Source organism: Mucilaginibacter myungsuensis (genome assembly GCF_015222005.1).
Classification (GTDB): domain Bacteria; phylum Bacteroidota; class Bacteroidia; order Sphingobacteriales; family Sphingobacteriaceae; genus Mucilaginibacter; species Mucilaginibacter myungsuensis.
This window is the reverse complement of the sequence record NZ_JADFFL010000004.1, coordinates 57,205-114,875: the sequence shown is the minus strand read 5'-3', so window position 1 is coordinate 114,875 and position 57,671 is coordinate 57,205. Positions and strand designations below refer to the sequence as shown.

Genomic DNA, 57,671 nt, shown 5'->3' with positions numbered 1-57,671 from the left:
AAGCACTTTACGTTTTATGATGATCGTGATGCTCGCCGTTGTCAGTGTTGATGAAGTTTTAGGCCAAGATGCGCCTTTTTACGCGCCAACCAAGCCATCGCGCGCTGCTCAACGCCGTGCAAGGCGAGATAGCTTAGGAAACCCGCCCCGTTTTGGGCGGGCAATGATACCTTTTGCTGCCGCACAGTTGGTGCCATTTTTTGTGAACCGCACCATCCGTAAAGTCGAATTCGCTAATATATCCTGGGAATCGACAAAAACTAATATTAAGCCAAGCAGTTGGGCTTGGGATAACGACCCGTTTCATACCAATCAATTTGCCCATCCGTATCACGGTAGTATCTTTTATAATTCTTTCCGGTCAAGCGGTTACAATTTTTGGCAGTCGGCAGGGGGCGCAGCGGCCGGCAGTTATTTGTGGGAGACCTTTGCCGAGAAGCAAGCACCCGCTCCCAACGATTTTATTAATACCACTTTTGGCGGCGTTGTACTGGGCGAGATGACGCACCGCTTATCTAACAAGATCATCAATAACCACACCGGAGGGTTTAAAAGACAAGCAGCAGAGGTAGCCGGCTTCATTATTAACCCCGCAGGTGGGCTTAATCGTATCCTTGATGGTAAGTGGGGAAAAGTAACGTCAAATACTTTACAGGACGACTCATCAAAGATCACTGCCGAATTTGATGTGGGTTACCGTAAATTCAATGCAACCAGTCAAAGTTTGTTTGGCGGCAGTGCTCAGTCCGGCTGGTACGCTCACGCTAAACTATTATATGGTACACCCTCAGAAGGTTTCAGGGTGCCGTTCAGTAATATCGTGATCAACGCCGAGGTTGGTAAGGATGATAGCACTGCTATAAACATGGTGACCGTTTATGGATCACTAACAGGTTGGCAATTGAATAATGCCGAAGAGGTTAAGCAACTGCTGGTGCTGTCGGCCAATTACGATTATATCCACACGGCGGCTTTCTTTTACGGCGGTCAAAGTGTAAAAGCTAATTTGTACTCGGAGTTTAAACCTATAAAAGATATTCAGATCAATACTACCGTTGGTATGGGGCCTATCTTGTTAGCTGCTGTACCGGCTGCCTACCTGGCTGCGGGGCGTAATTATGACTACGGAGTTGGATTCGGTGTGAACGGCGGCGGCAAGATCTGTTATAAAGACAGGCTGGCTTTCACTGCCAATTACAATGGCGGCTGGACCAGGACCGTAAACGGAAACCATTCCAATTACTTCCTCCACACGGTATCAGGCGAGGTGAGTTATCGCATGGTGGGTAATTTACACGCCATGGCGCAATCCGGTTATTACGGGCTGGAGGGTAACTATCAGGACAAACCCGAGCTCGACCGCCGTTATCCTTACTTAAAAATAGCAGCACGGTTAGCGTTGAATATTAAGTAGCGAACTATTCAACCTTGCTCCAACTGCTAATGTTATAAAGTTTCTTAACCTGTTTACCATCGCGGGTGGTGCTGCCTTTACCGTTCTTCCAGTTCAGGTTAAGCCAGGCAAATTTATTGGCTTCATAACCAAAGTTGTTACTGTCATCTTCAAAAAGGTGAACAGGCTTCACTTCGGCATTACCATAAACTTTGCATGTGATATCAAATACGGTTGTTGGTGATACAAATTCTATAGGCTTGGCTAAAGGCAGGATAGTCCCCTCTTTAACGAACATTGGCATTTCAGTAAGGCTCATGGTGATCTTGTGCTTTTGAGCGCCTGCGTATTTCTTGCCGCTGTTAAAATCGTACCAGTTGCCTGCCGGGAAATAAACATCTCGGGTAGATGCCCCATTGATGAACGGGGCGCACATGATACTTTCACCCATCATATACTGATTGTCCAGTTTAAAGGTTTCCTTATCATCCGGGTAATCCATCACCATAGCCCTAAAAGGAGGGATGCCCTTGTAATGGTAATCAGCAAAAGCGGCGTACAGATAAGGGATCAGGCTCATACGTGTCTCGATCAGTTTTTTAACCTTTTGCTCTATCTCCTTAGCGTTTGGTAACAAGATATCTTTATTGTTCTTATCGCGCTCAAATTGATACCACGGCAGGTTTTTAAGGAACCAGCAATTTACATTCATATGGGCGGACATGGCCGAGGTTTGCAAACGACGGATCAGGTCCTCTTCTGACCGGATATCCCTAACTTCGGGCGACCAATTAGTCCCCGAAAAACCCGAATTGATTATCATCTTTACAAAGTCGCCATGGTCGTACATGTCAGTATAAATAGCCGCGTTATACGGCGAGGCGAACAGGTGCGAGGCGCGCACTTCCATCATGCTGCGGATGTTCTCTTTGCGGTATTCGTCGAGCAGTGTCTTTTGATAAAGTAGTCCGAAAGATTGGCGCATTTGCTCGCCGTCCATACCGGACGGAAAACGGGCAATATCAGGGAAACTCCACTCACCGCTGCCATCATCGTAATAAGCGGCATCGCACTCATCCAATTTAAAGGATAAGATCCCTTTTTTGATGAAGGTGTTGTTATGATAATCGCCAAAGATCGCACGGGCTTTAGGCAAGGTGAAATCGGGTACGGCACCGTTCCAAACTTTGTAGTTACCCGAGAACGGCGCTATGGCCGAGAATATTGGGGAGGTTGGGTGGGTGTAAGCATGTTCCCAAAGGTTGAGTTTGTAACCGCGGCCATTCATGATACTGATCAGACTATCAGGCGTTGGGTATTTATCTTTGTTCCAAACGTATGAGCAGGAGTAAGCCGCCGTTTGCCAACCTGGTTCTAACCCGAACATGTCGCATGGGATATGATTATCGCGGAAGTACTTCGAAAAGTCCAATACTTCGGCTTGCGTAAAAGTATTTTTAGCGCGGTACTTAAAGCCTAATCCCCACATTGGCGGCAAAGCACCACCACCCGAATACAGATTATAACGCTCCATCACATTACGCATGGTAGGCCCTTCAAAAACCAATATCTCCATGCCTTTGGCGCCTTTTATCTGTATCTCTACGTTGGATGAGGACCGGTTCTTGTTGCGGTACAACTCCTCGGGTGATGAACCTGGCTCGTTGGCTTTGGCCGTTTCTTTACCTGCCGTAGCTTCGGCCAGTTTATGTTGCGATCCCATGTAAAAGTTGACGTAGCGCGAACTGTTCACCAACACTCCGTATCCTTTAGATGAGATATAGAAAGGCATCGGCGCGTGACTGAAACCCAGATTGCCGATAGTTTGGCTATTGGTCCTGATCTCCCGACGGAGGCCTCGCTGCTCAAATGTGTTTACTTGTAACCCGAACCCGTAAAAACGTTCGTTATCTTCCATACCTAACTCGGCCAAAACACCGCTGCTCATCTGACTGAACTTAATGCCTTTCAATACCAATGGCACATCGTTGCCTGCAGGCAGTTTACCCATGGCATCAGCCATTTCTTTAGCTTTAAAGTCGCTCGGTTTTATAGCTTCTTGTTCTCCGTAAACGATCTTCCATACGCCGGGCGATATTTTGGTAGCTTGCTGGGCTACAGAATTGGACATGACAAGCGACAGTGTAAAGCACAAGAATGCCCTAAGAATGGTCACGGTTTTGAAATTGATCATAGCAGATAGGTTATGTATTTCTCAAAAATAGAAATTCAAACCAGACACGCAAATCTTTTTGCTAAAATGTTTTAGTTGAGTAAGTAGGTGAAAGGTTAAAGGAGCGATGGGGCTATACGATGACAATTCACTATTTACTGATCAACGGGTAACTGGTCGCCGATCACCGACCACCGATCACGTCTTCTGTTTCTTCTTCTTAGCTGCCGGAAACAATACATTATTCAGGATCAGTCTATACCCGAGAGAATTTGGGTGCAATGAAAGATCGGTAGGTGGCTCATTGGGGCTGTGTTGATAATCTTCGGGGTCGTGGCCGCCATAAAATGTCCATTGGCCTTTGCCATATTCGCCATGGATATAGCGTGCTTCACCAACTGATCTCATTTCGCCCATGATGGTAACGCCCGGCTTTAGTTTGGTTTTATCAAAAGCGGTAGCCAGGCCTTTAAAACCTTTAACTACCCGGTCATGGTCTTGCGTTAGCATGCTTGGCACGGCATCCCACTTGGCCGAAAAATCGAATAAGGTAAAGAAGTCGCGCGATTGCTCTATGCGGCGGGTATCCGATACATCGATATCGCTAAAACGACGTGAGCGGCCCGTGACCACGTTGAAGTTTTGGAAGGCCAAGGTCTGCGTAAAATCCAGCTTGGATTGTGCATCAGGATCAGGCGGGTCGCCGTCATATACTTCATCTACAATGTCGGTATTGGCTGCGGATAAAGCAATATCAAAACTATCCGCGCCAGAACACATGGCGAAGAGGAAACCGCCATTGGTACAGAAATCACGTATCTGCCGGGCAACGTCCAGCTTCATTTTTGATACTTTTTTATAGCCTAATTTTTTGGCTAAAGCCTCCTGTGCGGGCTTACTCTCTTCGTTCTCTTCTTGCGATAAGCGATTAGTGTTGCCAACTCCGCCCCGCATGCCGACACCACCAAATTCATTGCGACCGCCAAAGCCGGGTTCAAAGCCGCCCATGCCGCCTCCGCCACGGAAGCCGCCCATTGATGCGCCCATGCCTTTGCTATATTGCCCGGTAAAATCCTCGTGGTGCAAGTGCACCCAATCAAAGTTCTTCAGGTCGCCTTTTAATACGCGCTCATCGTAAACATGTTCGTAAGGTATCTCCGCATATTTCAGCACCAGTGCAACGGCATCTTCTAAGTTGCCTTTGCTTTTTGGTGAGTACAGGGCTACTTTGGGGGCTTTCTCCAACTTGACGATATCCATATTCACCGATGGGTCATTGATCTGTGTGGTTATCTCGGCTACCTGTGCATCGGGCAAAACCTCGTAGCTGATGCCGCGGATCTTGCATTCATCCTCGATAGCCTTGCTGTAGTTGATCATGAAACTGCCGCCACGGTAATTGAGCAACCAATCTACCGTCAGGTTGTTCTTCAACACCCAAAACGCTACGCCGTATGATTTTAAGTGATCTTTTTGCCTGTCATCCATCGGTATTAAGATGGAGGCCGCTCTTACGGTCAGCGATAGTAACAGCACCGCAACGGTGATCAAATATTTCAAAGGCGGTTTCATGTATATCAAATATAACAAACAAAAAGCTAAGCTTTTATAATGCGTGTAACAATATAAAAGCACAAGTAAAATAACCTTAATTTTATACATCCAACAATTTAAAAATGGGGACGTTTAGCAGGTATGGACAAACTCAATAAAAACGGCAACTATTATTGCCCCTGGGGCGGGGCAAAGTATTTCGGTAGGCGGCGGTACTTACCGGGTGATCATTAGCGGGCGCGATACGGGTGGCGAATATGCCTTGATAGAAATGCTGGTGCCTCCCGGTTGCGGCCCTGGTCCGCATGCTCATGCCGATGTGCAGGAATCTTTTTATATTGTAGATGGCGAGGTAGAATTTACAACCGAGCAAGGTACTTATGTTGCAAAAGCAGGTACGTTCGTCAACATCCCCAAAGGTGGTTTGGTGCATTTTTTCAAGAACAGGTCCAACACGCTGGTACATTTACTTTGCACCGTGATGCCGGCGGGGATGGAAGATTTCTTTTTAGAGGTCGGTCAGCCTGTCGAGGCTGGGCATTTCCTGCCACCTCCGGTAATGGATGCCGAAGCAACGAAAATTTGGTGACGGTCGGTGAACGATATGGCCAACAGTTTTTTCCGCCAAACTATTTAGATAAATAAACTATCAGATGGATAAGTAAAATAAAACGCTCCATTATGGATCCCCAAAAAGTAATTGCTTGTTACAACGCCACCGCTAAAGAGTATGCCAAAGGTTTGTATAACGAATTAGCGGGCAAACCCTTTGACCGGATGCTGCTACGCCAATTTGCAAATGAAAATGCTGCAAAAGGACCAATGCTGGATCTGGGTTGCGGACCGGGACAAACCATTCGGTTCTTAGCGGACAATGGTATGGCCGATATTTTAGGCACCGATCTTTCTAACGAGATAATCGCTGTAGCCGGCAACTTGAACCCGGATATCAAATTTGAAACGGCCGATATGTTGGCCCTGCCATTTGCGGACAGCTCGTTCGGTTCGGTGGTGGCATTTTATGCAATCGTTCATTTTGATATGGCCCAATTGTCTATCGCTTTTCAAAAGATCGATCGTGTGCTTAGGCCGGGTGGTCATTTCTTATTATCGTTCCATATCGGCGACGAAATTTTTCATCGCGATGAATTTTTGGTAAGTCGGTAGATATCGATTTCACATTTTTCCCGACAAATAAAGTGGTCGATGCATTAAAAGCGTCCGGCTTTAAAATGGTTGAAACGATAGAACGCTATCCGTATGAAGGGACGGAGCATCCAACAAAAAGAGCTTATCTGTGGGCCGAGAAACGCTAACGATATTTTGACCCGATATTTAATTAGTAGTGAAACAATTTAAGCTTATTATTAATTATAGCTATCGAGAATAATTGATCGACCTGAATAAATTGGAACAAAAACTACGCATTGCTTTATTAGGCGGAGGGCCGAGTGCCCTCTTCATGTTCAAAAAACTGTTGGAAAGTGGTCAGACGGATATAGCCGTCACCATTTTCGAGAAAGGTAAACAGTTAGGCTCGGGTATGCCTTATAGTAAGATCGGTGCTAATCCCGAACATATTACAAATGTATCCGGCAATGAGATACCGGAGCTGATCACCTCTGTGGAACAATGGATAGAGACCGCACCAAAAAATGTGCTTGATCAATTCGATATCACCCTACAAAAATATAACGACTATAAAGTGCTGCCCCGATTACTGTTCGGACATTACCTTACAGAGCAGTTCCGTCTGCTATGTGAGCGAGCCGATAGGGCAGGGTTGGAGTATCTTATCAGTTACGAAAGCGAGGTTACCGATATTGTCGATAAACCGGATAGGTCCACTACGATAGTCGAAATAAATAATGGCGAACAAATCCCTTTTGATAAAGTAGTAGTTTGCATTGGCCACACCTGGGCTAAAAAGCATGAGGGCAAAATATCGGGATACTTTGATTCGCCTTATCCGCCAAGTAAACTGGCAATGAAATTAGATCATCCGGTAGCAATTAGGGGTGCGTCGCTTACTGCAATTGATGCTGTAAGGACATTTGCGCGTTCAAACGGAAAGTTTATTGAAAGCGCTGATGGTAAACTGTCTTACCAGATCGATCCCGATAGCGCTAATTTTAAAATGGTTATGCATGCGCGCAGCGGTCTGCTGCCAGCTGTCAGGTTCCATTTAAAAGATCCTCATCTATCTGCCGATGATACGTTGACCAAAGAGGATATGCAAAACTATAGCTCAGAGCATGGAGGCTTGCTGTCGCTCGATCATCTTTTTGAAGAAAACTTTAAAGCCGGCATCCGTAAAAATGACCCTGAGTTTTACGAACGTATCCGCGGTATGAATATGGAAGAGTTTGTGACCGAAATGATGGAAGTAAGGGAACAAGTAGACCCGTTCAACCTTTTTGAAGCTGAATATATGGAGGCAGAGAAGTCGATCCAGCGTAGAGAATCTGTTTACTGGAAGGAAATGTTGGCCATCTTAAGTTATAGTTTAAATTATCCTGCCAAATATTTGCCTGCGGAGGATATGCAGCGACTTAAAAAAACACTTATGCCGCTCATCTCTATAGTGATCGCTTTTGTTCCTCAAAGTTCGTGCGAGCAGCTGCTGGCGCTGCACAAGGCGGGTTTACTTGAAATGGTTTCCGTTGGGGATGACAGCTTTGTTGAACCTAATGAAGCCGGAGGTGCACTTTATCATTATACCGATGATGATGGTAAACAGCAGATCAAGCACTATCAAACGTATGTTGATTGTGTCGGCCAGCCACACATGTCATATACAGATGTTCCCTTTAAAGGTCTTTTGGATGGTAGGTCGATAAGTCCGGCTCGGGTACGATTCAAAAGCAACTCCATCGGCAAGGAACAACAAGACGGTGGCAATGAAGATGTACAGCAAGGCAGCGATGGTAATTATTATTTGAACGTACCCGGTATTGCCATCAATGATAACTTTCAGGTGCTGGATAGTTATGGTGCCTATAACCCACGTATTTATATGATGGCTGTACCCTACATCGGTGGTTTCAATCCGGATTACTCCGGGCTTGATTTTTGCGACACAGCATCGGATGCGATAATCAAAACGATATTAAATGATGACTGATCAGCAAAATATACTTCATCTTAAACTCTATATGCTGCTTTTAGGCTCCAAAGCACCGGGCAGGCATGTTGAACAACACGATTACTTTTTCGGCATCGCCGCAGATCTGAAAGATATGGTACCGGCCCTGAAAAGATTTTGGCGTGGTACCAGCGCAAACCTGCATATAGACGGGTGGCGCGAAGTGACAAGCGTTGATGGCTATTCGGTAAGGGTGATCTTGAAAGAGGATGTGCCAGTATTGCCGCCGGAGAAGCTGTTCTTCGTCAATTTGGGCGGTTACCAGGAAGGTAAATTAGAGGAGCAGCATTACGTGGTGCTGACGGTGCAAGCTGATAGGGGACAAGCGATCCAAGAGGCTAAGCGTTCGGTCTTTTTTAAGACCAACACCATCAAAGGGATGAAAGGCGCTAATGCTCACATCGATGATAAATATGGTATAGACGTGGATGATATTTACAACATCGAAGACATGCTTACCGCCGAGCAAAAAGAGAAATACCACATTTTGATCACACCGCAGGCTGACCTGCCTGAGGATGAGGTGCATTTAGGATACTTTAGGTTGGATAAGTTGTAAGGATGTAGGTGTATACGGTCGAGTGTATACACCCATATACACCATATACACTTGAGTGTGCTCTGTAAATCAATGTGTTATGGAGTCTGCATTTCGCCTGAACAGGACTTTATGAAATGAGCACGACCAAATTCGTTTATTCTACAAATTACGGTTCAGATAAAAAATGAAGGGATGCTGAAAAACATCCCTTCATTTTAAATTATGGTTGTCGTGGTGAGCCCGTCGAACCACAGTTGCAGGTCCTCACGCACAAGTCTTCGACAAGCTCAGACTGACATGGTTTTTATCTTTACAACGCCTTTTTATCTACCTTTATGACCTGCGTAACAACAGGTTTCTTATTCATTTCCTGTTGCAAACGTGCACTGTTATTTACTAAAGAGTGATTCAAATGCGGCGCGATAACTAACGAAACGATAGACATCAACTTGATCAAAATATTCATAGACGGACCTGAGGTATCTTTGAAAGGATCACCTACGGTATCACCGGTAACAGATGCTTTATGCGGTTCAGATTTTTTGTAGTAGATCTCGCCGTTGATCTCGCAACCTTTCTCGAAAGATTTTTTAGCGTTATCCCAGGCACCACCGGCGTTGCTTTGGAATATACCCATCAACACGCCCGATACGGTAACACCGGCCAACAGACCGCCCAATACCTCGGGACCGAATGCGAAACCGATAATGATCGGGGTGATCAGCGCGATCAGACCCGGGGCCACCATCTCGCGGATAGAAGCTTGGGTAGATATAGCCACGCATTTTTCGTACTCAGGCTTAGCTTTGTACTCCATAATGCCCGGTATCTCGCGGAACTGACGACGAACTTCTTCTACCATCGCCATCGCGGCGCGACCAACGGCCGAGATACAAAGCGCCGAGAAGATAAAAGGTATCATACCACCAATGAACAGACCGGCTAACACGTCGGCTTTATAAATATCGATATGCTCGATACCGGCTACGCCCACAAAGGCAGCAAATAAAGCTAAAGAGGTCAACGCTGCAGAAGCGATCGCGAAGCCTTTACCTGTAGCGGCTGTAGTGTTACCCACAGCATCCAGGTTGTCGGTACGGTGACGCACTTCCTCAGGCAATTGGCTCATCTCGGCAATACCACCGGCGTTATCAGCGATCGGGCCAAAAGCATCAATAGCTAATTGCATAGCGGTGGTCGCCATCATACCTGCGGCAGCGATAGATACACCATAAAGGCCTGCAAAGTGATAAGAACCGTAGATACCCGCTGCCAACACGATGATCGGCAATACGGTCGATTCCATACCCACGGCTAAACCGCCGATGATGTTAGTGGCGTGACCTGTTGATGATTGGCGTATAATGCTCAACACCGGGCGTTTACCCATGGCGGTGTAGTATTCAGTGATGATAGACATCAATGTACCTACAACAAGGCCCACGATGATCGCGGCGTAAACACCTGACTTGGTGTATTCGGCAACGCCGTCTTTTAAGGTAGCAGTTCCCGGGATCAGATCACGGGTCAGGTGTAATGGTCCGTCGGGCAGCATCCAGTTCACTACAAAATAAGTGGCGATAGCGGTGAATACAATGGATGACCAATTACCGATATTTAGCGCTTTTTGTACGCTGTCATCCTCGTTCTTGATCTTCACCAAGGCTGCACCAACGATAGAAAATATCAAACCCAATCCGGCGATCACCATCGGCAACAACACCGGGGCAATGCCGCCAAATTTATCATTAGAAACGATCTCGCGACCTAATACCATCGTAGCTAACATGGTAGCCACATAAGAACCGAAAAGGTCGGCACCCATACCGGCTACGTCGCCTACGTTATCGCCTACGTTATCGGCAATGGTGGCAGGGTTACGCACGTCATCTTCGGGGATACCTGCTTCAACCTTACCAACAAGGTCAGCACCTACGTCGGCCGCTTTGGTGTAGATACCGCCGCCTACGCGGGCAAATAGCGCGATAGACTCAGCACCTAAAGAGAAACCCGCTAAAACGTCTAAAGCTTTAGCCATTTGGTCGCCATTAACATCGCCGCCTACGCTCTTTACATACATCGTATAAAAAACAATGAACAGAGAACCCAGGCCAATGATCGCTAAGCCGGCAACGCCAAGGCCCATCACGGTACCACCCGTAAACGAAACTTTTAGTGCCTGCGCTAAACTGGTACGCGCTGCTTGCGTAGTGCGTATGTTTGATTTTGTAGCGATGCGCATACCCAAATAACCCGCAAAGGCCGAAAGGAAAGCACCGATCAGGAAAGAAACGCCAATAAGCGGGCTCGAATTGGTCACCGTAGTGCCCGAGTAAGCCAATAACAAGCCTGCAACTACCACAAAGTAGCTCAGGATCTTCCACTCCGCACGCAAGAAAGCCATTGCCCCATCTGCAATGTATCCCGCTAACTGGTTCATGTTAGCATCGCCGGTAGGCTGTTTGGTAACCCAGGCCGATTTTACCGCCATCACAAGGATACCTATCAGCCCAAAAACAGGAATAAGATAAATAAGGTACTCGTTCAAAAGATCCATAGTTAATAATTAGTGTTTATAAAATTGGTTGGTTCGCCAAAGGACAGGCGATAAATGTAAATTTAGGTGTTACAAGCAAATAACCAAATTTAATTTTACAGCCACAGGCTCTGCATTTATAGAAATTTTAGATAGCTTAGAGCATTAAACCAAACTTAGTAAATGCAACAAAAAGAAGAAGCGCCAAAGCTTAAGGCATCGCTTGGCTTGTTAGATGGTACCATGCTCGTGGCCGGATCCATGATCGGTTCGGGTATATTCATCGTCAGTGCCGATATCATCCGCAACGTAGGCTCATCGGGCTGGTTAATAGCCGTGTGGGTGATCACCGGATTTATGACCCTGACCGCCGCCGTAAGCTACGGTGAACTAAGCGCGATGTTCCCCAAAGCAGGCGGGCAGTATGTTTACCTAAAAGAATCGTACAACAAACTGATCGCTTTTTTATATGGTTGGAGTTTCTTCGCGGTGATACAGACGGGCACTATTGCAGCCGTGGGGGTGGCATTCTCTAAGTTTTTGGCTTATTTATATCACCCTGTAAGCGAAGACAACATTTTATTCAGCACCATGATCGGTGGCTATAATTTTAAGCTTAATGCCGCGCAGCTGGTTTCTATCGCATTGATCATTGTACTTACCTACATCAATACAAAAGGTGTAAAAGGCGGCAAGATCATTCAAACCACTTTCACGCTGACCAAACTGGTAAGTTTATTTGGCTTGATTGCTTTCGGTTTTATTATGATGAAGCCCGACGTTTGGCAAGCCAACTGGACCAACGCCTGGGACATACACAGTTTAGCTAAAGACGGTACCGTTACCCAACTGACCATGGCGGCGGCTTTAGGTGCGATAGCGGCATCTATGGTAGGCTCTATATTCAGCAGTGATGCCTGGAATAACGTGACCTTTATAGCTGGTGAGATGCGCAACCCGCAACGCAACATTGGCTTAAGTTTGTTTTTAGGTACGATGATCGTGACCATCATCTACGTATCGGCCAACTTTATGTACACTGCCGTACTGCCATTACACGATATTGCCACAGCAGAGAAGGACCGCGTTGCGGTAGCAGCCTCGACGGTAATATTTGGCAACGTGGGTACGGTGATCATCGCCTTGATGATCATGGTGTCGACCTTTGGTTGTAATAATGGTTTGATCCTTTCGGGCGCACGTGTTTATTATACCATGGCTAAGGATGGTCTGTTCTTTAAAAAGACCGCCGACCTGAACAAGAATGCCGTGCCTGAATTTGGCCTGTGGATACAATGCGTCGTTGCGTCTATCCTATGCCTGAGCGGCAAATACGGCGACCTGCTGGACATGATATCTTTTGTGGTGGTGATATTCTACGTGTTGACCATCGTCGGCATTTACATCTTACGCGTTAAACGCCCTGATGCGGAGCGACCTTACAAAGCCTTCGGTTACCCGGTATTGCCGGCCATCTACATTATTATGGGCCTTACCTTTTGCGGTCTGTTATTAAAATACAAACCCGAATATACCTGGCCGGGCTTCATTATCGTTTTGATAGGTGTACCTATCTATTATTTTGCTAAACGTAACATTGCCGATGAAGCTGAATAAGCTATTATTACTTGGTTCTCTTTTTATAACAATAAGCGCATCTGCCCAAGATCTGCAACAAAAGCTGAAGACCGCTTTTGACAGATTGCAGCAAGATAGCCAATGCCGCTATGCTTCGGTATCGCTAACGGTTATGGACGCAAAGACCGGAGAATTAGTATTTGCCGCTAACCCCGATATGGGCTTAGCCACAGCGTCGACATTAAAAACATTGACCTCGGCCACGGCTTTCTATTTGCTGGGTAAGGATTTTCAATATCAAACCCAGATAGGTTATTCGGGAACGATCAGTGCAGATGGCATCCTCAACGGCGATATCATTATCAAAGGTGGTGGCGACCCGACCTTAGGCAGTTGGCGTTGGGAAACGACCAAAGAACGCAATGTTTTGGCTACAATGGCATCAGCCATACAAAAAGCAGGTATCAAAAAGATCAGCGGAAGAGTTATTGGCGATGCCTCGATATTCGGTACGCAAAGTATCCCCGAAGGTTGGATATGGCAAGATATCGGCAACTATTACGGCGCAGGTACATCGGGCCTATCCTGGCGGGAAAATCAGTTCGACGTGAAGTTGCGGACGGGCCCATCGGGCAGTTTGATCGGTGTGAACAGTACTGTTCCCGCTATGCCATATTATCAATTTAAAAGCGAATTGGCCAATGCACCTGCAGGTACCGGCGATAAGGCTTATGGCTTTTTGCCTGTCGGTAGTCAGACATTTTACTTACGTGGCACTTACGCCACTGATCAGTCAAAGAAGAGCATATCATTAGCTCTACCTGATGCGGCTTACGATGCAGCATTTCGTTTGGCGGATACGTTGAAACGTTTGGGTATTACGGTTTCGGGGAACGTTGAATCAGCCTCGGGCTTAGCCGAAAAAGGACAGTCGACGCCGGTGATCGCGCAGCCTTTGGCTACTATTACATCGCCTACCCTGAGCAAGATCATTTATTGGCTCAACCAAAAAAGCGTTAACCTGTATGCAGAGCAGCTGATCAAGACCATTGCCTGGAAAGCGGGTAAACCCGTAACTACCGCCAACGGCGTAAGCGTTTTGAAAGACTTTTGGAAGGACAAAGGCATCGACCCTAATGCCTTAAATATTGTTGACGGCAGCGGCCTATCCCCCGGTGATCGGGTCACCACGCAAACCCTTGCCCGTATTTTAAAGACCGTTAAAACGGAATCTTGGTTTGGCGATTATTTCGAGAGCTTACCCACCTATAACGGTATGAAGATGAAAAGCGGGACCATTAACGATGGCCTGTCCTACGCAGGTTATCAAACCAAAGGCGGACGGGAATTGAGTTTTGCTATCATTGTAAATAATTACAGCGGTTCGACCAGCGGGATGAGGCAAAAATTGTTCAGAGTATTGGATGAGTTGAAGTAATAGTGATCAGTGAACGGTTGACCGGTGATCAGGAAGAAAATATCTATATGAAAAGGATCTCTATTTTATTGTTGGCTATAGTAGCCCTTGGAGCTTGCCAAACTAAAGTTAAATCACCGGGTGAGGATGTTTCATCCATCACCATAAAATACACCGAACTGGATAGGCCGACCATGTTCAGGATAGCTTGCGACCGTTTCGATAAATATTTTCCGAAACCTTATACACTAAACGTAGTCAGCAAGCCTGCTATCGACAGTGTAATGGCTGTGTTGAACACGCTTGAAAGAATGGAAGATGAAGAACCGGATGTTCGGGCCAAAATATTGATCACCGATAAAAGCAATAAGACCGATACGGTTTGCGTGGGTGTAGCCTCGTTACGATACAAACAGGCTACCTATAAAACGCCCGAGAAATTGTTAGTGATGATACATCAATAAGTCTTAAGTTCGAAGTCAAAAGTCATAAGTAAAAAAACTACTTGAGACTTTTGACTTAAATCATCCCCGCCAACGGGCCACCCTTAACGCCCAGTGCATCCACTCTTTTCTCAGCCGCCGGGTCCTTTTCCAATACCGGCGCATGATGCGGTTTGATACGGGCATCAATGATCATTGGGCCTTTGCAGCCCCAGTGTTTATGCTCGGTGAAGCTGTTGATGCCATGGATATCGTGCGATGGGTTACTGCGGGTAAAAGCTACCCACACCAAATTGCTGATATTTTCGGCAGTGAAATAGGCGTCATCACAAAGTACGATCAATGGAAGACCTTGCAGATCCTTGTTTTTTAAATGATCGTTCAGGACGGCTATTTGCTTTTCGGTATCAGCCTCGGTGGTAAATTTGGGACCTTGTATCGACAACACACCCGGCATGGCTAATTTAAATCCTGGGAAGATATTGGGTAAGGTGAAATTAGATGGCATCTGCCTGAACAGTTCACGTTTGATATCGCCTGCTACAGTGATTGCTACTTTACTGCCCGAGTTCAATCCATTGCCGCTGTAGTCCAGCGTATCAATGGTGGTACGGGTATGGAAGTGCAGGTCACGGGTAAGATCCACACGCTCCAGGATATGTTTCAAAAAGCCTTCAATATTATGGATATCCAAACTTGGGTCATCCTCCTGTGCGGCGATGAACAGGTATTTGGCTAAGCTTAGTTGATTTTTACCAAAGATGTGATTGGCGATAGTTAATATCTCCTGAGGTTTGCGCTCTTTAATATATGGTGTGTAACGCTCGCTACCGATAGCGAATAGTAATGGATGCACACCTGCTTCGTCAACCGCGTTAACGGCTTTTAAGCCTGGTATCTCCTGTGGCAAGGCAGAACCTGTTATCTCATGGATCAGCGCGCCAAAGCTGGTATCTTCCTGCGGTGGCCGGCCAACCACGGTGAACGACCATATCGCGTCCTTTTTGTGGTAAACGTTGTGCACCTTCATCAACGGGAAAGGGTGCGTTAAACTATAGTAACCCAAGTGATCACCAAAAGGCCCTTCGGGTTTATTTTGATGCGGATATACCGTGCCGGTTATCACAAAATCGGCATCAGCTGAGATGCAGAAACCTTCGGCATCGTAAAAATATCTGAACCTGCGGTTGCCTAAAGCCCCGGCAAAGGTCATTTCTGAAAGGCCTTCGGGCAGCGGCATTACAGCTGAGACCGGGTGCGATGGTGGCCCGCCGACGAATATGCTCACCTTTAAGGGTTGCCCCTTGGCATTGGCTTTGGTTTGATGCACGCCGATACCACGATGAAGCTGATAATGCAGACCGATCTCGTCGTTCAGCAAATATTCGTTACCCGCTAATTGGATACGGTACATGCCTAAGTTAGCGTTCATAACGCCGGGCTTATCCATATCCTCGCTATACACCTGGGGCATGGTCACAAATGGACCGCCATCCATAGGCCAGTTAACGATCTGCGGCAACTCGCTGATCTGCGTTTTGCCAAAGCTGATAGGTGCGTTCTTGCCCACCTTCATCGGCAAGGCCGAGAACGCCGTCAAGCCGGTGTTCAGATATTTAAAAGGCTGTTTGATCGCCTTCATCGGGTCCGACTTAATGTCGACCAGTGTTTTGATCTTATCCAGCGTATCCCTGAAAATGAATTTGGAGCGATCCAGCGTACCGAACAGGTTGGATACCGCCGGGAATTTACTGCCCTTCACGTTCTCGAACAAGATCGCCGGTCCCTGATGTTCGTAAACACGCAGGTGGATAGCCGCCATTTCTAAATGAGGGTCCACCTCTTGCTTAATGCGGACCAGATGGCCATTTTTTTCGAGATCGGTAATGCAGGACTGTAAGCTGGAATAACCCATTGTAGACAGAGAATTTCCCAAAAATACTCAAAAATAGATAGCAAGTTTCGGGTTTCATCGCTTTTGCTTCGCAGTAATTTTGTTTTATTAATTTACACAACGATGGGAACACAAGAAGCCATAGACTATCAACGCATAGCCGAAGCGATCACATATCTGAAACAGAACTTCAAAGCGCAACCCAACTTAGACGAGGTGGCCGAAAAGGTGAATGTAAGTCCTTACCATTTTCAGCGGATGTTCACCGATTGGGCGGGGATCAGCCCAAAGAAGTTCTTACAATACCTCAGCATTGAGCATGCCCGCCAAATGCTAAAAGAGAACCGCGCCACCCTTGCCGATGCCGCCTATCATACCGGTTTATCGGGCACCGGTAGATTGCACGACCTGTTCATGAACATTGAGGGTATGACACCTGCCGAGTACAAGAATGGCGGTCAGTCGTTACAGATCAATTACAGCTTTGCCGATACACCATTTGGCGAAGTACTGATCGCGTCGACAGATAAAGGTGTTTGTTATATGGCTTTTGTGGATGACAGACAGCAGGCATTTAAAGAATTACAGGAACAATTTTCTAATGCTAATTATCGCGAGGCATCAGACGATATTCAACAAGATGCTTTGAGCATTTTCACAGAAGATATCAAACCCGATCAGATCAAACTGCATCTAAAAGGTACACCATTCCAGATCAAAGTTTGGGAGGCCTTATTACGTATCCCGTCGGGAGGGTTGGCTGATTATGGCAGCATCGCCCAAAGTATCCAAACGCCAAAAGCATCAAGGGCGGTAGGTAGTGCTATAGGCAGTAATCCGGTCTGCTTTTTGATCCCATGCCACAGGGTGATCCGAGCCACCGGGGAATTTGGTCAATACCATTGGGGGCCTGAACGTAAAACAGCCATGATCGGTTGGGAAGCAGCTAAAGTAAATGGTTAAGCACGTTAGCTTGGGAGATACAGACTTTGTCCGGACAAGTGCTTTAGCCAAATTAATCTTGACCAGTCAAATCAGGTTTGGTGGCAATAGCAAGTTAATGATCTATGGCAGGCTGGATTGCCGATCGAGTAAACGAATGAAGGTTAGCAACAGGGTGTTCTTTAAAGACGGGAACGAAGCATTGTCGTTTGGCTATCGACCCTGTGGGCATTGTATGCTGGACGCTTACAAAACGTGGAAACGTATGCAAGTTGTTCCCCCCGTTAAGGGTTAGGGGGCTATCGCGAAGTACCAAACCCACCAAATAAACAAAACTTGTAAAGGTATTCTGAACCAAAGATAATTCAACCCGTCACCCTCGTAGTTGGCTTTTTCCAGGTTGACCTTTTTTGTTGCAGCATAGATATTTGCCGGGGTGAGCAGGATAAAGAATACGATCAGCAACTTGCCAGTCATTTGATAAAGGCTGGTGAGCAGACCGACAGCGGCTGCTATCTCGATCACTCCCGTCGCCCATATCATTGGTTTTTTAAATGGAATAACAGGCGGCAACATCATGGCCATACCATCGGCAAATTTAAAGTGCCCCATAGCTGTAAACTGCAGCATAACAGCCATTGCGATGCGGCCGCTCAGCATCAGATCTACATGACCGACCGTGAAAAATGTCACGGCGCATGCGATCCCGAAAACGACAAAAAGTACTATTAGTGGTTTCATAACTACCTGTTTACACAAAGATAACCACCTCGCATAGTTGCATAACAAAATACCGACGAATGGTGATAATAACCTGCTTATTTGTTGTTTAGACCGGATGATATCTCTAACTTCGGGGAAACCGATCAATCAATATTATCATGACATTTGACAACGCTATCAGCTGGTTCGAGATCCCTGCTACGGATATCGACCGCGCACAAAAATTTTATGAAGCTATCTTCGGTATCGAAATGGCAAAAATGGACATGGACGGCTACAAAATGAGGATGTTTCCCATTAATGACCCCATGACCGGCATCGGCGGCGCACTATGCGAAGCAAGCGAGTTTCACGGCCCTTCGGACAAAGGCGTGCTGATCTACCTGAATGCCAACCCGGATATCCAAGCTATTATCGATCGCATCGAATCTGCTGGTGGTCAGGTGATAGTCCCTAAAACATTGATCGCCCCTGAGTATGGTACCATGGCAGTTTTTATGGATACCGAAGGAAACCGCATTGGTTTGCATTCGATAGAGGGTGTGGTGATGTAGGCTTCGCTGTCATTATGCCTTCGGCGTCATTGGGGCATTGCGCTTCGCTGCCATTGGTCTTGTGCGGAAAGGTAAAAGAAAAGAGGTGTTCCGAAAACGATCGGAACACCTCTTTTACTAATGACCCAATGAAAGCGAAGCGAATGACGCCGTCAGGCAAATGACTCGACTAAACCGCGTCGCTCAGCGATGTAAAGTTGAACTCGCGGATCTTCATTGGCGGGATCATGTAGCTGCGGTAGCTTTCTACGCTGATGGCGCGCTCGGGTTTACCCAAGGCTTCCACATTGTTCAGCATGATGATCGGGCTTTCGTTAAAACGGAAATTCTTTACCGGGGCTTTGATCTTACCATTCTCGATCAGGAATGTACCGTCACGTGTAAGGCCGGTAAGCATTAGTGATTGCTGATCCACCATACGGATATACCAAAGGCGCGAAACCAGGATACCACGCTCGGTACTTGCGATCATTTCTTCGAGCGTGCTGTTGCCGCCTTCCATAATGATATTGCTTGGACCCGGCACCGGTTTAACGCCTTTTTGCTGTGCCCAGTAACGGGAGTAGCTGAGGTTTTTCAGTATGCCTTTTTCTATCCAATAGGTTTTTTCTAATGGCAAGCCATCGCCGCTCCAGGTGCCGCTTGGCAGATCAGGGTTAAAAGGGTCGGAGTAGATCGATACTTTTTCATCCACCAATTGATCACCCAAACGGGTAGCACCTTTAACACCTTTTTTACTCAGGAAACTACGGCCTTCTTCGGCACTCCTTGCGTCAAAACGGAACATGTTCTCCAACATATAAGCTCCTGCGGTCGGCTCCAATATCACGGTATATTTACCCGGTTCGATAGCTTTAGCGTTTTTAGACGCGTTGGCTTTTATGGTAGCGATCTTGGTCGCGCCGTAGGTATCCAGCTTTTTAATGTCGGTAAAACCGCGTGCGGCATAGCCCGATATGCTGCCTGCATCATCGCGGGTAGTGACAGAGAAAGTAACGCCCGACGACTTGTTATAAGCGAACAAGCCTTTATTGTTCATGGTCGCGCTAAAGCCTGATGAGTTCTCTAAGAAGCCTGCTTGTACCAAACCCGCTTCTTTGGTCGCCTTCATACTTTGAGCGATCAGGTCGGCACGGGTGTCCGGTGTCATGGCGGCGGTGTCTGCATTAAAAGTTATAGAATCCTTGAATGTTGCAGGGCCCAATGGTGGCATGTGCTCCGGGTTCTCGGGAGCAAGTTGAGCTAATTCTTCCGAGCGGCGAACAACTTTCTCTAACGATGCATCATCAAACTCGTTAATACTTGCAGATCCCGTCTTTTTGCCAAAGGTCGAGCTTACCGATAAACTGGTGGTATCGGTCTCGCCTGCAGTGGAAACCGCGTTAAGCGCCGTACGGATATTACCGCCGATGCTGCCGCCTACAAATACTTCACACTCGTCGGCTTTGGAGTAACTAAGCACTTTCTTTAATAAAGCTTGTGCTTCTTCTTTCGTTAATATGGCCATGGTTATTACCCGATCTTCTTTTTAGTGTTTATAACATTTACCCCATTAAAACGTGCGGTAGACGAACCGTGCGACACGGCGCTCACCTGCTGCGGCTGACCTTTACCATCAGAGAACGATCCGCCTAAACGGTAATCCTTTTCATCGCAAACGCCTGTGCACGAGTTCCAGAACTCGCGGGTGTTGGCCTGGTAAGCCACATCATTCACCTGACCAACGATCTTGCCGTTCTTGATCTCGTAAAACAGCTGACCGCCAAATTGGAAGTTATAGCGCTGCTGATCGATAGAGAACGAACCGTTATTAACAATGAAAATACCTTTCTCTACATTCTTGATCATGTCATCAGGCGACATTGGCGTTTTGCCCGGTTTTAACGATACGTTAGGCATCCTTTGGAACTGCACCGAATCCCAACCGTCGGCATAGCAGCAACCTTGCGAGGCGGATAGCCCCATCACCTTAGCCTGATCGCGGGTAGCTTGCAGGCCAACCAAAATACCATCTTTAATGATCTCCCACTCGCCGCATTTTACGCCTTCATCATCGTAACCTACCGCGCCTAAGGACCCTTTTTGTAACTTATCGGCATGGATATTCACATGTTCGCTGCCGTATTTGAACGTGCCTGACTTTACCTTATCCAGCGATACAAAGCTGGTGCCGGCAAAATTAGCCTCGTAACCCAGCACGCGGTCAAGTTCAGTAGGGTGACCTACAGACTCGTGAATGGTCAACCATAAGTGAGACGGGTCTAAAACCAGGTCATATTTACCCGGCTCAACCGACTTCGACTTTAATTTTTCGCCAACATTGCGAGTTGCCTGGGCAATGTCTTCCAAGATATCGTAACGCTGTTTATAGCGGGTAACGATGCCTTTTACTTTTTCGGATTCCGAAGGTGTCAGGTATTCAAAGCCTAATCCCATCGGGGATGACAGCGCCGATTGCGTTTGGAACTCGCCTGTGGTCGGGTCACTTTTGGTGACGCTGAAGTTAGGCGATATACGATGGATATCCTGATCGATGTATGAGCCGTCCGTCGACGCGAAATATTTTTGCTCGTTGATCGTAGAGATACCCGAGTTGACAAAGTTAGCGCCGCCTTTCATCGCGATGGCATTGGCTGCCAATAGCAGTTCAACTTTCTCTTTGATAGGCACCTCGAAGGCGTTCTTTTCTATCGGTGCTTTCCAGCTAACCTCGCCATAGCCTTTTTGCGGGGCCAGATCCACAGGTTTACCGCCGATCTTGGCATTGGCTTTAGCAACTGCAACGGCACGGGCGGCCGTTTTAGCCATGCCGTCCTTAGTTACATCATTGGTAGCCGCAAAACCCCAGCAACCATTGGCAATCACACGGATGCCGACGCCGAATGATTCGCTGTTAGATACGTTCTGCACGCGCTGCTCGCGGGTAGAAACGTTCTGCGATAAGTAACGGCCGATGCGTACGTCGGCATAACTTGCGCCCAGGGTTTTGGCACTGTTAAGGGCAATGTCGGCCAGCATTTTTTTTGTCTTGATGTCTATCGGATCCAGCAATTGCTGCGGGTCGATAGACCTGCCAAAGGCCGAGAGGTCGGGCAGCATCATAGCGCTTGCACCGAGGCCCGATAGGAAAATGAAATCTCTGCGTTTCAAAGTTAGTCCTCCTTTTTAATGATATGAGTTAGTTTGTGTTCAGTTTTGTGATGATGTGTCGGCTACGAGCTAAAGAATTTGCTTTCTGCCCATAAAAAGGTAGCCGCCACTAAAAATAGGATAAAAAACCAGATCTTGGATATCGGTATCTTGGTTTTTACGTTCACTTGGTGAGAACCGCCGATAGTCGCCTTATTTTGGTCGACAAATTTTTGCGTCGCCGCGATTCTTTGCGCCGCTACGATGCTTTTCCAGCTTGCTTTAGGCCATGCATACCACCAAAAGGGTGTGCCGTTTTCGGGCTTGATTTGCTGCCATCCGGCATGCTCAGGCCAATAAATAAAACTTTGACGGAACGGCATCGATGCATCCTGCGCAGCGTAAACCCGATCTTGGTTAATGACAACGCCGTTCGCTGGAAATTGCCCTTCGTACGTGATGCTCACTTGCTGCCCCGGCATTGGTATGCGAGTGTCTACCTGCCAGGTTTTGTTTAGTGGCAACTTGCGCAATGCCTCGTCCAGCAAAGCCGACCATATGTTAGCATAGTCTACTTTATTACCTGATAGTGCCCAGGTGTAGGTATCGTTCAGCGTTGTAAATATTAGCCTGCCTGAACCACTCAATACTGATGCCGTCAAAGCCTTCCCCTGGTCGTCGGTAACCAAAGCGCGACTGTGATTTTTTAGACCGATGCGATCAGGGGCGATGTTGAGTTTAGCCGTTCTCATTGAGCCTGCTATCGCCAACACCGATGGTTTTAAAGGAGCATTCCCTGATCTGATCAGCGGAAAGCTTCTTTGTAACCAGCCATTTTTTTTATCCATGCTATCCGACCTGATGATCAGCCCTAGTCCTTTTTGCGATATCTCATTTTGCAAATAATTGCTTTCAGCGGTGGATAGGCTGCTTACGCTCGATAGGTCGCTAATTACAGCATCAAACTTGGATAACATCGACGGAGATAATTTCGACAGATCAGCCTGATCCACATTCACAAAGTCCTGCCCGAATTTGCCTTTGCTGATATCGGTGCGCGACGCGACGCCGTAGCCTTTGGATGTCAGCCAGTCTTTGAGGAACTTAACCTCAAAATCAGGCGAGGATGATAGCATCATCACTTTGATAGGTTGAGCAGGTTCGATATAAACAGGGATGTTTTGGCTTTCGACCGTATCTCGTCCATCCATCACCGTCAATTTGTAAACAGCTTTGCTGGCATGCTTTGGAGTAGTTTTTAATGCGAACGACGTATTGGTGCCGGGTTTTATCGTCGTCGAATCCAAATGGGTATTCAGTCCATCAAGATAAAGCTGATATGGCTTGTCAGTAGTGTTTTTATAAATGCCTTGCACAATAAAAGCTCGCCCGGTCTTTAACTCGGTGCTCCAATTTGCAGTAATAAAGCCATCAGGAATAGGAGAAGGTAAAAAGCTTAACAAATTGCCTTTTAATTCATTTAACGATGTTGCATCAAAGCCATAACCCAATATTTTGACAGGGGACAAATGTGTGCTATCAGTTGCAAGGTCACTCGCTGTCGTTACCAATTTTGCTTTGGGATATTGTTGATGAACGGCAGGATCTGTTGTGAAAATACTATCATAACTTGCTAGACTGTCCTTATTGAACCCTTCGGTCAGCAAGATCTTGGGCTTGCCGTTCGCTTTGACAGCCGCAGTATATTTAAACGGGTATATCAACCCCAGCAGACCAACAAATGCCAACATCACAACAACTATCCTTAAGACTAAATACTGCTTGTTCGCCCTGCGGTATTCAAAGTAAATGGCTATCAGCACCATCACTCCACACACCACCAAAACCGTATTATCCCAATTCATCATCTGTTGCGTTTTAGGTTTTGATAATACGTTTTGGATAAGCCCATGTCGGGAGAATTACTGTTGCTTTGTGGCGTGACTGGAACTTTTGGCAATACCTTTTGAATAGCATTTTCTACCAATTCAACATCTGCCAAAGTCGGTTTTGTGGTCGACAATATCCTATTCATCGCGCTGATTGCTTTAAGATAGATGCCGGGTTGCGCCGCCGCCCTCGCGCTTAGTTGTTGTTTGGCTAATTGCAGAATGTGTTTATCGGTAATCGCATAGCTTCCGTTTAGCTTTACTTGCTCTAAGATCTGTACAGCTTGTTTGAGGTCCGCATATTGATCGATCGCAGGTTTCAGTATTTGATGATCAGATGGCTGCTCTACTTTGCTCAGGTCGCCGCTTAGGCGTTTCTCCATTTTTAGTGGCGTTGGTTTATAGGTGGTCTTTGCCACATAGGCACGAGATTTTTGTTGCAGGTCTTTCAACAAACGCAATGCCTTGTACTCAAAAGGTAAAGCATCTTGCGGTTTGTACATACGTAGATGCAGTTCGGCCCGCCACATTTCGTTGAGGGTAGCTTTTAGCGCGACTTTGGTAGATGGGTCCAGATACCCGGCATCCTCGGCATTATCATGCTTGTCGGTCATCGCGTCCAAGATCATCTTGCCGTTGCTGAAGTTCTCGGGTTTGGAGAGCTCATCGTTTTCGGGCGGCCCGCCAACGTCAGACTCATCTTCTTCCCCTAAAAATCTGCCATAGCGCAACCGCAATAGTTTTTGATCAGCCCCGATATTGCCTGATGTTGTATTGAAGCGTTCGCGGCTCATCGTATCCTTGTCACGCAGTAACTTTTCGGTATCCATAATGATCTGCCGCTGACTACGGAAATACTCGGGCTTCACATCCGAGCCGTTCACGATACCATCCATGCTCAGCAATGCAGCGGTGTCCTGAATGTTAACGGCATAAACTTCCGTACGGCTTTTTTGCTGATGGTTATCTTTGGCTTCGATGTAAAAATATAGTTCATCACCGGGCTCCATATTCAGTTTAGGCAGATCAAAAATGTGCTGCAATTGTGACGACCTGCCGCTTGCACCGAATGGAATACTGTAGTCCTTAAATTTAACTCCCTCGCCGCTGCCTTTGGCTACCGTGGCGTGGATCAGAGCTGATGACAGGCCGTAGTCGTCATTTAACGCTGCAATAAGGTTAATGAGCGGTTTCTCACCCGCGTCGATATAAGTATATTGTTTTGGTGTTTTGATATGGATAACGGGCGGCGCGTCTTTAATGGTCTCTATCTGGTAAAGGTCGGACAGTTTGCCGTCGATAGCTATCTGATAAAAGCCGGGCTTGTTGATCGCTCTCGATCCGGTCCAGCTTTTCCAGTCAGCATCCGGCTTTAAGTTGATCAGCTCCTTATCGTTAAATATCAGGGTCAGCTTGGATACTTCAATATTGGTTTTGATGCTCCAACTTACCGTCGAGCCTTCCTCGACCCGTATCGTAAATTTATCTTGCGAATAGCTCGCCTTGCCGGTATACGCGGGCGGATGGATGGTCAGCTTAAGCGAAGAGATCTCCGGCAATACCTTTTCGGGCTTAATGTCTTTTACAGGGCGCAGGATATTATCGCCTGTAACAGTCTTTACCACAACCACCTTATCTGCCAATTTTATAGCACAAACTACGGCTATCAGTACCGCCAAAGCGATCCATAACTCCCTTAAAAAGGCCTTATGCCACGATGATATACGGCTAAGTTCAGGCCCGATCTTGTCGATCTGCAGGCGTTGTAGCAAGGTCATTTCTTCAGGATTGCGAAACATCAGGCCTGTACTTTCTTCTAAAGCGGGATATTGCCTGTCCAGAAAAGATAATACGGTGGCTAAGCTCAACTTCCATGGCTTAAACATCATCAGGAAACAGGCCAAACTCATCACCAAGATCATGACCGGCAGCAACGGTGCGAATAGGTGTCGTCCGTAGATCACAAAATTGATCAGCAAGATCAGCAAAGCGGTAGCTATGCCTAATAGCACAGCGGCTGCAGTTCGGGCAAGTATCCAATTGCGCCGTAAGCTTTTGATCTTATGTATGCCGGTGTGCTCAATCATTTGTCGGTATGCGGTTATTTCGCGTGGATAGCCAACGTTCGGCCATAAATGTGATCGCCAAGGCTACCCATAGATAGTTGTTTAGGGGGCTGTCGGCGGTGTTCGGGCCGCCTGCTTTGGGCGCGTTATTAGTAAATATTGGTTGTATCTGCGCTTCGGCCAAAGCCCGGCGTTCATGGGTGCTTGCCTTAGTTTTAATGTTATCGGTCAGCCCCATTATCCATTTAGGGAACTCTTCGCTCCAAACCAGGTCGCTCCATTGCGGGTTAAAGCGTGACCGGAAGTGATAGACGTTTGTCGTACCCATCTCTTTAGTCAATATCGCATTGCCGTAACTATCGGTCCAAATTGGTTCGCCTTTTAATGAGCTTGCTATCCTGCGATGCAAGCGTATCGTTGTTTCACCTTGTGGAGCAAGGCCACTGTTATGGTCGCTCAACCTGCTTTCATCGACCAAGATCTTGCCTGTATCATACTTGAAAACGTTTTTATGCTGACGGTTGTCCGCGCCAATAGGTTTGTCGCTCAACCAAAATAGCCAGTCCTGTTCGGGCGGGATGGCCTGTGGACGATCGTACATCCTGATCATGGTCTTTTGTTGGGTCAACTGTGCAACAGCCTGCAGTGCCGAGCGCAGGTAATTGGCGTCTTGCTTGTCATCTGCGTAAATAGCCACATATTTATACGCGGTATCTACCGTTATCTCCACCTCTGGGTCACTCTTAAGACTGATATAAGGTTCACCAGGCGCACCAACTCCGGTAATATATTTGGTACTTACAGCGCCGATGGCGGCATTATCATATTCAAAAGCTGTACCGGTCGAGTTAGCAGTGCCTTTGATCAAACGGATATCACCTGCCTGGGTCAGCCATGCACCGGCTATCCAAGCGGCGGCATCAGGCGGAGCGGCTCCGTGCTCGTTCCTGTATATCGGCGTATAACTGTTCCAGTTGATGTAGTGCGAGGTTGTTGGTCTTTCGCCCTCAAAATGGCTTATCGCGTTTGGTGTAAATATCTGCAACCGCAGAGTTCTGTTAACTTTGAATTGCACTTGTTTTAATACCGTCCAATAGTTCATATCATCTGTCCATCCGGTGCCACCGGTTTTTAAGTCCTTTTGCAGATCGATCATTTTGAGGTCAGCCCTAAAATAACGGGGCTCATAGCCGGCTTTGATCAACGAGTCTATTTTGGGCTGAAAAGTTCGGTAGGTCTCTGTCAAATTAGCCCCGGGTATCAAGATCAAACCCTTGATGATACCAGCTTCTGATCTTTGCTTCCATACCGGCCCGGTAAATAGCAAGACGATCAACGCTAACAAAAAGCAACGCAAGGCTAACAGCAAGATATCCGTCAACTTAAAACTTCGACTGCTTTTAGGCGACGACTCCTTAAACAAGCTAATGCTCCCCACTTTTAGCGTCCGCCCCGGGCGGATGTTCCATAAATGGATCACCACCGGGATGCCGATAGCAGCCAGCGCGAAAAGCCAAAGCGGAGAAGCTAAAAGCATAAGCCCCCCAGCCCCCTAAAGGGGGAGTTTATAAAGCCTCCCGACCCACTAAAGGTGAAGGCAAGGAGTGCGATATGTTTAAACTTTTTTATCATTTTTAATAAGTGTTCCCCCTTTAGGGGGTTAGGGGGGCCTGGTCAGATGGCATTTCGTTGTTTCAAAAAGTCCCTCAACGCTTTATCCAGCGGTTCGGAGGTATCTATCAGCGTATGGGCGATGTGCTTACTCAATAATTCCATGCGGATGTTGGCCAGGTACTGCTGCAAATTCTCTTTATAAGCTTTTGTCGTTGCCGGGCTTACTTCGATGGTCGCGCCGGTCTCCAGATCCTCTAAGGTTGATGCACCATTAAAGTCTAAAGTCAGTTCGTTATGACCCATTAGTTGAAAAACGATCACTTCGTGCCTGAGGGCTGCCAGCTGATCCAATAGTTTGCTGATCTCGCCGTTCTCCTGATACATATCGGTTATAAAGACCAACAGTTCCCGTCGACCTGCGCCTACAAATAGTTCTTTGTATCCCATCGGTTGGGTAAACTTGCCCGAGGGGTGGATCTGCTCTAACTGATAATAGAATCGCTTTAAATGCTGCGGATCAGGTCGTGAGGCCAGCGAGAACAGCCCGCCATCCTGAAATACATAAAGCCCCACCGCGTCGCCCTGTAGGTTAGCCAGATAAGCCAGCGAGGCCGCCATGGTACGTGCATAGTCTATCTTAACGATGCCGTTATCATCATGCGCCATGCTCGCGCTCGCGTCTATCAAAAAGCGTACGGAGATACTGGTCTCCACCTCAGATTCGCGGATGTAATACCTGTCCGACCGGGCGAACATCCGCCAATCCAACCACCTCAGGTCATCGCCGGGTTGATAACTGCGATACTGACTGAACTCCAGACCGGGCCCCTTAACGGTGCTTTTGTTAAAGCCGTTCATAAAACCATCCACTACGGTTTTGGCCAATAAGGGGAGGTCTTTAATGGAAAGGAGGACTTTGGGGTCTAACATGCTCAGTGATTAGAGATTAGTTGATCAGAGATTAGGGGGTGCTAACGTTATTCTGCACATGCGCACTCCGCATATCTGTACATCATATCTTGATCTGCTTTATCAATTTCTCCGTTACCCTGTCCGATGTGATGCCTTCTGCCTCGGCCTTAAAGTTCATCAAGATGCGGTGGCGAAGTACCGGCGGGGCCATGGCGTGGATGTCCTCCGGCAATACCGAGTAGCGGCCTTTCAGTAACGCCCGTGCCTTGGCGGTCAAGATCAAAGCCTGCCCGGCGCGTGGGCCTGCGCCCCAGCGTACCCATTCTTTTACGTAGGCTACCGTTGTTGTATCGGGGCGTGTGGCGCGGATGATGTTGCTGACGTATCGCACCAGATCCTCGCTGATGTTCACCTGTCTCACTAACGTTTGTGCTTGCTGTATCTCTTCGGCGGTAATGATGGCTTGCACGTCGGCCTTTTTTGTGCCTGTGGTGCGGTTAAGGATATCGAATTCTTCCTGATCGGTAGGATAGCCTATCTTGATCAATAACAGAAAGCGATCCAGCTGAGCTTCGGGCAGGGGATAAGTACCTGCTTGCTCGATAGGGTTTTGCGTTGCTAAAATAAAGAACGGCTTGTCCAACGGATAGGTTTGCCCGCCGTAGGTCACCTCAAACTCTTGCATGGCCTCTAATAGGGCCGATTGCGTTTTTGGCGGCGTTCGGTTGATCTCGTCGGCCAAAATAATATTGGCGAACAGCGGACCTTTATTGAACTTAAAGAAGCGTTTGCCCGTGGCGTGGTCCTCTTCTAATATCTCGGTACCGATGATATCGGTAGGCATCAGATCCGGCGTGAACTGAATACGGCGGAAAGCCAGGTGCAAGGCCTGCGACATGGTTTTTACGATCAGCGTTTTGGCCAGTCCGGGTACGCCCTCTAACAAGCAATGGCCCCCGGCAAGGAAGGCTACCAAAAGTTCGTCGAGGATGGCATCCTGACCAACAATTACTTTTTGTATCTCGGTCTTTAGCAGCGGGAGTTTATCCAGCAGGGTTTTGATATCTTTTTCCGTCAGTTCGGCAGTCATAGGTCGTGTTGGGGTTATTGCACCTTATCGATCCACAATATAAGATGCTTTTGCCATAACCTGCCACCGTTGTTGCCAAAAAGCCAAAAGAGTATCGCGAAAATTACAGATCCGCTAAACAAAAGTGTTAGTCGCATAAAATTTTGTACTACTTTAGGCCGCATGGATATGGCATCGGGTCCCAAATTTACTTTCGCGCGTTTTAGCTATCATTCCGGCGACTGGGATACCGACCAACGCATGCCCTCCAATATCCTTAACTCACTGCTGGAATACACCACCATTCCCTTCGACCAAAAAGAGAAAGTGGTGCCGCTAAGCAGTGCCGATATCTTTAATTACCCTTTCTTTTACCTAAGCGGCCACAAGCTGGTGCAATTTGATGCACAGGAACGGGCCAACTTTAAAAAGTACGTGCAGAACGGCGGTTTTGTATTTGTAGACGATTGCAATCACGATATCGATGGCTTGTTCGCCCGGTCTTTTGAGGCGCAGATGGCGGCGCTGTTCGGGGCATCGGCCTTAAAAAAGATCCCTAACTCGCACCCTATCTACCGCTCGTTCTTTAAGTTTGAGAAAGGACCGCCAAATACCGGCTTCGAACTGAATGGTTGGGGCGATGACTTAGTACATGATTATCTGAAAGCCATTGAGGTGAACAGCCGCATAGGCGTACTTTACTCAAACAAAGACTATGGCTGCGAGTGGGATTACGATTTTCGCAACAAGCGTTTCCTGTCCGAGGATAATACCAAGTTCGGGGTCAATATCATCGTGTACGCGATGGGGGGGTGAAAATAATTGTGGACGTGACAGGTAGCTGAAGAGGCCGTTGATGTGTATCAAATATACAAAAAAGAATCCAGACTTTCGGTACAGAAAATTTATTTTTTTGTACTGTTAACCCTGGGCGGTTTTTAGCGTCATACAGAAAAACACGACTGGTAGATATCGACCGCTCAACCTTTAACACATCATAGATCATCATGAAAAAAATGATATTAGCGCTGCTGGTACTCGGTACGGTAGCCACCACCCAAGCCCAAGACCTTGAACGCCGGGATCGCGACAGCGACCGGCCATATGTGATCCGCGTATTAAGTCGTAACGACTTTGAACTGCTACAACAAAGCGTGAGGAAAGCACCCTTCGCATTGGACAAAAAGACCGTGCTGCGCCTGGGCTTACAGAATAGTTTTATAACGGTAGATCAGGCACAAGTTTTGATCAAGCAGGCCGCGTTCGACGATGACAAGCTGGACTGGCTCACCATGTTGTACCCGCGCACGGCCGATGTGCAGCAATTCTATCGCCTGCGCGAAAGTTTGGCCTTCAGTAGTTCGAAAGAGCGGTTTGATCGGACCTTGTTAAGCATGACCGACAACGACCGCCGCGACAGGCGCAGGCAAAGGATCATGAGCGAAAATGACTTTATGCAATTACAAGATCTGATGCGCAAGGAAGCCTTTGCCGATGGCCGTACACGAGTATTCAAGCTTGGGGTGCATTATAAGCTGATCACGGTATCGCAACTGGGCCAGCTGTTGCGCCTGATGACCTTCGACGACGAGAAACTGGCCGTAGCCAAAATAGCTTACGACCGCACGGCAGATAAACAGCGGTTCTACACGCTTCGGGATCAGTTCACTTTCGATAGTACTAAGCAACAGCTGGACAAATTCTTGCTGAGCGCTAAAAGCTAAGATCGGTACTTACTTAAAATAAAGAACCCCGGCCTGTGTAAGGTCGGGGTTCTTTGTCTGTTTATTTTTTTTTTCGTACCAGGTGGTATTTAATATCAGCGATCGTAGTGGTCTGTTTAACCGTGTCGACGCTGGTGTTGTAAAGATCCAGCGTGTCGCCTTTGATCTTGAACGCCAGGCCGCTGGTCTTAGTAGAGTCAGCCATGTCAAATGTAAGACCATCCACGTTGTGACCACCGATCACGAAGTCGTTATTAACGTAATAGGTCTTTAATTTTCCAAGGCCGGTCACTTTACCATCAACGGTAAATTCAACCTCTTTAACGCCCGAGCCATCCTTCAGCTCGTATTTGCCGGCAAACAATTCTTTATTGAGGGCATAGTCCAGCCCCTCGCCGATCTTTTGTTTTTCGCGGGTCTGCGCCACTTTAATATATGAGATCACTTGGGGCTTACCGCCACGCTCAAAATGTATATTAAGTAATGTGTCTTTTCCGTTGATCGTATAATCAACTTCCGAGTCTGCTATCTTTATGCGCCGTGGATCTTTACCCGGCCTGAAATACAGCCCTGCTGCAACAAAAGCGTGGTTCGCTTTGCCAACATAGAACGTCAAACTATCACCTTTAATATCTTTTGTATCGATGTAAAGTATAATGACCTCGTTGTCATTTTGAGGCACGGACGCAGGTGCTTTGGTAAAGATCACCGAATCCAGGTATTGTTTTTTTACCCACACGCCTTGTACGATGGGCTTATATTCTTCGATAAGGGTTTTGGGTTTGCAGCTGAATAAAAGGCCGGCGGCCGTTAAGCAAAGTAAAAAGCGTTTCATAAAATAATTGGTACGGTCTGGCATCAAATATATAGGTTTAATTCGTCATCACAACCTAAAACCTTATTCGTAAATTTGCCGGCATGAATGCTGATGCTATAAAGCGATTGCCCGGTAGATATTGTAATTCGCTGACCGAATATTCGCGCTTTGTTACCCGCGAGGTGACCGTAGGCGATGTTCCGTTAGGCGGAAATAACCCTATCAGAATACAAAGTATGACCACTACCGACACCATGGATACCATTGGTACGGTAGAGCAAAGCATCCGTATGATAGATGCCGGTTGCGAGTATGTTCGCATCACCGCCCCAAGCATTAAAGAGGCCAATAACCTGGCCGAGATCAAGAAACAACTCCGCGCCCGTGGCTACACCGCACCCCTGGTGGCCGATATCCACTTTACACCTAATGCTGCCGAGGTTGCAGCCCGCATAGTAGAAAAAGTGCGCGTGAACCCCGGCAACTATGCTGATAAAAAGAAATTTGACCAGATAGACTATACCGACCTGGAATACCAAGCCGAGCTGGAACGCATCAATACCAAGTTTGCCCCATTGGTAAATATCTGTAAAGAATACGGCACCGCTATGCGTATCGGTACTAACCACGGATCGTTAAGCGACCGCATTATGAGCCGTTACGGCGATACCCCGCAGGGCATGGTCGAATCGGCGATGGAGTTCATCCGCATGTGCGAGGCTATGAATTATTATAACCTGGTGGTAAGCATGAAGAGCAGCAACCCGCAGGTGATGGTGCAAGCCTACCGCTTACTGGTAGAGACCATGGTGGCCGAGAACATGAACTACCCGTTGCACTTAGGCGTTACCGAAGCCGGCGACGGCGAAGACGGTCGCATCAAATCAGCTGTGGGTATAGGTACTCTGTTAGAGGATGGCTTAGGCGATACCGTCCGCGTATCCCTGACCGAAGAACCCGAAGCAGAAGCACCGGTGGCGAGGGCGTTGGTGGAACGTTATACAAGTCGTAAGTCTTTAGTCAAAGGTCAAAAGTCAGAAGGAGGGACTTCAGACTTCGGACTTCAGGCTTCGGACTTGAACCATAACCCTTACGAATACAAAAAACGCCACACTTACGAGGCCAACGCTTTTATCGGCGGACACATGGTGCCGAGGGTGGTGGTAGATCTGTCTAAAGCTAATTTGAAAGATCCCGGCATATTGAAAGCCGCGGGATATATCTACTCGCCGATCTTGGATAAGTTCAATATGGGCGAGCAGTCGGTAGACTTTGTTTTCTTTGCCGATGAGCTACCGTCGTTCAATATGCCTGGCAATATCAAGCAGCTATACAATTACGCTACCTGGCAAAAGCTGACCGATAAGATGCAATGCCATCCGCTGTTCTCGCTTGACGAATACGTGGCGGCAGATACCGACCGTTCATCAGCTATGAATTTGGTCCGCATTACCAATGCCGAGCTGGATGGTGAAGCTTTCGGTTCGATACCATTAGATAGATCGCTGGTGTTTGTTTTGGAGACCAGCGAGGCGCACGGCATGGCCGATCAGCGTGAATTCTTTTTTAAACTGGAGCAGATGGGGTTGGAGGTGCCGGTGATATCAAGGAGAGTTTACAATTCTTTAGCCGAAAGTCTTAAGTCAGAAGAAGGACTTGGGACTTCAGACTCGGGGCTTCAGACTTTGTTGCAACTCTACGCTTCTACAGATCTGGGAGCCCTTTTGGTCGATGGTTTTGGTGATGGCATCTGGATAGACGCTCCTGAAGTAGAGACCTCGGCTATCACTTCAACAGCCTTTGGTATTTTGCAGGCTACCCGTTCAAGGATATCTAAAACCGAATATATCTCGTGTCCAAGTTGTGGTCGTACGTTGTTCGACCTGATGGAGACCACACAGATGATCCGCAGCCGCACCAGTCACCTGAAAGGGCTTAAGATCGGCATTATGGGCTGCATTGTTAACGGCCCCGGCGAAATGGCCGATGCTGATTATGGTTATGTAGGTTCCGGCCCGGGTAAGGTGACGCTTTACCGTAGCAAGGAAGTGGTTAAAAAGAATGTATCATCGACAAACGCGCTGGATGAACTGATCAATATCATCCGCGAGGATGGGAACTGGATAGAGCCGGTGGAGGCTTAATCTTTGCTGAAGTTGACAGGGATAACGTAGCTACTAAAAGCTACTGGCTTGCCTTTCAATATCGCCGGTTTCCATTTCGGGGAAGCCTTTAATGCATTGATCACGTCGTTATCAAGTTTGGGACTCAAGCTCCTTAGTATTTTAAAATTGGTCAGCGATCCATCTTTTGCTACGTCAAAAGCAGCGTATACTTTTCCTTGCTTTTGCCCTTTCTTAAAATTGAGATGTTTGGGAAGGTAGCTGAACATCGCCTTCTCTCCGCCCGGAAATTCCGGCATTTTATTATATTTCGGACCGGCAATAAAACCTGTAAATATTTCTTCGTCTGTGGTCGCTTTCTTGTCATCGATCACAATGTGCTTTGCTTTCAACGGCACGCCTTGTGCGTGAGCCTGGTTGTTCATCACATTTATTCCTATCAATACCAATGCAGCCGATAACCACTTTTTCCAAACGGGGATATGGGTGGGGGCCATCTGCTCGGCTCGAAATCTGCCGCAAATATTGTTATTGTTCTCGGCTAATATCTGCAAGAACTCTTAAGGGCGGGCATCGGTGAAGTCGTAAACTGTTTTGTTGCAACTGTTGCAATGCCTGCCGCCCGTGGTGTTGGTCATCTCGTTCCAATCGGTCGGGCAGTTAAATTTCAGGCGGATGTTATTTAGCTCTTCATTCACGAAAACTAAATTATTAGTTTTAAATAAGAAAAGCAAAACAAATTTTCAATTTTATCAGAACTTATTCAGGATGTGGCTGTTGTAATAAAAAAGTTAAAAACATGTTTTGCCACAACTGGACCATAGTGATCAATGAATGGTTGATCGAGCGCTGCACTAAGTAAGCAGCGCCCGATGGTATCATTACACACTTGATAGAAATATCGGGACAGGATATCTGTACGCCGTTATTAACCCATAAATGGCTTCCACCAATTAGAGTTATAGTTAGCCTGCACATCGGTAGGCAACCCCGGCGAGGGGACGAACAGGTCAATATTTTTCTGCTCTGCAAATTTTACTAAACGTTCTATCGGCTCATACCAGGCATGCGGGGCCAGGTTGAATGTACCCCAATGGATAGGCATCATTACTTTACCTTTCAGGTCCAAGTGCGCGTTGCTGGCATGGTCGGGACCCATGTGTATATCGGCCCAGTATTGGCCGTAGGCTCCAATTTCAAGCATGGTGAGGTCGAACGGACCGAAGATGTTGCCGATATCTTTAAATACATCAAAGTAACCCGAATCGGCCCCGAAGAAGATATTATGCTGTGGCCCTTTGATCACGAAAGATGACCATAAGGTTTCGTTACGGTTAAACATACCGCGGCCCGAAAAATGGCGCGACGGGGTAGCGGTGATCACGATCTGATTATCAATCATCGCGCTATCGCCCCAATCCATTTCGGTAATAAAATTTTTGGCAACACCGAATTGCGCCAGATATTTACCCACACCCATTGAGGTAAAGAATGGTAATTGAGGGTTCGCTTTGGCCAGATGTTGAATGGTGGCCTTATCCAAATGGTCGTAATGGTCGTGCGATAGGATCACCGCATCCAGCTTGGGCAGATCTTGCAAAGCTATCGGCGGTGCAAAGAACCGCTTAGGCCCCATACGTTGGGTGAATGATACCCGCTCGCTCCAAACCGGATCGGTAAGGATGCGTTTGCCGTCTATCTCTATAATTAAACTGGAGTGGCCGATCAGGGTTATGCGCAAGCCATCGGCAGGCGGGGTGTCATAGATGCTTTTATCGGTATGGAATGGTCCAAGCCTTTTGTGTGGGGTATTCTCGGCTTTGTTGTTAATGTTCTCTTTAATGATCTTAAATAGATTATCGAAACCATCAGGCGTAGGCTCCAGGTTAATATATTTTCCTTCTTTCTTTTGGGATCCGGCTATGGACATGGTAATTCTGAATATGCGTTTAATATGCAACCAATGTAAGTGGCAAATGTTGTTATTAGATACCGTCCCGGCAAATTGTTACACCCAGACTGACCATTTTTATAAAAAGGTCAGTTGGTTTTGACAGTCGGCTGACTAAGGCCTAAAATGAAACCTCTTCTTCTACGATATCCGATCGTTTTACTACTAATGTCTCGGCAAATAGATCGCCCAATCTTTGGTATTTAGGTGTTTTGTTGATACAAATGAAAGCTGGGATGCCATATGGCAGTAGGTCGATCGGATCTACCACTCGGCGTTTAAAAGCTTGTGTAAAGCCTATCTTTTCACCTTTCATTCCCACCACTTTCAATTTGCAGATATCGTGCCCCGGAGTAGCTTGGTTCACGGCTTCGGTAACTACAAAGTACAGAAACCAAAGGATAAATACGGGTAGCGCAGCAAGCCCATTAACCGACGTTGTACCGTTGCCATTTTCCTCCCCAAAAAACATAATATAAGTTATCGCAACTGTAAAATAGATCCCGTAATCTATTAAGGTGGCAATTATTCGTAATTTAATGTTAGGTCGGGTTTGGATGTGATAGATCTTCATGCTGATTTAAAATGGGAACTAAGTTAGGTTTTTATTCGCTTATCACGAATATACCAAGCCGCCCAAGCGATCAGCACCGGCTGAAATAATATCCTTATCCACGCACCAAATTTGGTCACATGCAATTTACCTAACGTCATCGGCGCATCTATCAGCATTTGGATATGGACCGGCATAAAAGCGATCAGCATCAAAATAATGCCCCATGCGCCCCATTTGCGCGTCCGCTCAAAGATCAGCATCGTAGCTAAAAGCAACTCTGCCAGGCCGGCCAGCGTATTCATTAATGTTGGATAAGGGATGTAATGCGGAATAATGGCGATGTAGAACGCGGGATGCACAAAATGGTTGATCCCCGCGGCTGCATAAAGGATTATCTGGAGGATGAGAAAAGTCTTTTTGAAAAAAGTCATTGACTTATGTACGTAAATGGTCAGAAAGTGGATGTTTTTTATTTTTAATGCACTGTTTTTTAGTCTATTAACTATTTGTTTATAAGCATTCTAAATTACCGTGTTTGACAAAGTGTTGACATTGCAACCGATACCCACCCTTAAATTTGTTCCGTTAATATTTTTTACTGCTTTGAAGTATCTAAAGGTAATAGCTTTTACGCACAAACAAGTCGAGTTGAAGGAACTGGGGAAGCTGGTAGTTTGTCAGGAAGACCTTACGCCAAAACTTCAACAGATCAAAGACGAGTTCAATATTCCCGAGATATTTTACCTGGCTACCTGTAACCGTGTTGCCTTTGTAATGGCCACCGAGCAAAACATCACCAAAGACTTTGCCAAAAAGTTCATCGAATCGATGGAGATCGGTATCTGCTCGCATGCATCAAAGTATTTTGCTGATGCTGCCTGCATTTTTGAAGAGCAGGAAGCGCTGAACCACTTGCTGCGCATGTCTTGCAGTTTAGAAAGTTTGGTAGTAGGCGAGAAGGAGATATTAGCCCAGGTACGCAAAGCTTATGAAAGCGCCCGCATAGCCGGCCTTACCGGTGATTACCTGCGTATGGTGATGAACTGCGCTGTTAAAGCCGCTAAAGAGGTTTACACTTACACCAACATCTCTAAAAATCCGATATCAGTCGTATCTCTTGCTTATCGTAAACTTAAAGACCTTAAGCTTTGCACCAACGCTCGTGTGATCATCATTGGCGCCGGCGAGACCAACCGCAATATCTCTAAGTATCTTCAAAAGCATAAGTACTCTAACTTCGCGGTGTTTAACCGTACGTTAAGTAAAGCGCAAGAGTTAGCCGCTGATCTTAACGGCGAGGCTTATGATCTTGAAGCGCTTAAAACATACAATAAAGGTTTTGATGTGATCATTACCTGCACATCGGCCACCCAGCCGATCATCACTACCGAGATCTACAAGTCTTTATTGAACGGCGAGACCGACAAAAAGACCATTGTAGACTTAGCCATCCCTAACGATACCGCTCCCGAGATCTTAGAGCAATACCCGGTTAACTTTATAGAGGTGCACTCGCTTAACGAGATCGCCCAAAAGAACATCCAGGAACGTTATCAGGAACTGGTACACGCCGAAAAGATCATCGACCAGAACATCACCGAATTCCTTCCGCAACTAAAACAACGCCGTGTTGAACTGGCCATGCGCGAAGTTCCTATCAAGATCAAAGAGATCCGCCAAACCGCCATCAACAGCGTCTTCGCCGAAGAGGTACAAGGCATGGACGAACAATCTCGCCTGATCCTGGAAAAGGTGATGAATTACATGGAGAAAAAGTACATCAGCGTACCCATGGTGATGGCTAAGGAAATTATGATGGAGCAGTAGGCTTTAATAAAGCCATTCCCGTCATCCTGAACTTGTTTCAGAAACCCATCATATAGATCAACATTGTACATCTGCTTTGCAGATGAGGTGCTGATACAAGTTCACCAGGGCTTGTTTTGCTGCCACATTGAGCAAACCTCTCGGAAATAAACCTGATCGCAACGAAAAGCCCCGACCTCAAGGAGGGCTTGCAGTGTAGAGCAGGGCTACACCGACCGATGAAATGCCGGACCGTTCGTTTTCAAAATATTGCTAACTTTAATAAAGTTGTATTGAGGGCCTACTTTTAAAATGAAACATATAATTAGCCTGATCACTTTCGTTATTGGATTCAGCTTAAGCGGAATATGTCAAAAAAATAAGCCTCAGTCTTATAATATTAAAGATATAACGATAAGCAAAAAAGCAGTTGAAATTTGCGGCGTTGTTGACAGGGTTGATTATTTCGCACAGACAAAGTTAGTGGTACTGACAATGTTTTCGGATGATAGCTCGAAACGATTACAGGTTTTTTGCAAACTTGGAAAATGCCGTAGTGATGATCAGAAAATAAAATTGATCAAGAAATTTGCTCCGCTTTGCATTACGGGATCGGTGGTGTCAACAAAAACAGGCTTCAAAATGACGGTAACTGACAAGACACAGATAATTGACGTACTTGATGCCAAACCAATTCCAAATTAAAAATGAGCGCGTTCTTGTAGTCTCATGGGCACTCGGTTGAGGCCAACTAACCCTACCGTGAGTCAACTATCATATTCATAATTATCCCCTCAACATGCGGTTATCTCTCCGGTCGAAATTTCTCATTCTGTCGTCGGTCTATTTTTTGGCGATGATGTTCTTCTGTTTTTACTGGCGGGATACACATAAGAAATATGAGCATCTGAAAGGGGATAACATAGTCTATTGCCTGCAAATGATCCTTGCTATAAGTTACATCTATCTGATCAGTCTTTACTTATTAGTGCGCGGTGTAAAGTTATACATGCTCCCGTTTATTCCATTGCTGATCGCTGTTGTCGACTTGTTTCTGGTCATTTTATTGGCAGAGATGGTTTTACCCAATAAAACGGATGAGTCTGGTGTCAAACTTTATGGTTTGATCTTTACCATACTTTTTTTGACTTCTGCATTACTGTTGTGGCGAAAGCAGATAAAGAACCTACAATCAGTTTGATGAAAATCGCTCATGTTATCTTGCAACGATGAACCCTAAATAACCTTTCCTCAACCGGCATTGGGAATCGCCGGGAGCTACTGTCCCTGCCTGAGCACAAACCCCACCTAGACGATACCCACAGCCGGGAGTTTTTCTTTGGTTACTTTCTTTTTGCGGAAAAAAGAAAGTAACATCCACTGGCTTTCATTCAGCACACCGCCTGTCCTAATGAAATGCAGGCTTGACAATGCGCACAGATCTTCCAGTTATATTATTTTAAGTAAATGTATAAATTATTGATAATCAAATACTTAAATTTTGTTGTTTGAATTATGTTAACCTTTGTAAACTTTCGTTATAGTTTAGATCGCGTTATGGTAGCTCCATTTGTCATCCTTGAGCGCAGCGAAGAATCTGACGCAGCAGAGTGGTAAGCAAGGTTTCAGGATGCTTCGTTCTTCAGCATGACAATTTTTTATCAATAGTAGCTTCCTCACCGTCACTCAACTCTCATATCCATAATTATTACTATATACATCGGCGTAAAAAGTTAAATTTGCGGTCGATCATTTAAATACTTTGGATAGAAAACTCATCATCGGCACTCGCGGGAGTGAGCTGGCCTTATGGCAAGCTAATTTTGTAAAGGACAGCCTGGCGGCGATCAACATCGTTGCCGAACTGAAAATTATTAAGACCCAGGGCGACCGTATCCTGAACCTGAGGCTGGATAAGCTGGAAGGTAAGGGGTTTTTTACCAAGGAACTGGAAGAAGAATTAATGGCGGGCACGATAGACCTGGCGGTACACTCGCACAAGGATCTGCCTACCGAGAACCCTCCGGGACTCATTATCGCGGCAGTTTCAGAACGGGAAGATCCGTCTGAACTGTTGCTGATCTTGAAGGACTGTGTAGAGGTTAAACATAAATTGTCTGTTAAATACGGTGGCATGGTGGGTACCTCGTCCAACCGTCGTAAAGCGCAATTGCTGGCCGTTCGCCCCGACCTGGAGGTGGACGACCTGCGCGGCAACGTCCCGACCCGCATCGGCAAACTGCGCGACGAGAATTACGACGCGATCATGATAGCCAAAGCAGGCGTAGCCCGTTTGGGTATCGACCTGAGCGAATTCCATGTTGAGGAACTTACTCCGACCGAATTTATCCCCGCGCCTGCGCAAGGTGTAATGGCTATCCAGATCCGCGAGTCGGATACCGAGCTTTTTGAGGCTTTGCAACCTTTGCATCATCCTGAGGTTGCCGAAGGTATCGCTGTTGAACGTAAGGTGTTGAAAAGCTTTGGCGGTGGTTGCCACATGCCTTTGGGTTGCTACGTGCGCAAGCATGATGGCGCTTACCAGATCTTCACGTCTAAGGCTGATGAGGGAGATGAGTTTCCGGACCGACTTTATACCCAGACTGATAACCTGGAAGGTATAGAAGATAAGATCATTAAATATTTTGCCAAGGACCGTAAGTTCCCGACCGATGTATTTATCTCTCGTGACCTGTCAGAGCAGAGTTATTTCCGCAAGGCATTAGAGAAGAACGGTATCAAAATAGAGGACCGTTCGCTGATCCGTACCGTGCCGGTAATTACTAAGCTGGACCCTTACATTTTACGTAACCTGGATTGGATGTTCTTCACCAGCAAGAACGCGGTGGAATACTTTTTTGATCTGAAACCTGAGTTTTCTAAACACGTGAAATTTGGCGTGATGGGTACCGGGTCCGAGGATATGCTGCGCCGCAACGGTCACTTTGCTGATTACGTTGGCGATAGCGGCGATACCAATGTGGTAGGGCAGGAGTTTGCCAAACTAGCCAATGGCACTACGGTGCTGTTCCCGGGTTCGGAAAGCGCGATGCGGAATATCCAAAAGAATTTGTCGGCCGAGACCAAGATCATAGATCTGCCGGTTTACGAGACCGTATTGCTTGACGATGTTGAACCGACAGGTGCCGAGATACTGGTATTCACCAGTCCGTCTAACGTAGAGGCTTATTTTACTGATAACTTACTAAACCCTGGCCAAAAGCTGGTAGCGATAGGTCGCTCCACTGGCAATAAACTGGCCGAACTGGGATTAACATACACACTGCCATTCTCGCCCGACGAAGTAGGGTTAGCGGAAGCGGTGTTTGGGCTATAGGCCTGCAGGGCCATTTGGTCCATGGTCCATGGTCGATAGTCCATGGTCTTTGGGTCGGAGGCTATTTTATAAAATGTCCCTTTCGATGTTCTCTTACTATGGACCATCGACCATGGACCATGGACTACAAAACATGCTACAACGACCAAGAAGAAATAGAAAAAGCGAAGTGATCCGTCAGATGGTGCAGGAAACTCATGTTACTGCGGCTAACCTGATATTCCCGCTGTTTATTGTGGATGGTGTAAACCAAAAGACCGAGGTGGCGTCGATGCCGGGTATCTTCCGTTACTCGATAGATAACCTGCTGCGCGAGGTAGAAAGCTGCATGAAATTGGGACTTAATTCATTCGACCTGTTCCCCAATATCGACGAAGCTTTAAAAGATACCATGGCTACGGAAAGCCATCGGGAAGAAAGCCTTTACCTGCGTGCTATCCGCGAAGTAAAGAAAGAATTTCCTGAATCGTGCGTGATCACCGATGTAGCGATGGATCCCTATAGTAGCGATGGCCATGATGGTATTGTAAAGGATGGCCATATTATTAATGATGAGACTTTAGAGGTGTTAGGCAAGATGGCTTTAGCTCATGCGCACATGGGTGCCGATATTATTGCCCCGAGCGATATGATGGATGGCAGGGTAGGTTACATCCGCAATGTGCTGGATGATGCCGGTTTTACCAACGTGTCTATCATGTCTTACTGTGCCAAGTACGCAAGTGCGTTCTATGGCCCGTTCAGGGATGCCCTGAACTCCGCGCCAAAATTTGGCGATAAGAAAAGCTATCAGATGAACCCGGCTAATCAGCGTGAGGCATTGATAGAAGCTACGCTTGACGAGGCAGAAGGTGCCGATTTCCTGATGGTAAAACCTGGTCTGCCTTATTTGGATGTGATCAAATTACTAAAAGATAATACTGAACTACCCATAGCTGCCTACAACGTGAGCGGCGAATATGCCATGATCAAAGCCGCCGTACAACGCGGCTGGCTGAACGAGCAACGTGCCACTACCGAGGTGCTGATGAGTCTGCGCCGTGCCGGTGCAAGCGCGATACTGACATATCATGCTAAGGAAGTTTTGGAGAATAAGTGGTTGTAGTAAAACTTGTCAATGCGAGGAACGAAGCGATCGCGAAGAAGCAGAGACGCTCTTCAAGTCCGCGGTTGCTTCGTTTCTCGCAATGACAAAACGAGTAAGAAATGACAGAAATAACAGATATTAGCAGAGTAAAGTCTGCAGAACTATACGAAAAAGCTAAAACCTACTTCCCGGGTGGGGTTAACTCGCCGGTGCGGGCATTCAGGTCGGTTTATGGGACGCCGTTGTTTATTCAAAAGGGCGATGGTAGCCACATTTGGGACGCGGACGGCAACGAGTTTGTTGATTTTTGCGGATCATGGGGGCCTTTGATACTGGGCCACAACCACCCCGCCGTACGTGAGAAGGTGATCAGCGTAATGCAGAACGGCATGTCGTTCGGCGCGCCGACGGCTTTGGAGAATGAGTTGGCCGAGTTGATCCTGTCTAACAATAAATTTATAGAGAAGATCCGTTTTGTAAGCTCGGGTACCGAAGCCGTTATGTCGGCTATCAGATTAGCCCGAGGGTACACCAAGCGTGACAAGATATTAAAATTTGAGGGTTGCTACCACGGCCACGTTGATGCGTTGTTGGTTAAAGCAGGCTCGGGGCTGGTGACTTTTGGTGAAACCTCATCGGCCGGTGTACCAAAGTCATTTGCTGACGAGACCATAGTTATCGCACTGAATGATAAAGACGCTTTACAAAAAGCTTTTGCCGAGTTTAAAGATCAGATAGCCGCAGTGATCATTGAGCCTATCCCAGCCAATAACGGCTTGCTGTTACAAGAAGGCGGCTTTTTACAATTCCTGCGTGAGCAATGTACCGCTAATGACACGCTATTAATATTTGATGAAGTGATATCGGGCTTCCGCGTTGGGTTTGAGGGAGCTGCCGGTGTATTCGGTATCCAACCTGATATTATTACTTACGGCAAGATCATTGGTGGTGGTATGCCTGTCGGCGCTTACGGCGCTTCAGCAACGATCATGAGCAATGTATCGCCCCAAGGCCCAGTTTATCAGGCCGGAACATTATCGGGGAACCCGGTGGCCATGGGTGCCGGTATCGCTCAGCTGACAGAGTTATTAAAAGAGAATTTTTATCAAGACCTTGAAACCAAGACCACTGCTTTCGTATCGGCCATTCAGCAATACGTGGCCGATAAGGGTTACGAGTTCAAGATTTTCCAAATAGGGTCGATATTCTGGTTTGCGTTTACAGGTCAGGATCATATTCGTAGGGCAGATGAGATCGATGCTAACAGCATGTCGCACTTCAAAATATTCCACCGCGAATTATTGAACCGGGGCATCTATTTAGGTCCGTCCGGTTACGAGGTTGGCTTTGTATCGGCTGTACATACGGCCGATGATATGGAGAAAGCAAAATTAGCTATATTTGATAGTCTGGATGTGGTATACAACCAATAAGTCGTTAAAAGGAACTGCTCACTGCAAACTTAAAACTGCTAACTGAACAATGAAACGTCCGTTTATCATATTCTACGCCACCATTGTGTATGCGCTGGCGCAATTGTTTTGGTGGGGCTACCGCTTGGTAGAGTTGCAGCCGCAACGCACCAGTATGGTGCTGAGCGAGGGCTCGATGTTTTTGATCGTGTTCGCGCTGGGGGCCTGGAGTTTGCATAAGTCGGTCAATAAAGAACGCCGTCTGCACGAACAGAAAAAGAACTTTTTATTGTCGGTAACACACGAGTTGAAGTCACCGTTGGCATCGATCAAATTATACCTTCAAACTATTGCTAAGCGTGATCTGGACAGAGCGCAGGTGAAAAATTTCATCGAGAAATGCTTGCTGGATGTTGAACGTTTGGATGACTTTGTTGAGAATATGCTTTTAGCATCTAAGATCGAGAATAGCTCATACACTTTCCCTAAAGAGAGTTTCAGTCTTTCGGGCTTGGTTGATAATGTGGTTAATCGTTTGCAGATCAATAAATGCGATATGAACCAACAGCTGATCAATGCCGAGATAGAGCCTAAACTGGAAATCACCGGTGATAAGTTCGCGCTGACATCAGTAGTGACCAACCTGATCGAGAACGCCATCAAATACTCTAAACCTTGTGATGAGGTAGGGGTAAAGCTGTTCCGCAAGGATGACACGATCTACCTACAAGTGGCTGATAAAGGTATCGGTATTGCCGACCACGAGAAACAACGTATATTCGACAGGTTTTATCGTGTGGGTAGCGAGGAGACCCGCAACACCAAAGGTACCGGATTGGGTTTATACATCGTTAAGACCGTTTTGGATAAGCATCAGGCAGATATTGTAGTGAAAGATAATAAACCTGCGGGAAGCGTGTTTGAAGTAGCGTTCAATTGACAAAATGTTAAATTATTGAAGCGCGTCGGACAAAATGTCATAAAAAAGTTGACTTTGCCGTACGTTTATCATGCGCTTGTAATTAAAAATACCTATTATACATTCGGGAATAGTGATTGACTGATAAGTGTAAATTAAAATAATTTTACCTGATCATTAATTCAAAACATATCATGTCTAAAAAAAGAATTTTATTAGCCGAAGACGAAGAACACTTGTTAGAGGCTATCAAACTGAACCTTGAACTGGAAGGCTACAAAGTTTCGACCGCTAACAACGGCAAAAAAGCTTTGCAAATATTTAAAGAGGAACGCTTTAACCTGGTGATCCTTGATGTGATGATGCCTGAGGTTGATGGCTTTGTGGTTGCTGAGACCATTCGCTTAGAAAATACCGAGGTGCCGATCATGTTCCTGACCGCCAAGAATACCAATGAGGACAAAATATCAGGTCTGAAGAAAGGTGCGGACGACTACCTGACCAAACCTTTCAACCTGGAAGAGCTGATCTTACGTGTAAATAATCTGGTTAAACGCAGCCTTAAAGGTGACGACCTGAAAGAGTTTAACAGTTACAAGATCGGCGATAAGACCATCCACTTTAACTCTTTCGAGTTAGTGAACGAGGATGGCTCTATTACGGCCCTGACCAAGAAAGAGACCATGCTGTTGAAGCTGCTGATCGAGCGCCGTAATGATGCCGTATCTCGCGAGCAGATCTTGGAGACCGTTTGGAATTACGATGTGTACCCATCCACCCGTACCATTGATAATTTCATACTTACCTTCCGTAAATATTTTGAACCAGATCCTAAAAACCCTGTATATTTCCACTCTATCCGTGGTGTAGGTTATAAGTTCACTGATAATCAGCATTAATGTTCACCAACAAAGCAAGGCTTTTAGTTATATCGATATTTTTAGTGATGCTGGTGTTTTTCATATACCAGCACACTTATGAATTGGCCGCGGTTGTCGGCCTTTTTGTTGTGATGCTCATATGGGGCTATTTTAAAGAAGGCCCCATCATCCTCGCCGCAAAGCATTTCCACAATAAAAATTACGCCAAGGCCGAGGCTTTGTTACTGCAGATCAGCAACCCTAATTGGCTAAGTAAAAAACGCCGTGGCTTCTACGAGTTCATTATGGGCAGCATAGCTATGCACAAGCAAGATTTTGAAGCTGCCGAGCTACATTACGAGCTTGCCGCGCAGTTTCCCTTACGCACGGTGAACGACCATGTAGCTGCCCTGGTACACGTGGCCAACATCAGTATCCGCAACGGGAAATATGATAAGGCCCAAAATTACCTTCAGATGGCAAAAGAAAAAGAACCGCAGGCCACAGCTAAAATGAAAAGCGTAATTTCGCAGATCGAAGAAGTACTTAAGAAACACCAATAATTGGAGTAGCAAGTAGTTAGTAGCAAGTAGCAAGACAAAAGTAAGTTAGAAAAGTCTTGATACTTGATACTCAATACTTGATACTCTTCTCGAACACATGAACGATCTATTTTTAAAGTCAGCATTTTCACAAAAGACAGAACGCCCACCGGTATGGATGATGCGTCAGGCAGGGCGTTTTATGCCGCAGTATTGGGAGATCAAAAACAAATACTCTTTTTTAGAGATGTGCAAAACCCCCGAGATAGCGGCCGACGTGACCATGTTGCCGGTAAATCTGCTGGATATTGACGCGGCGATCTTATTCTCGGATATATTAGTGACCGGCGAGGCTATGGGCGGCGATCTGAGCTTTACCCAGGGCGTTGGTCCTAAATTTGCCAATCCGGTACGTACGCAGGCCGACGTGGACGCTTTAAATATAGATTGTTTAGATAAACTGCAATACGTGGCCGATGCGATCAAGGTGATCCAACAACGTTTGAACGGTCGTATACCATTGATCGGTTTTGCTGGCGCCCCTTTTACCGTAATGAGTTACCTGATCGAGGGTGGTTCTTCGCGTGATTTTAAACTGACCAAATTATTTATACATAACCAGCCTGCATTGGCGCACCAGCTCTTAGCTAAAATAGCTAAGGTCACTGCCGATTACCTGAACATGCAGATCGCTGCCGGTGTCAATGCTATCCAGATCTTTGATAGCTGGGCGCAAGCTTTGGCTTGGGATGACTATAAAGAATTTTCACATAACTATATCGCCCAGATCATCAGTCAACTTAACCGTAAAGATATCCCGGTGATATCATTCTGCAAAGGCAGCTCGGTTTTTGCACCATTAATGGCCGAGGCTAAACCCGATGTGATATCTATTGATTGGAACGTTGACCTATTAGATATTAAACAACGCCTCCCGGAGAACATCGCCGTGCAAGGTAACCTTGATCCGCATATCCTGTATGCTGATAAAGCAGTGATCAAAGATCGTATCCACCGCCTGTTCGACAGGATGAAGGATACCCCCGGATTTATTTTTAACCTTGGTCATGGCATCATGCCGGATATCCCATTTGATAACGTGAAGTACGCTATTGATGTGGTTAGGGAATATCAATATTAATTAACCAAATGTCATTGCGAGGTACGAAGCGATCGCACACCCAAAGAGCGATTATGCAAAGTCCGCGATCGCTTCGTACCTCGCAATGACAAACTATTCAGATGTACAACTACGTTTTAGCCATACACATTATTTTTGTGGTCTGCTATATGGCGGGGCTATTCTACATTGTACGCCTGTTTATTTACCATACCGAAGCTCAGGACAAGCCCGAACCTGACCGCACGATACTGTCTAAGCAGTTCGAGGTGATGGAGAGTAAGCTGTGGTGGATCATTACTATACCGTCAGTTTGTTTAGTGGTAGCATCGGCTGTTACGATGCTTTGTTTAAGTCCGGGATGGCTGCAGATGCCGTGGCTGCATGTTAAGCTATGCTTTGTTGTGGGTTTAGCCATTTATCAGCACATCTGTCAAAATAAAATGAAAGAGATGCGTAACGGCATCTTTAAATGGACATCGACCCAACTCCGTATTTGGAACGAGGTGGCCACCATTTTTTTATTCGCGATCGTTTTCTTAGCAGTGTTGAAGAATGCTGTTAATTGGATCTTTGGTGTGATCGGTATCGTCCTATTAAGTGTGATACTGATGATGGCGGTGAAACTCTACAAAAGGATCAGGGAGAAGAAATAACGCTCAACTCAGCAGTACGTACACTACCTGTTCTCCTGATTCTTCTTTGCTGACGTATTGAGATGTCTCATCTAATTTAAAACCTACTCTTTCTAAAAGCTTTACAGACGGCCCGTTATCCGGAGTAGGTAACGCGGTGATGATATTAAAGTCAAGGTCAGTTTTGCCAAAGCTGATCACTTTTTTGATCGCCTCCCGCATTATGCCTTTGCCTTGATATTCGGGCAGTAACTCGTAACCCAATTCCGCTTGGGTTTTGTCGGGTGAGATATTGTAATAACATATCGTACCGATCAAATCATCAATGTCCTTTAAGGTGATCGTCCAGTAATAGCTTTGACCAGCATCCACAAAACCATTGATCTTGCTTATGAATGCTTCGGCATCCTCGTTTGTGCAGGTTGATGGGCGGCCGAGATATTGGTTCACATTTTCATCAGAACGAAGTTTCGCTAATTGACCAACATCTGAAGCATTAAGCTTTCTTAATACCAAGCGTTCTGTGAATAGGGTCGGGAAATTGTTAATGTCTGCTGCCATTGCTGTATGCATCGTTCAAAAGCCTAAATTTATAACAAAATAATTTATTTAAATTTTTTAACATCCCATGCAACCATTTCGCGGCTTCGGTCATCTTACCTACAAATGATGTTTTTACAACCAAAACATATTACAGTTGAAGAGCTGATCAAACGCTGCAAAACGGGCGACCGTAAAGCGCAGGAGCTGCTCTACAAACAATTTGCAAGCAAGATGCTGGCCGTGTGCATGCGTTACGCTGTGGATAGGATGGAGGCTGAGGATATGTTGCAGAACGGCTTTATCAAGGTTTTCAAAAAGATGGACGACTACCGTGGCGATGGTTCTTTTGAAGGCTGGATCCGCAGGATAATGGTTCACAGTTCTATCGAGTACTATCGCAAACATCATAAGATGATGCAGGTTGTGGATATTGAGGAGTCGGGTTACGAGGGGTCGGTGAATCCTTTGGCGGCCTCTAACCTGGACGCTAAGGATCTGATGAACCTAATACAAAAACTATCGCCGGGTTACCGCATGGTGTTTAACCTGTACGCTTTAGAAGGTTATTCGCATAAGGAAATAGCCGAGATAGCAGGCATTACAGAAGGCGCGTCGAAATCGCAATTGTCGAGGGCGCGGGGTATATTAAAAGAACAAGTAGAAAAAATGGAGGGCAACCGCTATGAGTATGCAAGATAAAGACATGGACCAATTATTCCGCTCGCAGCTGGATAATTACGAGATCGAGCCATCGAGTAACGTTTGGGCAGGCATAGCTGCCGGGCTTGATGCCGATGAGCATAAGAAATCAGGCTTTCCATTCTTAAGAGTGGCGGCAAGTGTGGCGATCTTAGCGACTGCAAGCTATATGTTTTGGCCAAAAGGTGACCAGCATAACAGTGCTGACAAGCCTAAACAAATGGCAACTAACGTTAAACAAGATGTTAAACCGGTTCAGCCTCAACCTACAATTGTGGAAGAGCAGCCTGAAGTTAACCAAGCTGTAAAACAAGATCAGCAAACTAAACCAGCTGTACAGGTGCAGTCTAAACAAGCTATCGCGGCGGTGAAGAATACGGCAGTAAAACAAGATCCGACGGTGAATAACCAACCTAATACAACAGTTGTTGATCCAACACCGGCGGTAGTTGCTAATACGCAACCCCAACAGATCTTAGCAGCGGTCGAATCTTCGAAGAGCGAAACTACTGTAACACAAAAAACAACCGCTGTTGTTCCTGATGATATCAAATTGGTGCCTGCTATTGAGCAGCAGATCGGTAAACCGGCAGTAGTAGTGGCTTCGCAAAGCCCGGAGAAAAAACAGAAGATACGCGGCCTTGGCGGCTTACTTAATGCGGCCATTGGCTTGGTTGATCGACGCGAAGACAAGATCGTAGAGTTCACCAATAACGAGGATGGTGACACCATCAAGGGCATCAACCTGGGTATCGTATCGTTCAAAAAAGAAAAGAAATAATCAATTCAAAATAACCATCAACTTTATATGAAACGCTTAATTTTTACCGCCCTAATGGCTGCGGCAGCCACCGGTGTGTTCGCTCAAACCAAAACCGACACCATTAAAACCGATAACTCTACCAAAGTTGTTAAGACCAATACGCTGAAGGTCACAACTATTAAAAATGGTTCGAGGATAGACTCCGTGAAGACCACTAAAACAACCCTCACGCTTTCTGAAGGTAAAGTGGTCGACTCGGTTCAAGAATCTAATACTACTATCTCCCGCAAGCCAACCTTTTCGGTAAACTTCGGCGGTAAACGCGACAGTACCCGTAAAAAGGTTTCAAAAGCGCCGGGCTTTAGCTGGGGCCTTACCTTCTCTCGTTTTGATCTGGGTTTGGCTACCATGATAGACAATGGTAGCACCCGACTATCGCCAACCAACGAGTTCCTGAGATATCGTTCTTGGAAGAGCAGCAATGTAGGTTTTGATGTGTTCCAGGCCGGTTACCGTTTCAATAGTACTTTTAAAATGTACATGGCGACCGGTTTCGACTGGGAGTTGTTCCGCCTGCGTGAGGATATCACCATCACACGTACACCTGATATGAGCGGCCTGAAATACACTCAAGACAATGTCGACTATAAAAAGAACCGTTTTTCATCAGCCTATTTGCGTATCCCGGTAATGTTCGATTTCCGCAGCAATGATGACAAAGGCGGCGACAGATGGCACTATGTATTCGGCCCGGAGTTCGGCGTATTGCTTACCGGTCGTGTAAAACAGATCAGCGATGAGTATGGCAAACAAAAAATGAACTATCCATACCACTTTACCAAATTCCGTTACGGTGCGGTTGCCCGTGTAGGCCATGGTGGCTTCGGTCTGTTCGCTAAATATTACTTTAACGATATGTTCGATACCGAAGCGCAAAGGGGCTTGAAGAACATGAACGTTGGTTTAACGGTAGGATTCTAATAATTTCACAAGATCATCAATATCAAAGGCTGCCTATATGGCGGCCTTTTTGTTTTAACGTATATTTGCAGTCCATGGCAGACACTCCATTTCTAAATACTCAAGGAATATCTAAAATATACAAAGGCGCTACTGCGGCTGGTTTAAAACCTACCGATCTGGAGATAGCCAAAGGAAAGATCACCGCCATTATTGGGGCGAGCGGCAGTGGTAAAACTACCTTGCTACACATGATCTTCGGCCTGATCACACCCGATACCGGTGCGGCCTATTTTAAAGGCGAACGTGTTTGGGGACCGACAGAAAAATTGATCCCCGGTCACGACGCTATGAAAATGGTGACCCAGCAGACCGACGACATGAACATCTTTGCCAAGGTGTATGAGAATATATCGGTCTTATTACCAAACACAGACATCGACGCCAAGCACCGCAAAACAGGCGAAGTGATAGAGCAGTTGAACATGAAACGTATTGCCGACAAACGCGTGGCCGATCTGAGTGGGGGAGAGCGCCAGCGTGTGGCCATTGCACGCGCTTTGGTGACACAACCGCAGGTGTTGTTGTTAGATGAGCCATTCAATCAGGTAGACACCTCTTTCCGTGAAGGTTTGCAACAGGATATCCGCAAAGTGGTGCGCGAGACAGGCTTGACAGTTCTGATGGTATCCCACGATCCTGCCGAAGTGTTGTCGATGGCTGACGATCTGATCGTATTAAGAGACGGCGAGATATTAGAACGCGGTCACCCTAAAGATTTGTATAATGATCCGCAGCATCTTTATACCGCCCGCCTGCTAACCAATTGTAACATACTCACCAAAGAGGAGGCGATCTTATGCGGTATAACCGCTGCAAAGGATAATGTAGTGATCTACCCCGACTGGGTATCGGTTACAGAATGCTATACCGACAAACAATGGCAGGTAAAGCAGATCTTATTTAAAGGATTTTATGAAGAGTTGCTGGTTCAGAACGGCAATCTGAGCATCCGTATCATGAACGCTCATCTGGACCGCTTTAAAGAGGGCGATGCTGTGCAATTGAAGGTGAGGAAGTATTTGGAGTATTAACATTGTTGTTAAAACACCGAGTTATCCCGCATTTAGGCTATTCTATTCTTAAAAGATTTGCTTGCGTTAAAAAAACACCTACTTTTGTGCCGAATTAGACTGCCGAAACAGAATGCCCGTACCCGACACCAACAATTTATCTGTTTTTAGCCAGCTTGATGCTTTCGGGCATCAAAAGATAGTGTTCTGCAACGACCCCGAGACAGGTCTTAAAGCCATCATCGCTATTCATGATACCACATTAGGTCCTGCATTGGGCGGTGTACGCATGTGGAATTACAAAAGCGAGGCCGATGCCCTGTCCGACGTTATGCGCCTTTCGCGCGCCATGACCTATAAAGCTTCTGTATCGGGATTGAATTTAGGTGGCGGAACTGCGGTGATCATTGGCGATCCGCGTAAGGATAAATCTGAGGCCATGATGCGTAAGCTGGGCAGGTTCATTAAAAACCTTAACGGGGAGTTTATTGCCGGCGAGGACATGGGCACCAATCCGCGCGATATGGAGTATATCCGCATGGAGACCGAGTTTGTGACCGGTTACCCCGAAACTATCGGTGGCAGCGGCGATCCATCGCCCATCACAGCCCGTGGTGTATTGATGGGTATGAAGGCCTGTGTGAAGGAATTGTACAGTACCGATACACTTGCCGGTCGCTCTGTTTTAGTGCAGGGGATAGGCCACGTAGGCGAAAATCTGGTAAGCCTGCTCCGCGACGAGAATGTAAAGGTTTACGTAAGCGATATCAATGATGAACGCGTACGCCAGATCGCAAAGAAATTCGGTGCCGAGCCGGTATCAAACAACAATATTTTTGATATCCATTACGATATCTATGCGCCTTGTGCTTTAGGTGCTACTATTAATAGCGCTACCATCAAAAAGATGAAATGCGCCATCATTGCAGGGTCAGCTAACAATCAGTTAGAGGACGAAGCCGTCCACGGAAAAATGTTATTGGACAAAGGCATACTATTTGCCCCCGATTACGTTATTAATGCCGGTGGTTTAATGAATTGCTATAGTGAGTTAATGGGTTTCCGTCGTAAAAGGGCCTTATATCTTACCGAGCATATTTATGATGCCACCCGTAACATCCTTAAACTATCAAAAGCAGAAAACATACCGACCATTGAGGCAGCCAATAAAATTGCCGAGAAACGGATAACTGACATTAAAAAAATTAAAACATCATACTAAATTTTCAATTCTAATAAAGGGCATTCAAAGTTCCTTAAAAATTCGTTCTTACCATGTTAAACAGAAGGCACCTTAGGGTAAAAGTACTACAAGCGCTTTACGCGTATCATCAATCAGAAGATAAAGAAGTTAAGAACCACGAGAAGCAGCTTTTGCAAAGCATCGATAAAGTGTACGAGATGTACATCTGGATGCTGTCGCTGATCAACGAGGTGATCGACTATGCGGCAAATGATGCCGAAGAACGTGCCAACAAACATTTGCCTACAGCAGACGACCTGAAGCCCAACCTGAAGATCATGGAGAACAGGTTTATCAACTCCTTACACCACAATAAGGAATATAATCAGGCGGTTAAAAAATATAAGATATCATGGGATTTTGATCCGGAGCTTTCCCGCTCGCTGTTCATCATTCTGCGTAACTCTGAGGAGTACAAAGCTTATCTGGCTAAAACTGACGATACCATATCGTCTGATAAGGATATTATCAAATTCATCTTTAAGAAAGTTATCCTGAAATCGTCATTAGCCGAGCAGGTTTTCGAGGATAAATTCATTCACTGGCCGGTAGATAAAGATGTATTGCAGGCCTTGATCGCTAAAACCTTCAAAAACTTTGCTAACGATAACCCTGAGCAGAATAAACTGGCCGAGGTTACCGCTAACTGGACCGAGGACCGCGACTTTATCGTGGATCTGTTCGAGAAGGCCATCAAATTTGATAAGCCTTATCAGGAGATGATCAATACCAAAACCACCAACTGGGAGCCTGATCGTATTGCGATGATGGATACCTTGTTGATGAAGATGGGTATCACCGAATTCGTCAACTTTAATTCGGTACCGGTAAAGGTTACCATTAATGAATACCTGGAGATAGCCAAAGAATTCAGTACCCCTAAGAGTAATTCGTTCATAAACGGTATATTGGACAAAATTTTGGCCGACCTAAAGGCCGATAACAAGATCAAGAAAATTGGCAGAGGCTTAATTGAAGAATAAGATATGAAAAGAGTTTTTGTTGGCTTGCTGGCCATCAGTTTATTGGCCACAGCATGTAATAATGATAGCAAACAAACAACGGCGGCAACCACCGTTAACGCGGCCGAGGCGCCAAAATTCAAGTTCGATAACGAGGCTTATGATTTTGGTAAGATAATAAGCGGCGCGAAAGTTACGCACGAATTCAAGTTCACTAACGAGGGTAAAACACCTCTGGTGATCACCAATGCTATCGCTACTTGCGGTTGTACTGTGCCCGAGTGGCCGAAGGCACCTGTTAAACCGGGCGAAAGCGGCGTGATCAAATTAACATTTGATAGCGCTGCCAAAGTAGGTTTGCAGGATAAACAAGTGACCATTACCGCTAACACAGTGCCTGCTACTACGGTAGTGCACCTGATAGGCGAGGTATTAGAAAAGAAATAAGTTAATTTTTAAGATAACAAATGATAGCAACAGTTTTATTGGACGCCCCTGGTGGTTTAGGTAGTTTAGGAAGTATCGTACCGATGGTATTGATCATCATCGTGTTCTACTTTTTTATGATCCGTCCGCAGGTTAAAAAACAAAAAGACCAAAAAAAATTGGTTGAAGAGATAAAGATCGGCGATAAAGTAGTGACCACTGCCGGTATCCACGGCAAGGTGGCTACGGTTACCGATACCTACTTTTTAATTGAGGTTGATAACAACGTAAAGATCAAGTTTGACAAATCGGCCATATCGTTAGATGCCACCAAGGCATTGAACGACCCTGCCCCGGTTAAAAAATAATGATACTTTAAGCATAAAAAATGCCGCTCAATTTGTGTTTAATTGAGCGGCATTTTAATTTTAGGTAAACGTAAACATCCCACATGCCCATCATCAAACTATCGGCAATAGAGCGCAGGCGGTTTTCGGCCTTTGTGAGCTGCTTTGTTATAGCGGTGGTGGCCTGGGTACTGGTGACGCTGTCGGGTAGTTATAAATACACCATAAAGCAAGTGGTCAACTTTAAAAATGCCCCTCAGCGCAGGGCTTACCACTCGTTGCAGTCGGACACGGTAGATGTGACGATGATGGGCACCGGCTGGCAAATGCTTTTTTCGGGTTTGCAAGAGGGCCACAGTTTGATCAACATAGATCTGCACACTTTAGAGAACCGCGACTTTGTGGTGCTTAACAAACAATTAGAGCAGATAAACGCCACCAAAGACACGGTCAACTATGTGGTCAGCATAGATCCTGATACATTGTACTTTGATTTTACCAGTCGCACTAACAAACGGGTGCTGGTACATTTGGCAGGAGACATCAGTTATCAGCGCGGCTATTTTGCGTCGGATAAGATCTTGATGAAGCCTACTTATGTGAACATCAGCGGGTCGTCGGCACGTATTAAGGACATTCACGAATGGCCTACCGATTCGCTCAAGCTGACCGATCTTAACGAAAATTACAGCACACGAATAGCCCTAAAACCTGTAGCTGATGGTAGCCTGGTGATCTTCCCTAAACAGGTGGAGGTTAAGATCCCGGTAGATGAATACACCGAAAAGGTTTTAGAGGTACCCGTTAAATTGATGAATCAGCATTACGACAACGTGAAGGTATTCCCGCAAAAAGTTAAGGTGACCTTCACCGTGTCCCTGAAAAAATATGCCGAGACCAACGAAGAATTTTTCGACGCTAATGCCGACCTGGAACTTTGGCGCAGCAAGGGTTATTCATCCCTGCCGGTACGCCTTAACCGCATCCCATCATATTGCAAAATAGTGAGCGTTGAACCACGTAACATCGATTTTATCGTAAAAAAGTAAATGTTTAAAGTAGGCATCACTGGCAACATCGGTAGTGGTAAAACCACCGTCAGCAAAGTTTTCGAACTGTTAGGTATCCCGGTTTTTTATGCCGACGAGCATTCCAAACTGGTGATGGTGCAAGATCAGGAACTGATAGATGGCGTAAAAGCAGCGTTCGGTAGCGAAAGTTATTTTGATGATGGGACACTTAACCGCAAACACATTGCCGAGATCGTTTTTAACGACGCTGACGAGTTGGCTAAATTGAATGCTCTGGTACATCCTGCCACCTTCCGCGCTTTTGATCATTGGTTAACGCAGCAAGGCAATGTGCCCTACGTAATGAAAGAGGCCGCTATCCTTTTCGAAAGCGGGTCATATAAACTCTGCGACCGCTCGTTATTGGTATCAGCGCCGTTAGAATTGCGCATCCAACGCATCTTAAAACGCGATAATATTACCCGTGAACAGGCTGAGGCACGTGATGCCAAACAATTCAGCGAGGAAAAGAAAAAAGCCATGGCCGATGATCTGATCATCAATGACGATACCCAACTGGTCATCCCGCAGGTACTGGCCTTGCATCAACAATATTTAAAACTTTCTAAATGATCGTCGACGATCTGATATACTTTAACGGGACAGGTCTGTACTGCCCTTATGGCGACTTCTACCTGGATGCGCAACTACCTGTGCAAAATGCCGTGATATCTCATGCCCATGGTGATCACGCGGTCGGTAACCACATCAACATTTACTGTACTTCCGCCACGCACCAATTCATGGCGAGTCGCTATGGCAAAAATGCCGGTAAGGAATTTTATATCGCCTCGTATCATCAAAAGTTTACGATAGGGAAAGTTGATATCACGCTCATACCTGCCGGGCACATGCTGGGTTCGGCCCAGGTGCTGATGGAATACAAAAGCATCAAATACCTTTACACCGGCGATTATAAATTACAGCCCGATTCTTCTTGTGAGCCCTACGAGTTTGTTAAGGCTGATGTATTGATCACCGAAAGTACTTTTGCGAACCCGGAGACCAAACACCCCGATCCTGATCAGGAGATACTGAAACTGGCCGATGTCAAAATGAATATCATGCTGGGGGCGTATGCCTTGGGTAAAAGTCAGCGGTTGATACGGATGATCAATGATCTG

54 protein-coding genes (1 of these 54 running past the window's edge) are annotated in these 57,671 nt (G+C 46.3%); 35 read left to right on the top strand and 19 right to left on the bottom strand.

Annotated elements, in window-relative coordinates; all coding sequences use genetic code 11:
• The first annotated feature begins 16 nt into the window (after window positions 1–16).
• On the top strand, window positions 17–1,414 hold the full coding sequence (locus IRJ16_RS11745; RefSeq protein WP_194111772.1) for a DUF3943 domain-containing protein: 1,398 nt from the start codon (window positions 17–19) through the stop codon (window positions 1,412–1,414).
• Between the two features lie 4 nt (window positions 1,415–1,418).
• Here IRJ16_RS11745 and IRJ16_RS11740 read toward each other — a convergent pair whose 3' ends face one another.
• Both IRJ16_RS11740 and IRJ16_RS11735 read right to left on the bottom strand, forming a co-directional pair.
• The gene (locus tag IRJ16_RS11740) at window positions 1,419–3,587 is read right to left on the bottom strand and encodes a TIM-barrel domain-containing protein (protein WP_194111771.1); all 2,169 of its coding nucleotides are present in this window, start codon (window positions 3,585–3,587) and stop codon (window positions 1,419–1,421) included.
• 177 nt (window positions 3,588–3,764) lie between these two features.
• Window positions 3,765–5,138 carry an asparagine synthetase B gene (locus tag IRJ16_RS11735; RefSeq protein WP_194111770.1) on the bottom strand — a complete coding sequence of 458 codons (1,374 nt, stop codon included), beginning with the start codon at window positions 5,136–5,138 and terminating at the stop codon, window positions 3,765–3,767.
• A gap of 205 nt (window positions 5,139–5,343) precedes the next feature.
• Here IRJ16_RS11735 and IRJ16_RS11730 point away from each other — a divergent pair, with 205 nt between their 5' ends.
• From IRJ16_RS11730 to IRJ16_RS11715, 4 genes are all read left to right on the top strand, one after another.
• Window positions 5,344–5,709, top strand: coding sequence for a cupin domain-containing protein (locus IRJ16_RS11730; RefSeq protein WP_290246086.1), 366 nt, complete (start codon window positions 5,344–5,346; stop codon window positions 5,707–5,709).
• A 92-nt stretch (window positions 5,710–5,801) separates the two neighbouring features.
• Window positions 5,802–6,287: a class I SAM-dependent methyltransferase gene (locus tag IRJ16_RS11725; protein ID WP_194111769.1), complete on the top strand. Its 486-nt coding sequence runs from the start codon at window positions 5,802–5,804 to the stop codon at window positions 6,285–6,287.
• Between the two features lie 223 nt (window positions 6,288–6,510).
• Window positions 6,511–8,244 (top strand): FAD/NAD(P)-binding protein, encoded by a 1,734-nt coding sequence (locus IRJ16_RS11720; protein ID WP_228080076.1) that lies wholly within the window; start codon window positions 6,511–6,513, stop codon window positions 8,242–8,244.
• Window positions 8,245–8,275: 31 nt separating this feature from the next.
• Window positions 8,276–8,824 carry a DUF1543 domain-containing protein gene (locus tag IRJ16_RS11715; protein ID WP_228080074.1) on the top strand — a complete coding sequence of 183 codons (549 nt, stop codon included), beginning with the start codon at window positions 8,276–8,278 and terminating at the stop codon, window positions 8,822–8,824.
• A gap of 292 nt (window positions 8,825–9,116) precedes the next feature.
• On the opposite strand, the gene IRJ16_RS11710 is transcribed toward IRJ16_RS11715, so the two are convergent.
• Entirely contained in the window at window positions 9,117–11,363 is a 2,247-nt protein-coding gene (locus IRJ16_RS11710; RefSeq protein ID WP_194111768.1) for a sodium-translocating pyrophosphatase, read from the bottom strand.
• Between the two features lie 162 nt (window positions 11,364–11,525).
• Here IRJ16_RS11710 and IRJ16_RS11705 point away from each other — a divergent pair, with 162 nt between their 5' ends.
• From IRJ16_RS11705 to IRJ16_RS11695, 3 genes are read left to right on the top strand one after another with little or no spacing between them, the layout of a single operon-like run.
• Window positions 11,526–12,959 (top strand): APC family permease, encoded by a 1,434-nt coding sequence (locus IRJ16_RS11705; RefSeq protein WP_194111767.1) that lies wholly within the window; start codon window positions 11,526–11,528, stop codon window positions 12,957–12,959.
• Window positions 12,946–14,358, top strand: a complete 1,413-nt coding sequence (dacB, locus tag IRJ16_RS11700; RefSeq protein WP_194111766.1) for a D-alanyl-D-alanine carboxypeptidase/D-alanyl-D-alanine endopeptidase — start codon at window positions 12,946–12,948, stop codon at window positions 14,356–14,358. Before IRJ16_RS11705 ends, dacB begins: the two co-directional genes overlap by 14 nt.
• A gap of 47 nt (window positions 14,359–14,405) precedes the next feature.
• On the top strand, window positions 14,406–14,801 hold the full coding sequence (locus IRJ16_RS11695) for a hypothetical protein (RefSeq protein WP_194111765.1): 396 nt from the start codon (window positions 14,406–14,408) through the stop codon (window positions 14,799–14,801).
• 55 nt (window positions 14,802–14,856) lie between these two features.
• Here the strand turns inward: IRJ16_RS11695 and IRJ16_RS11690 are convergent, their stop codons facing one another.
• Window positions 14,857–16,695, bottom strand: coding sequence for a UbiD family decarboxylase (locus tag IRJ16_RS11690; RefSeq protein WP_194111764.1), 1,839 nt, complete (start codon window positions 16,693–16,695; stop codon window positions 14,857–14,859).
• Between the two features lie 102 nt (window positions 16,696–16,797).
• On the opposite strand from IRJ16_RS11690, the gene IRJ16_RS11685 reads away from it, so the two are divergent.
• Together IRJ16_RS11685 and IRJ16_RS11680 are read left to right on the top strand one after the other, a co-directional pair.
• Entirely contained in the window at window positions 16,798–17,637 is an 840-nt protein-coding gene (locus IRJ16_RS11685) for a bifunctional helix-turn-helix domain-containing protein/methylated-DNA--[protein]-cysteine S-methyltransferase (RefSeq protein ID WP_194111763.1), read from the top strand.
• Window positions 17,630–17,911: an Ada metal-binding domain-containing protein gene (locus tag IRJ16_RS11680; RefSeq protein WP_194111762.1), complete on the top strand. Its 282-nt coding sequence runs from the start codon at window positions 17,630–17,632 to the stop codon at window positions 17,909–17,911. Before IRJ16_RS11685 ends, IRJ16_RS11680 begins: the two co-directional genes overlap by 8 nt.
• Here the strand turns inward: IRJ16_RS11680 and IRJ16_RS11675 are convergent.
• Entirely contained in the window at window positions 17,908–18,357 is a 450-nt protein-coding gene (locus tag IRJ16_RS11675; protein ID WP_194111761.1) for a DoxX family protein, read from the bottom strand. The two genes, IRJ16_RS11680 and IRJ16_RS11675, sit on opposite strands and share 4 nt — an antisense overlap.
• 140 nt (window positions 18,358–18,497) lie before the next feature.
• Between IRJ16_RS11675 and IRJ16_RS11670 the strand changes: the two genes are divergently transcribed.
• Window positions 18,498–18,893, top strand: a complete 396-nt coding sequence (locus IRJ16_RS11670) for a VOC family protein (protein WP_194111760.1) — start codon at window positions 18,498–18,500, stop codon at window positions 18,891–18,893.
• 169 nt (window positions 18,894–19,062) lie between these two features.
• Here the strand turns inward: IRJ16_RS11670 and IRJ16_RS11665 are convergent, their stop codons facing one another.
• The 7 genes from IRJ16_RS11665 to IRJ16_RS11635 form a co-directional block, all read right to left on the bottom strand.
• A complete protein-coding gene (locus tag IRJ16_RS11665) occupies window positions 19,063–20,400 on the bottom strand; it encodes a TldD/PmbA family protein (RefSeq protein WP_194111759.1) in 1,338 nt (445 codons plus the stop codon).
• A 5-nt stretch (window positions 20,401–20,405) separates the two neighbouring features.
• Window positions 20,406–22,043 (bottom strand): TldD/PmbA family protein, encoded by a 1,638-nt coding sequence (locus IRJ16_RS11660; protein ID WP_194111758.1) that lies wholly within the window; start codon window positions 22,041–22,043, stop codon window positions 20,406–20,408.
• A 62-nt stretch (window positions 22,044–22,105) separates the two neighbouring features.
• Complete coding sequence (locus IRJ16_RS11655; protein ID WP_194111757.1) at window positions 22,106–23,890, bottom strand: hypothetical protein; 1,785 nt, start codon at window positions 23,888–23,890, stop codon at window positions 22,106–22,108.
• Window positions 23,887–25,998 (bottom strand): DUF4175 family protein, encoded by a 2,112-nt coding sequence (locus IRJ16_RS11650; RefSeq protein ID WP_194111756.1) that lies wholly within the window; start codon window positions 25,996–25,998, stop codon window positions 23,887–23,889. The genes IRJ16_RS11655 and IRJ16_RS11650 overlap by 4 nt, the downstream gene beginning before the upstream one ends.
• Entirely contained in the window at window positions 25,991–27,514 is a 1,524-nt protein-coding gene (locus IRJ16_RS11645; RefSeq protein ID WP_194111755.1) for a BatA domain-containing protein, read from the bottom strand. The genes IRJ16_RS11650 and IRJ16_RS11645 overlap by 8 nt, the downstream gene beginning before the upstream one ends.
• 137 nt (window positions 27,515–27,651) lie before the next feature.
• On the bottom strand, window positions 27,652–28,521 hold the full coding sequence (locus IRJ16_RS11640; RefSeq protein ID WP_194111754.1) for a DUF58 domain-containing protein: 870 nt from the start codon (window positions 28,519–28,521) through the stop codon (window positions 27,652–27,654).
• Window positions 28,522–28,603: 82 nt separating this feature from the next.
• The gene (locus IRJ16_RS11635) at window positions 28,604–29,593 is read right to left on the bottom strand and encodes an AAA family ATPase (RefSeq protein ID WP_194111753.1); all 990 of its coding nucleotides are present in this window, start codon (window positions 29,591–29,593) and stop codon (window positions 28,604–28,606) included.
• 162 nt (window positions 29,594–29,755) lie between these two features.
• On the opposite strand from IRJ16_RS11635, the gene IRJ16_RS11630 reads away from it, so the two are divergent.
• Together IRJ16_RS11630 and IRJ16_RS11625 are read left to right on the top strand one after the other, a co-directional pair.
• On the top strand, window positions 29,756–30,388 hold the full coding sequence (locus IRJ16_RS11630; protein WP_228080071.1) for a DUF4159 domain-containing protein: 633 nt from the start codon (window positions 29,756–29,758) through the stop codon (window positions 30,386–30,388).
• A gap of 191 nt (window positions 30,389–30,579) precedes the next feature.
• Window positions 30,580–31,296: a DUF4476 domain-containing protein gene (locus IRJ16_RS11625; protein ID WP_194111752.1), complete on the top strand. Its 717-nt coding sequence runs from the start codon at window positions 30,580–30,582 to the stop codon at window positions 31,294–31,296.
• Between the two features lie 61 nt (window positions 31,297–31,357).
• Here the strand turns inward: IRJ16_RS11625 and IRJ16_RS11620 are convergent, their stop codons facing one another.
• The gene (locus IRJ16_RS11620) at window positions 31,358–32,131 is read right to left on the bottom strand and encodes a hypothetical protein (RefSeq protein WP_194111751.1); all 774 of its coding nucleotides are present in this window, start codon (window positions 32,129–32,131) and stop codon (window positions 31,358–31,360) included.
• A gap of 83 nt (window positions 32,132–32,214) precedes the next feature.
• Here IRJ16_RS11620 and ispG point away from each other — a divergent pair, with 83 nt between their 5' ends.
• On the top strand, window positions 32,215–34,257 hold the full coding sequence (gene ispG / locus IRJ16_RS11615; protein WP_194111750.1) for a (E)-4-hydroxy-3-methylbut-2-enyl-diphosphate synthase: 2,043 nt from the start codon (window positions 32,215–32,217) through the stop codon (window positions 34,255–34,257).
• Here the strand turns inward: ispG and IRJ16_RS11610 are convergent.
• The 5 genes from IRJ16_RS11610 to IRJ16_RS11590 all read right to left on the bottom strand — a co-directional run bounded on the left by IRJ16_RS11610 (window position 34,254) and on the right by IRJ16_RS11590 (window position 37,174).
• Window positions 34,254–34,790, bottom strand: coding sequence for an energy transducer TonB (locus IRJ16_RS11610; protein WP_194111749.1), 537 nt, complete (start codon window positions 34,788–34,790; stop codon window positions 34,254–34,256). The genes ispG and IRJ16_RS11610 overlap by 4 nt on opposite strands.
• A 6-nt stretch (window positions 34,791–34,796) precedes the next feature.
• Window positions 34,797–34,934 carry a hypothetical protein gene (locus IRJ16_RS11605; RefSeq protein WP_194111748.1) on the bottom strand — a complete coding sequence of 46 codons (138 nt, stop codon included), beginning with the start codon at window positions 34,932–34,934 and terminating at the stop codon, window positions 34,797–34,799.
• Window positions 34,935–35,164: 230 nt separating this feature from the next.
• Entirely contained in the window at window positions 35,165–36,166 is a 1,002-nt protein-coding gene (locus IRJ16_RS11600) for an MBL fold metallo-hydrolase (protein ID WP_194111747.1), read from the bottom strand.
• Window positions 36,167–36,308: 142 nt separating this feature from the next.
• Window positions 36,309–36,761 (bottom strand): RDD family protein, encoded by a 453-nt coding sequence (locus IRJ16_RS11595; protein WP_194111746.1) that lies wholly within the window; start codon window positions 36,759–36,761, stop codon window positions 36,309–36,311.
• A gap of 23 nt (window positions 36,762–36,784) precedes the next feature.
• Window positions 36,785–37,174 (bottom strand): DoxX family protein, encoded by a 390-nt coding sequence (locus IRJ16_RS11590; protein ID WP_194111745.1) that lies wholly within the window; start codon window positions 37,172–37,174, stop codon window positions 36,785–36,787.
• A gap of 172 nt (window positions 37,175–37,346) precedes the next feature.
• Here IRJ16_RS11590 and hemA point away from each other — a divergent pair, with 172 nt between their 5' ends.
• From hemA to IRJ16_RS11540, 10 genes are all read left to right on the top strand, one after another.
• A complete protein-coding gene (gene hemA, locus IRJ16_RS11585) occupies window positions 37,347–38,570 on the top strand; it encodes a glutamyl-tRNA reductase (protein WP_194111744.1) in 1,224 nt (407 codons plus the stop codon).
• A gap of 291 nt (window positions 38,571–38,861) precedes the next feature.
• Entirely contained in the window at window positions 38,862–39,254 is a 393-nt protein-coding gene (locus tag IRJ16_RS11580; protein ID WP_194111743.1) for a hypothetical protein, read from the top strand.
• 1,057 nt (window positions 39,255–40,311) lie between these two features.
• Window positions 40,312–41,886, top strand: coding sequence for a hydroxymethylbilane synthase (gene hemC, locus IRJ16_RS11575; RefSeq protein WP_194111742.1), 1,575 nt, complete (start codon window positions 40,312–40,314; stop codon window positions 41,884–41,886).
• A 133-nt stretch (window positions 41,887–42,019) separates the two neighbouring features.
• Window positions 42,020–42,991 (top strand): porphobilinogen synthase, encoded by a 972-nt coding sequence (gene hemB, locus IRJ16_RS11570; RefSeq protein WP_194111741.1) that lies wholly within the window; start codon window positions 42,020–42,022, stop codon window positions 42,989–42,991.
• A gap of 101 nt (window positions 42,992–43,092) precedes the next feature.
• Window positions 43,093–44,406 (top strand): glutamate-1-semialdehyde 2,1-aminomutase, encoded by a 1,314-nt coding sequence (hemL, locus tag IRJ16_RS11565; protein WP_194111740.1) that lies wholly within the window; start codon window positions 43,093–43,095, stop codon window positions 44,404–44,406.
• Between the two features lie 49 nt (window positions 44,407–44,455).
• Window positions 44,456–45,325 (top strand): sensor histidine kinase, encoded by an 870-nt coding sequence (locus IRJ16_RS11560; protein ID WP_194111739.1) that lies wholly within the window; start codon window positions 44,456–44,458, stop codon window positions 45,323–45,325.
• A gap of 170 nt (window positions 45,326–45,495) precedes the next feature.
• Window positions 45,496–46,203 carry a response regulator transcription factor gene (locus IRJ16_RS11555; RefSeq protein WP_194112115.1) on the top strand — a complete coding sequence of 236 codons (708 nt, stop codon included), beginning with the start codon at window positions 45,496–45,498 and terminating at the stop codon, window positions 46,201–46,203.
• Window positions 46,203–46,727 (top strand): tetratricopeptide repeat protein, encoded by a 525-nt coding sequence (locus IRJ16_RS11550; RefSeq protein WP_194111738.1) that lies wholly within the window; start codon window positions 46,203–46,205, stop codon window positions 46,725–46,727. The genes IRJ16_RS11555 and IRJ16_RS11550 overlap by 1 nt, the downstream gene beginning before the upstream one ends.
• Before the next feature lie 97 nt (window positions 46,728–46,824).
• The gene (gene hemE, locus IRJ16_RS11545) at window positions 46,825–47,847 is read left to right on the top strand and encodes a uroporphyrinogen decarboxylase (protein ID WP_194111737.1); all 1,023 of its coding nucleotides are present in this window, start codon (window positions 46,825–46,827) and stop codon (window positions 47,845–47,847) included.
• A gap of 101 nt (window positions 47,848–47,948) precedes the next feature.
• Window positions 47,949–48,482 (top strand): CopD family protein, encoded by a 534-nt coding sequence (locus IRJ16_RS11540; RefSeq protein WP_194111736.1) that lies wholly within the window; start codon window positions 47,949–47,951, stop codon window positions 48,480–48,482.
• A gap of 3 nt (window positions 48,483–48,485) precedes the next feature.
• On the opposite strand, the gene IRJ16_RS11535 is transcribed toward IRJ16_RS11540, so the two are convergent.
• Window positions 48,486–49,022 (bottom strand): GNAT family N-acetyltransferase, encoded by a 537-nt coding sequence (locus IRJ16_RS11535; RefSeq protein ID WP_194111735.1) that lies wholly within the window; start codon window positions 49,020–49,022, stop codon window positions 48,486–48,488.
• 108 nt (window positions 49,023–49,130) lie between these two features.
• On the opposite strand from IRJ16_RS11535, the gene IRJ16_RS11530 reads away from it, so the two are divergent.
• The 11 genes from IRJ16_RS11530 to IRJ16_RS11480 form a co-directional block, all read left to right on the top strand.
• Complete coding sequence (locus tag IRJ16_RS11530) at window positions 49,131–49,703, top strand: RNA polymerase sigma factor (protein ID WP_194112114.1); 573 nt, start codon at window positions 49,131–49,133, stop codon at window positions 49,701–49,703.
• Window positions 49,687–50,484: a hypothetical protein gene (locus tag IRJ16_RS11525; protein WP_194111734.1), complete on the top strand. Its 798-nt coding sequence runs from the start codon at window positions 49,687–49,689 to the stop codon at window positions 50,482–50,484. Before IRJ16_RS11530 ends, IRJ16_RS11525 begins: the two co-directional genes overlap by 17 nt.
• Window positions 50,485–50,511: 27 nt before the next feature.
• On the top strand, window positions 50,512–51,447 hold the full coding sequence (locus IRJ16_RS11520) for an outer membrane beta-barrel protein (RefSeq protein ID WP_194111733.1): 936 nt from the start codon (window positions 50,512–50,514) through the stop codon (window positions 51,445–51,447).
• A gap of 74 nt (window positions 51,448–51,521) precedes the next feature.
• The gene (locus IRJ16_RS11515) at window positions 51,522–52,520 is read left to right on the top strand and encodes an ABC transporter ATP-binding protein (protein WP_194111732.1); all 999 of its coding nucleotides are present in this window, start codon (window positions 51,522–51,524) and stop codon (window positions 52,518–52,520) included.
• Window positions 52,521–52,632: 112 nt separating this feature from the next.
• Complete coding sequence (locus IRJ16_RS11510; protein WP_194111731.1) at window positions 52,633–53,721, top strand: Glu/Leu/Phe/Val family dehydrogenase; 1,089 nt, start codon at window positions 52,633–52,635, stop codon at window positions 53,719–53,721.
• A gap of 53 nt (window positions 53,722–53,774) precedes the next feature.
• The gene (gene nusB, locus IRJ16_RS11505; protein WP_194111730.1) at window positions 53,775–54,725 is read left to right on the top strand and encodes a transcription antitermination factor NusB; all 951 of its coding nucleotides are present in this window, start codon (window positions 53,775–53,777) and stop codon (window positions 54,723–54,725) included.
• A 3-nt stretch (window positions 54,726–54,728) separates the two neighbouring features.
• Window positions 54,729–55,151, top strand: a complete 423-nt coding sequence (locus IRJ16_RS11500) for a DUF1573 domain-containing protein (protein WP_194111729.1) — start codon at window positions 54,729–54,731, stop codon at window positions 55,149–55,151.
• Window positions 55,152–55,171: 20 nt separating this feature from the next.
• Entirely contained in the window at window positions 55,172–55,498 is a 327-nt protein-coding gene (yajC, locus tag IRJ16_RS11495) for a preprotein translocase subunit YajC (RefSeq protein ID WP_194111728.1), read from the top strand.
• 83 nt (window positions 55,499–55,581) lie between these two features.
• Window positions 55,582–56,526 (top strand): YbbR-like domain-containing protein, encoded by a 945-nt coding sequence (locus IRJ16_RS11490; protein WP_194111727.1) that lies wholly within the window; start codon window positions 55,582–55,584, stop codon window positions 56,524–56,526.
• Window positions 56,527–57,120: a dephospho-CoA kinase gene (gene coaE / locus IRJ16_RS11485; RefSeq protein ID WP_194111726.1), complete on the top strand. Its 594-nt coding sequence runs from the start codon at window positions 56,527–56,529 to the stop codon at window positions 57,118–57,120.
• On the top strand, window positions 57,117–57,671 hold the 5' portion of the coding sequence (locus IRJ16_RS11480; protein ID WP_194111725.1) for an MBL fold metallo-hydrolase. Its footprint extends 384 nt past the window's final position; 555 of the gene's 939 nt are visible here — the first part of the coding sequence; its start codon is at window positions 57,117–57,119; its stop codon lies off the right edge, out of view. Before coaE ends, IRJ16_RS11480 begins: the two co-directional genes overlap by 4 nt.

What these genes read in the sequence shown, in the direction of transcription:
- IRJ16_RS11535 (WP_194111735.1), bottom strand. Translation starts at nt 49,022, where the DNA reads ATGGCAGCAGACATTAACAATTTCCCGACCCTATTCACAGAACGCTTG.
- IRJ16_RS11525 (WP_194111734.1), top strand. Translation starts at nt 49,687, where the DNA reads ATGAGTATGCAAGATAAAGACATGGACCAATTATTCCGCTCGCAGCTG.
- IRJ16_RS11630 (WP_228080071.1), top strand. Translation starts at nt 29,756, where the DNA reads ATGGATATGGCATCGGGTCCCAAATTTACTTTCGCGCGTTTTAGCTAT.
- yajC (WP_194111728.1), top strand. Translation starts at nt 55,172, where the DNA reads ATGATAGCAACAGTTTTATTGGACGCCCCTGGTGGTTTAGGTAGTTTA.
- IRJ16_RS11580 (WP_194111743.1), top strand. Translation starts at nt 38,862, where the DNA reads ATGAAACATATAATTAGCCTGATCACTTTCGTTATTGGATTCAGCTTA.
- ispG (WP_194111750.1), top strand. Translation starts at nt 32,215, where the DNA reads ATGAATGCTGATGCTATAAAGCGATTGCCCGGTAGATATTGTAATTCG.
- IRJ16_RS11620 (WP_194111751.1), bottom strand. Translation starts at nt 32,131, where the DNA reads ATGAAACGCTTTTTACTTTGCTTAACGGCCGCCGGCCTTTTATTCAGC.
- IRJ16_RS11715 (WP_228080074.1), top strand. Translation starts at nt 8,276, where the DNA reads ATGCTGCTTTTAGGCTCCAAAGCACCGGGCAGGCATGTTGAACAACAC.
- IRJ16_RS11515 (WP_194111732.1), top strand. Translation starts at nt 51,522, where the DNA reads ATGGCAGACACTCCATTTCTAAATACTCAAGGAATATCTAAAATATAC.
- IRJ16_RS11540 (WP_194111736.1), top strand. Translation starts at nt 47,949, where the DNA reads ATGTACAACTACGTTTTAGCCATACACATTATTTTTGTGGTCTGCTAT.
- hemB (WP_194111741.1), top strand. Translation starts at nt 42,020, where the DNA reads ATGCTACAACGACCAAGAAGAAATAGAAAAAGCGAAGTGATCCGTCAG.
- IRJ16_RS11490 (WP_194111727.1), top strand. Translation starts at nt 55,582, where the DNA reads ATGCCCATCATCAAACTATCGGCAATAGAGCGCAGGCGGTTTTCGGCC.
- IRJ16_RS11735 (WP_194111770.1), bottom strand. Translation starts at nt 5,138, where the DNA reads ATGAAACCGCCTTTGAAATATTTGATCACCGTTGCGGTGCTGTTACTA.
- IRJ16_RS11635 (WP_194111753.1), bottom strand. Translation starts at nt 29,593, where the DNA reads ATGACTGCCGAACTGACGGAAAAAGATATCAAAACCCTGCTGGATAAA.
- IRJ16_RS11745 (WP_194111772.1), top strand. Translation starts at nt 17, where the DNA reads ATGATGATCGTGATGCTCGCCGTTGTCAGTGTTGATGAAGTTTTAGGC.
- IRJ16_RS11595 (WP_194111746.1), bottom strand. Translation starts at nt 36,761, where the DNA reads ATGAAGATCTATCACATCCAAACCCGACCTAACATTAAATTACGAATA.
- IRJ16_RS11640 (WP_194111754.1), bottom strand. Translation starts at nt 28,521, where the DNA reads ATGTTAGACCCCAAAGTCCTCCTTTCCATTAAAGACCTCCCCTTATTG.
- IRJ16_RS11650 (WP_194111756.1), bottom strand. Translation starts at nt 25,998, where the DNA reads ATGATTGAGCACACCGGCATACATAAGATCAAAAGCTTACGGCGCAAT.
- IRJ16_RS11645 (WP_194111755.1), bottom strand. Translation starts at nt 27,514, where the DNA reads ATGCTTTTAGCTTCTCCGCTTTGGCTTTTCGCGCTGGCTGCTATCGGC.
- IRJ16_RS11695 (WP_194111765.1), top strand. Translation starts at nt 14,406, where the DNA reads ATGAAAAGGATCTCTATTTTATTGTTGGCTATAGTAGCCCTTGGAGCT.
- dacB (WP_194111766.1), top strand. Translation starts at nt 12,946, where the DNA reads ATGAAGCTGAATAAGCTATTATTACTTGGTTCTCTTTTTATAACAATA.
- IRJ16_RS11740 (WP_194111771.1), bottom strand. Translation starts at nt 3,587, where the DNA reads ATGATCAATTTCAAAACCGTGACCATTCTTAGGGCATTCTTGTGCTTT.
- IRJ16_RS11530 (WP_194112114.1), top strand. Translation starts at nt 49,131, where the DNA reads ATGTTTTTACAACCAAAACATATTACAGTTGAAGAGCTGATCAAACGC.
- IRJ16_RS11690 (WP_194111764.1), bottom strand. Translation starts at nt 16,695, where the DNA reads ATGGGTTATTCCAGCTTACAGTCCTGCATTACCGATCTCGAAAAAAAT.
- IRJ16_RS11665 (WP_194111759.1), bottom strand. Translation starts at nt 20,400, where the DNA reads ATGGCCATATTAACGAAAGAAGAAGCACAAGCTTTATTAAAGAAAGTG.
- hemE (WP_194111737.1), top strand. Translation starts at nt 46,825, where the DNA reads ATGAACGATCTATTTTTAAAGTCAGCATTTTCACAAAAGACAGAACGC.
- IRJ16_RS11520 (WP_194111733.1), top strand. Translation starts at nt 50,512, where the DNA reads ATGAAACGCTTAATTTTTACCGCCCTAATGGCTGCGGCAGCCACCGGT.
- IRJ16_RS11655 (WP_194111757.1), bottom strand. Translation starts at nt 23,890, where the DNA reads ATGATGAATTGGGATAATACGGTTTTGGTGGTGTGTGGAGTGATGGTG.
- IRJ16_RS11685 (WP_194111763.1), top strand. Translation starts at nt 16,798, where the DNA reads ATGGGAACACAAGAAGCCATAGACTATCAACGCATAGCCGAAGCGATC.
- IRJ16_RS11510 (WP_194111731.1), top strand. Translation starts at nt 52,633, where the DNA reads ATGCCCGTACCCGACACCAACAATTTATCTGTTTTTAGCCAGCTTGAT.
- IRJ16_RS11590 (WP_194111745.1), bottom strand. Translation starts at nt 37,174, where the DNA reads ATGACTTTTTTCAAAAAGACTTTTCTCATCCTCCAGATAATCCTTTAT.
- IRJ16_RS11705 (WP_194111767.1), top strand. Translation starts at nt 11,526, where the DNA reads ATGCAACAAAAAGAAGAAGCGCCAAAGCTTAAGGCATCGCTTGGCTTG.
- coaE (WP_194111726.1), top strand. Translation starts at nt 56,527, where the DNA reads ATGTTTAAAGTAGGCATCACTGGCAACATCGGTAGTGGTAAAACCACC.
- nusB (WP_194111730.1), top strand. Translation starts at nt 53,775, where the DNA reads ATGTTAAACAGAAGGCACCTTAGGGTAAAAGTACTACAAGCGCTTTAC.
- IRJ16_RS11670 (WP_194111760.1), top strand. Translation starts at nt 18,498, where the DNA reads ATGACATTTGACAACGCTATCAGCTGGTTCGAGATCCCTGCTACGGAT.
- IRJ16_RS11550 (WP_194111738.1), top strand. Translation starts at nt 46,203, where the DNA reads ATGTTCACCAACAAAGCAAGGCTTTTAGTTATATCGATATTTTTAGTG.
- IRJ16_RS11625 (WP_194111752.1), top strand. Translation starts at nt 30,580, where the DNA reads ATGAAAAAAATGATATTAGCGCTGCTGGTACTCGGTACGGTAGCCACC.
- IRJ16_RS11710 (WP_194111768.1), bottom strand. Translation starts at nt 11,363, where the DNA reads ATGGATCTTTTGAACGAGTACCTTATTTATCTTATTCCTGTTTTTGGG.
- IRJ16_RS11725 (WP_194111769.1), top strand. Translation starts at nt 5,802, where the DNA reads ATGGATCCCCAAAAAGTAATTGCTTGTTACAACGCCACCGCTAAAGAG.
- IRJ16_RS11600 (WP_194111747.1), bottom strand. Translation starts at nt 36,166, where the DNA reads ATGTCCATAGCCGGATCCCAAAAGAAAGAAGGAAAATATATTAACCTG.
- IRJ16_RS11675 (WP_194111761.1), bottom strand. Translation starts at nt 18,357, where the DNA reads ATGAAACCACTAATAGTACTTTTTGTCGTTTTCGGGATCGCATGCGCC.
- IRJ16_RS11680 (WP_194111762.1), top strand. Translation starts at nt 17,630, where the DNA reads ATGGTTAAGCACGTTAGCTTGGGAGATACAGACTTTGTCCGGACAAGT.
- IRJ16_RS11500 (WP_194111729.1), top strand. Translation starts at nt 54,729, where the DNA reads ATGAAAAGAGTTTTTGTTGGCTTGCTGGCCATCAGTTTATTGGCCACA.
- IRJ16_RS11560 (WP_194111739.1), top strand. Translation starts at nt 44,456, where the DNA reads ATGAAACGTCCGTTTATCATATTCTACGCCACCATTGTGTATGCGCTG.
- hemL (WP_194111740.1), top strand. Translation starts at nt 43,093, where the DNA reads ATGACAGAAATAACAGATATTAGCAGAGTAAAGTCTGCAGAACTATAC.